This is a genomic window from Amycolatopsis thermoflava N1165 (assembly GCF_000473265.1).
Taxonomy (GTDB): Bacteria; Actinomycetota; Actinomycetes; order Mycobacteriales; family Pseudonocardiaceae; genus Amycolatopsis_E; species Amycolatopsis_E thermoflava.
In genome coordinates this window covers 7,904,196-7,960,346 of sequence record NZ_KI421511.1, presented here as the reverse complement: position 1 = coordinate 7,960,346, position 56,151 = coordinate 7,904,196, and the positions used below count along the sequence as shown (strand labels likewise).

At 72.3% G+C, this 56,151-nt stretch carries 52 protein-coding genes (2 of these 52 running past the window's edge); 25 read left to right on the top strand and 27 right to left on the bottom strand.

Annotated elements, in window-relative coordinates; translation table 11 throughout:
* On the bottom strand, positions 1–123 hold the beginning of the coding sequence (locus AMYTH_RS0139620) for a hypothetical protein (RefSeq protein ID WP_017983946.1). Its footprint begins 684 nt before the window's first position; only the first 123 of its 807 coding nucleotides appear in the window; it begins with the start codon at positions 121–123; the stop codon falls past the left edge of the window.
* Positions 120–410, bottom strand: a complete 291-nt coding sequence (locus AMYTH_RS0139615) for a hypothetical protein (RefSeq protein ID WP_017983947.1) — start codon at positions 408–410, stop codon at positions 120–122. Before AMYTH_RS0139615 ends, AMYTH_RS0139620 begins: the two co-directional genes overlap by 4 nt.
* 235 nt (positions 411–645) lie before the next feature.
* On the opposite strand from AMYTH_RS0139615, the gene edd reads away from it, so the two are divergent.
* From edd to AMYTH_RS0139590, 5 genes are all read left to right on the top strand, one after another.
* Positions 646–2,514, top strand: a complete 1,869-nt coding sequence (gene edd / locus AMYTH_RS0139610) for a phosphogluconate dehydratase (protein WP_027934878.1) — start codon at positions 646–648, stop codon at positions 2,512–2,514.
* 8 nt (positions 2,515–2,522) lie between these two features.
* Entirely contained in the window at positions 2,523–3,146 is a 624-nt protein-coding gene (gene eda, locus AMYTH_RS0139605) for a bifunctional 4-hydroxy-2-oxoglutarate aldolase/2-dehydro-3-deoxy-phosphogluconate aldolase (protein ID WP_027934877.1), read from the top strand.
* Positions 3,147–3,357: 211 nt separating this feature from the next.
* Positions 3,358–4,794, top strand: a complete 1,437-nt coding sequence (locus AMYTH_RS0139600; protein ID WP_027934876.1) for a lipase maturation factor family protein — start codon at positions 3,358–3,360, stop codon at positions 4,792–4,794.
* A gap of 10 nt (positions 4,795–4,804) precedes the next feature.
* The gene (locus tag AMYTH_RS0139595) at positions 4,805–6,322 is read left to right on the top strand and encodes an aminotransferase-like domain-containing protein (protein ID WP_027934875.1); all 1,518 of its coding nucleotides are present in this window, start codon (positions 4,805–4,807) and stop codon (positions 6,320–6,322) included.
* Positions 6,264–7,325, top strand: a complete 1,062-nt coding sequence (locus AMYTH_RS0139590) for a pyridoxal phosphate-dependent aminotransferase (protein ID WP_037323042.1) — start codon at positions 6,264–6,266, stop codon at positions 7,323–7,325. The genes AMYTH_RS0139595 and AMYTH_RS0139590 overlap by 59 nt, the downstream gene beginning before the upstream one ends.
* Before the next feature lie 765 nt (positions 7,326–8,090).
* On the opposite strand, the gene AMYTH_RS0139585 is transcribed toward AMYTH_RS0139590, so the two are convergent.
* The 3 genes from AMYTH_RS0139585 to AMYTH_RS0139575 all read right to left on the bottom strand — a co-directional run bounded on the left by AMYTH_RS0139585 (position 8,091) and on the right by AMYTH_RS0139575 (position 10,070).
* Entirely contained in the window at positions 8,091–8,627 is a 537-nt protein-coding gene (locus AMYTH_RS0139585; RefSeq protein WP_020419628.1) for a regulatory protein RecX, read from the bottom strand.
* Positions 8,628–8,630: 3 nt separating this feature from the next.
* Complete coding sequence (gene recA / locus AMYTH_RS0139580; RefSeq protein ID WP_017983956.1) at positions 8,631–9,671, bottom strand: recombinase RecA; 1,041 nt, start codon at positions 9,669–9,671, stop codon at positions 8,631–8,633.
* Between the two features lie 204 nt (positions 9,672–9,875).
* On the bottom strand, positions 9,876–10,070 hold the full coding sequence (locus AMYTH_RS0139575; RefSeq protein ID WP_017983957.1) for a DUF3046 domain-containing protein: 195 nt from the start codon (positions 10,068–10,070) through the stop codon (positions 9,876–9,878).
* Positions 10,071–10,112: 42 nt separating this feature from the next.
* On the opposite strand from AMYTH_RS0139575, the gene AMYTH_RS51005 reads away from it, so the two are divergent.
* Positions 10,113–10,238, top strand: a complete 126-nt coding sequence (locus AMYTH_RS51005; protein WP_267283917.1) for a hypothetical protein — start codon at positions 10,113–10,115, stop codon at positions 10,236–10,238.
* On the opposite strand, the gene AMYTH_RS0139565 is transcribed toward AMYTH_RS51005, so the two are convergent.
* Positions 10,239–12,089, bottom strand: a complete 1,851-nt coding sequence (locus tag AMYTH_RS0139565) for an Hsp70 family protein (RefSeq protein ID WP_027934873.1) — start codon at positions 12,087–12,089, stop codon at positions 10,239–10,241.
* 112 nt (positions 12,090–12,201) lie between these two features.
* Here AMYTH_RS0139565 and AMYTH_RS0139560 point away from each other — a divergent pair, with 112 nt between their 5' ends.
* Together AMYTH_RS0139560 and def are read left to right on the top strand one after the other, a co-directional pair.
* The gene (locus AMYTH_RS0139560) at positions 12,202–16,818 is read left to right on the top strand and encodes an ATP-dependent helicase (protein WP_027934872.1); all 4,617 of its coding nucleotides are present in this window, start codon (positions 12,202–12,204) and stop codon (positions 16,816–16,818) included.
* A gap of 81 nt (positions 16,819–16,899) precedes the next feature.
* Positions 16,900–17,400: a peptide deformylase gene (def, locus tag AMYTH_RS0139555; protein WP_017983961.1), complete on the top strand. Its 501-nt coding sequence runs from the start codon at positions 16,900–16,902 to the stop codon at positions 17,398–17,400.
* A 179-nt stretch (positions 17,401–17,579) separates the two neighbouring features.
* Here def and AMYTH_RS0139550 read toward each other — a convergent pair whose 3' ends face one another.
* The 4 genes from AMYTH_RS0139550 to AMYTH_RS0139535 all read right to left on the bottom strand — a co-directional run bounded on the left by AMYTH_RS0139550 (position 17,580) and on the right by AMYTH_RS0139535 (position 20,819).
* Entirely contained in the window at positions 17,580–18,656 is a 1,077-nt protein-coding gene (locus AMYTH_RS0139550; protein WP_027934871.1) for a GNAT family N-acetyltransferase, read from the bottom strand.
* A gap of 117 nt (positions 18,657–18,773) precedes the next feature.
* Positions 18,774–19,502, bottom strand: coding sequence for a VOC family protein (locus tag AMYTH_RS0139545; protein WP_027934870.1), 729 nt, complete (start codon positions 19,500–19,502; stop codon positions 18,774–18,776).
* Between the two features lie 43 nt (positions 19,503–19,545).
* Positions 19,546–20,310: a maleylpyruvate isomerase family mycothiol-dependent enzyme gene (locus AMYTH_RS0139540; RefSeq protein WP_027934869.1), complete on the bottom strand. Its 765-nt coding sequence runs from the start codon at positions 20,308–20,310 to the stop codon at positions 19,546–19,548.
* Positions 20,307–20,819: an SAV_6107 family HEPN domain-containing protein gene (locus AMYTH_RS0139535; protein ID WP_027934868.1), complete on the bottom strand. Its 513-nt coding sequence runs from the start codon at positions 20,817–20,819 to the stop codon at positions 20,307–20,309. Before AMYTH_RS0139535 ends, AMYTH_RS0139540 begins: the two co-directional genes overlap by 4 nt.
* A 421-nt stretch (positions 20,820–21,240) precedes the next feature.
* Here AMYTH_RS0139535 and AMYTH_RS0139530 point away from each other — a divergent pair, with 421 nt between their 5' ends.
* A complete protein-coding gene (locus tag AMYTH_RS0139530; protein ID WP_027934867.1) occupies positions 21,241–21,789 on the top strand; it encodes a copper resistance CopC family protein in 549 nt (182 codons plus the stop codon).
* Here the strand turns inward: AMYTH_RS0139530 and AMYTH_RS0139525 are convergent.
* Positions 21,758–22,660, bottom strand: a complete 903-nt coding sequence (locus tag AMYTH_RS0139525; RefSeq protein ID WP_027934866.1) for a DUF2268 domain-containing protein — start codon at positions 22,658–22,660, stop codon at positions 21,758–21,760. The genes AMYTH_RS0139530 and AMYTH_RS0139525 overlap by 32 nt on opposite strands.
* A gap of 43 nt (positions 22,661–22,703) precedes the next feature.
* Entirely contained in the window at positions 22,704–23,288 is a 585-nt protein-coding gene (locus tag AMYTH_RS0139520) for a DUF5134 domain-containing protein (RefSeq protein WP_027934865.1), read from the bottom strand.
* A gap of 170 nt (positions 23,289–23,458) precedes the next feature.
* On the opposite strand from AMYTH_RS0139520, the gene AMYTH_RS0139515 reads away from it, so the two are divergent.
* Positions 23,459–23,959, top strand: a complete 501-nt coding sequence (locus tag AMYTH_RS0139515; protein ID WP_027934864.1) for a YbaK/EbsC family protein — start codon at positions 23,459–23,461, stop codon at positions 23,957–23,959.
* A complete protein-coding gene (locus tag AMYTH_RS0139510; protein WP_027934863.1) occupies positions 23,956–24,525 on the top strand; it encodes a GNAT family N-acetyltransferase in 570 nt (189 codons plus the stop codon). The genes AMYTH_RS0139515 and AMYTH_RS0139510 overlap by 4 nt, the downstream gene beginning before the upstream one ends.
* Here AMYTH_RS0139510 and AMYTH_RS0139505 read toward each other — a convergent pair.
* From AMYTH_RS0139505 to AMYTH_RS0139490, 4 genes are all read right to left on the bottom strand, one after another.
* Positions 24,510–25,403 (bottom strand): DMT family transporter, encoded by an 894-nt coding sequence (locus AMYTH_RS0139505; protein ID WP_027934862.1) that lies wholly within the window; start codon positions 25,401–25,403, stop codon positions 24,510–24,512. The genes AMYTH_RS0139510 and AMYTH_RS0139505 overlap by 16 nt on opposite strands.
* A gap of 338 nt (positions 25,404–25,741) precedes the next feature.
* The gene (locus AMYTH_RS0139500; RefSeq protein ID WP_027934861.1) at positions 25,742–27,403 is read right to left on the bottom strand and encodes a DUF885 domain-containing protein; all 1,662 of its coding nucleotides are present in this window, start codon (positions 27,401–27,403) and stop codon (positions 25,742–25,744) included.
* Between the two features lie 31 nt (positions 27,404–27,434).
* Positions 27,435–28,319, bottom strand: a complete 885-nt coding sequence (locus tag AMYTH_RS0139495) for a methylenetetrahydrofolate reductase (RefSeq protein WP_017983972.1) — start codon at positions 28,317–28,319, stop codon at positions 27,435–27,437.
* Positions 28,320–28,378: 59 nt separating this feature from the next.
* Positions 28,379–29,386: a bile acid:sodium symporter family protein gene (locus tag AMYTH_RS0139490; protein ID WP_027934860.1), complete on the bottom strand. Its 1,008-nt coding sequence runs from the start codon at positions 29,384–29,386 to the stop codon at positions 28,379–28,381.
* A gap of 84 nt (positions 29,387–29,470) precedes the next feature.
* On the opposite strand from AMYTH_RS0139490, the gene AMYTH_RS0139485 reads away from it, so the two are divergent.
* A complete protein-coding gene (locus AMYTH_RS0139485) occupies positions 29,471–30,325 on the top strand; it encodes a LysR family transcriptional regulator (RefSeq protein ID WP_027934859.1) in 855 nt (284 codons plus the stop codon).
* A gap of 22 nt (positions 30,326–30,347) precedes the next feature.
* On the opposite strand, the gene AMYTH_RS0139480 is transcribed toward AMYTH_RS0139485, so the two are convergent.
* Complete coding sequence (locus tag AMYTH_RS0139480) at positions 30,348–30,695, bottom strand: winged helix-turn-helix transcriptional regulator (RefSeq protein ID WP_027934858.1); 348 nt, start codon at positions 30,693–30,695, stop codon at positions 30,348–30,350.
* A 53-nt stretch (positions 30,696–30,748) separates the two neighbouring features.
* On the opposite strand from AMYTH_RS0139480, the gene AMYTH_RS0139475 reads away from it, so the two are divergent.
* Positions 30,749–31,501: a group II truncated hemoglobin gene (locus AMYTH_RS0139475; RefSeq protein WP_027934857.1), complete on the top strand. Its 753-nt coding sequence runs from the start codon at positions 30,749–30,751 to the stop codon at positions 31,499–31,501.
* On the opposite strand, the gene AMYTH_RS0139470 is transcribed toward AMYTH_RS0139475, so the two are convergent.
* Both AMYTH_RS0139470 and AMYTH_RS0139465 read right to left on the bottom strand, forming a co-directional pair.
* The gene (locus tag AMYTH_RS0139470; protein ID WP_027934856.1) at positions 31,498–31,809 is read right to left on the bottom strand and encodes an AzlD domain-containing protein; all 312 of its coding nucleotides are present in this window, start codon (positions 31,807–31,809) and stop codon (positions 31,498–31,500) included. The genes AMYTH_RS0139475 and AMYTH_RS0139470 overlap by 4 nt on opposite strands.
* Positions 31,806–32,468, bottom strand: a complete 663-nt coding sequence (locus AMYTH_RS0139465; RefSeq protein WP_027934855.1) for an AzlC family ABC transporter permease — start codon at positions 32,466–32,468, stop codon at positions 31,806–31,808. The genes AMYTH_RS0139470 and AMYTH_RS0139465 overlap by 4 nt, the downstream gene beginning before the upstream one ends.
* Positions 32,469–32,538: 70 nt before the next feature.
* Here AMYTH_RS0139465 and AMYTH_RS0139460 point away from each other — a divergent pair, with 70 nt between their 5' ends.
* Positions 32,539–33,096, top strand: coding sequence for a helix-turn-helix domain-containing protein (locus AMYTH_RS0139460; protein WP_027934854.1), 558 nt, complete (start codon positions 32,539–32,541; stop codon positions 33,094–33,096).
* Positions 33,097–33,136: 40 nt separating this feature from the next.
* Here AMYTH_RS0139460 and AMYTH_RS0139455 read toward each other — a convergent pair whose 3' ends face one another.
* Complete coding sequence (locus AMYTH_RS0139455) at positions 33,137–33,889, bottom strand: helix-turn-helix domain-containing protein (RefSeq protein WP_027934853.1); 753 nt, start codon at positions 33,887–33,889, stop codon at positions 33,137–33,139.
* Between the two features lie 9 nt (positions 33,890–33,898).
* Here AMYTH_RS0139455 and AMYTH_RS0139450 point away from each other — a divergent pair, with 9 nt between their 5' ends.
* The gene (locus tag AMYTH_RS0139450; RefSeq protein WP_027934852.1) at positions 33,899–34,336 is read left to right on the top strand and encodes a VOC family protein; all 438 of its coding nucleotides are present in this window, start codon (positions 33,899–33,901) and stop codon (positions 34,334–34,336) included.
* Here the strand turns inward: AMYTH_RS0139450 and AMYTH_RS0139445 are convergent.
* Complete coding sequence (locus AMYTH_RS0139445; RefSeq protein ID WP_027934851.1) at positions 34,333–35,127, bottom strand: PIG-L family deacetylase; 795 nt, start codon at positions 35,125–35,127, stop codon at positions 34,333–34,335. The genes AMYTH_RS0139450 and AMYTH_RS0139445 overlap by 4 nt on opposite strands.
* Before the next feature lie 78 nt (positions 35,128–35,205).
* Between AMYTH_RS0139445 and AMYTH_RS0139440 the strand changes: the two genes are divergently transcribed.
* Positions 35,206–36,276 carry a polyprenyl synthetase family protein gene (locus tag AMYTH_RS0139440; protein WP_027934850.1) on the top strand — a complete coding sequence of 357 codons (1,071 nt, stop codon included), beginning with the start codon at positions 35,206–35,208 and terminating at the stop codon, positions 36,274–36,276.
* A gap of 109 nt (positions 36,277–36,385) precedes the next feature.
* Positions 36,386–37,171, top strand: a complete 786-nt coding sequence (locus tag AMYTH_RS0139435) for an LLM class F420-dependent oxidoreductase (protein WP_027934849.1) — start codon at positions 36,386–36,388, stop codon at positions 37,169–37,171.
* 45 nt (positions 37,172–37,216) lie between these two features.
* Here the strand turns inward: AMYTH_RS0139435 and AMYTH_RS0139430 are convergent, their stop codons facing one another.
* The gene (locus AMYTH_RS0139430) at positions 37,217–37,585 is read right to left on the bottom strand and encodes an Rv2175c family DNA-binding protein (RefSeq protein WP_017983985.1); all 369 of its coding nucleotides are present in this window, start codon (positions 37,583–37,585) and stop codon (positions 37,217–37,219) included.
* 125 nt (positions 37,586–37,710) lie between these two features.
* Here AMYTH_RS0139430 and pknB point away from each other — a divergent pair, with 125 nt between their 5' ends.
* The 3 genes from pknB (at position 37,711) to AMYTH_RS0139415 (ending at position 41,803) form a co-directional block, all read left to right on the top strand.
* The gene (pknB, locus tag AMYTH_RS0139425; RefSeq protein WP_027934848.1) at positions 37,711–39,705 is read left to right on the top strand and encodes a Stk1 family PASTA domain-containing Ser/Thr kinase; all 1,995 of its coding nucleotides are present in this window, start codon (positions 37,711–37,713) and stop codon (positions 39,703–39,705) included.
* Positions 39,706–39,872: 167 nt separating this feature from the next.
* Entirely contained in the window at positions 39,873–41,192 is a 1,320-nt protein-coding gene (locus AMYTH_RS0139420) for a wax ester/triacylglycerol synthase family O-acyltransferase (RefSeq protein WP_228685154.1), read from the top strand.
* A gap of 32 nt (positions 41,193–41,224) precedes the next feature.
* Entirely contained in the window at positions 41,225–41,803 is a 579-nt protein-coding gene (locus AMYTH_RS0139415; RefSeq protein ID WP_027934846.1) for a 2'-5' RNA ligase family protein, read from the top strand.
* Between the two features lie 239 nt (positions 41,804–42,042).
* Here AMYTH_RS0139415 and AMYTH_RS0139410 read toward each other — a convergent pair whose 3' ends face one another.
* From AMYTH_RS0139410 to gltB, 5 genes are all read right to left on the bottom strand, one after another.
* Positions 42,043–43,434 carry a class II 3-deoxy-7-phosphoheptulonate synthase gene (locus tag AMYTH_RS0139410; RefSeq protein WP_026153352.1) on the bottom strand — a complete coding sequence of 464 codons (1,392 nt, stop codon included), beginning with the start codon at positions 43,432–43,434 and terminating at the stop codon, positions 42,043–42,045.
* Positions 43,435–43,656: 222 nt separating this feature from the next.
* On the bottom strand, positions 43,657–44,190 hold the full coding sequence (locus AMYTH_RS0139405) for a GNAT family N-acetyltransferase (RefSeq protein WP_027934845.1): 534 nt from the start codon (positions 44,188–44,190) through the stop codon (positions 43,657–43,659).
* A gap of 40 nt (positions 44,191–44,230) precedes the next feature.
* Complete coding sequence (locus AMYTH_RS0139400; protein ID WP_027934844.1) at positions 44,231–45,160, bottom strand: trypsin-like serine peptidase; 930 nt, start codon at positions 45,158–45,160, stop codon at positions 44,231–44,233.
* A 134-nt stretch (positions 45,161–45,294) separates the two neighbouring features.
* A complete protein-coding gene (locus AMYTH_RS0139395; RefSeq protein ID WP_027934843.1) occupies positions 45,295–46,803 on the bottom strand; it encodes a glutamate synthase subunit beta in 1,509 nt (502 codons plus the stop codon).
* Positions 46,796–51,370, bottom strand: a complete 4,575-nt coding sequence (gltB, locus tag AMYTH_RS0139390) for a glutamate synthase large subunit (RefSeq protein ID WP_027934842.1) — start codon at positions 51,368–51,370, stop codon at positions 46,796–46,798. Before gltB ends, AMYTH_RS0139395 begins: the two co-directional genes overlap by 8 nt.
* 521 nt (positions 51,371–51,891) lie before the next feature.
* On the opposite strand from gltB, the gene AMYTH_RS0139385 reads away from it, so the two are divergent.
* The 5 genes from AMYTH_RS0139385 to AMYTH_RS0139360 form a co-directional block, all read left to right on the top strand.
* Positions 51,892–52,815: an ABC transporter substrate-binding protein gene (locus AMYTH_RS0139385; RefSeq protein ID WP_400988320.1), complete on the top strand. Its 924-nt coding sequence runs from the start codon at positions 51,892–51,894 to the stop codon at positions 52,813–52,815.
* Positions 52,808–53,836, top strand: coding sequence for a FecCD family ABC transporter permease (locus tag AMYTH_RS0139380; protein ID WP_027934840.1), 1,029 nt, complete (start codon positions 52,808–52,810; stop codon positions 53,834–53,836). Before AMYTH_RS0139385 ends, AMYTH_RS0139380 begins: the two co-directional genes overlap by 8 nt.
* On the top strand, positions 53,833–54,609 hold the full coding sequence (locus tag AMYTH_RS0139375; RefSeq protein ID WP_027934839.1) for an ABC transporter ATP-binding protein: 777 nt from the start codon (positions 53,833–53,835) through the stop codon (positions 54,607–54,609). The genes AMYTH_RS0139380 and AMYTH_RS0139375 overlap by 4 nt, the downstream gene beginning before the upstream one ends.
* Before the next feature lie 390 nt (positions 54,610–54,999).
* Positions 55,000–55,782, top strand: a complete 783-nt coding sequence (locus tag AMYTH_RS0139365; protein WP_027934837.1) for an SDR family oxidoreductase — start codon at positions 55,000–55,002, stop codon at positions 55,780–55,782.
* Positions 55,779–56,151 carry the start of an NAD(P)H-dependent amine dehydrogenase family protein gene (locus tag AMYTH_RS0139360; protein ID WP_027934836.1) on the top strand. 695 nt of this gene lie beyond the right edge of the window, so the window shows 373 of its 1,068 coding nt (coding positions 1–373); its start codon is at positions 55,779–55,781; the stop codon falls past the right edge of the window. The genes AMYTH_RS0139365 and AMYTH_RS0139360 overlap by 4 nt, the downstream gene beginning before the upstream one ends.

Genomic DNA, 56,151 nt, shown 5'->3' with positions numbered 1-56,151 from the left:
GATGACGAACGTGGCCAGGCCGAGCGTGGTGAACAGCGGCGGGACCCACCACCGGTCGGTGCGCAGGGTCCGTGCGGTGATCCGGGCGCGCCCGCTAGCGGCGTTGGTAGCGGGCGCGCTCACCGCTGGTCACGGTGGTATCCGCCGACCCCTTCGTCGTCGGCCCCCTGCCACAGGGCCGGGTCGTACGGGCCGTCCGGGATCTTCACTACGGCCGAGGGGTCCAGCGGCTTGGGCTGGACCGGGACGCTGGGCTGCTCCAGGTCGCTCGCGTCGATGTCCAGACGGTCGACGTCGTTGGCGAGGCGGCGGACCGCGGAGGCGTCACCGTAGCGTGATCGCAGGGCGCCGACGCACTGCTTGAGCTGCCCTATCGTGCGGCGGAGTTCGGCGAGTTCGGTGGTGGTCATGACTACCTCCGGTCAGTTCGGCGGCGAGCCGGGGCTGGTACCGACTCTGCCGCTCGGCGTGCAATGTGACAAGTAGCACACCCTAGGTTGATGTTGTGATCGGGGTCACCTGAAACGATCTTCTTAATCGATTTTGATCCGGCCGATCCGGCCGCTACTGTGTCCACTGTCACGACCGTGCGACGCCAGCGAAGTCGTCAGCCGGACCAGCCGACGAGTTCCAGGTGGTTCTCCCGTGCGAAAAGCCCGAACACCCGTCCACCCCGTCGTCGAGGAAGTCACCGAGCGCATCGCCGCGCGCAGTGCCGCCACCCGCAGCGCCTACCTGGCGCGCATGGCCGCCGCCCGCGCCGAGGGGCCCGCCAGGGCCGGCCTCGCGTGCAGCAACCTCGCCCACGGCTTCGCCGCGTGCTGCGGCGAAGACCGCATCGCCCTCCGCGGGCTGCGCAAGCCCGGCATCGCGATCGTGTCCGCCTACAACGACCTGCTCTCCGCGCACCAGCCGCTGGACGAGTTCCCGGCGTGGATCAAGGACGCCGCGCGCGAGGCGGGCGGCGTCGCCCAGTTCGCCGGCGGCGTGCCCGCCATGTGCGACGGCATCACCCAGGGCCGCGCCGGGATGGAGCTGTCCCTGTTCAGCCGCGAGGTCATCGCGATGGCCACCGGGATCGCCCTGTCGCACGAGATGTTCGACGGCGCGCTGCTGCTCGGCGTGTGCGACAAGATCGTGCCCGGCCTGCTGATCGGCGCGCTGGCCTTCGGGCACCTGCCGTCGATCCTGGTGCCTGCCGGGCCGATGACGTCGGGACTGCCGAACAAGGAGAAGGCCCGCGTGCGGCAGCTCTACGCCGAGGGCCGCGCGACCCGGGAGGAGCTGCTGGCGGCCGAGTCCGCGTCCTACCACTCGGCGGGCACCTGCACGTTCTACGGCACCGCGAACTCCAACCAGCTGGTCGTCGAGGTCATGGGCCTGCACCTGCCCGGCGCGAGCTTCGTGCACCCGGGCACGCCGCTGCGCCGCGCGCTGACCGAAGAGGCCGCGCGGCGGGTGGTCGCGTTGTCGCGGGACGCCGAGTACACGCCGCTGGCCGAGGTGATCAGCGAACGCTCGGTGGTCAACGGCGTGGTGTCGCTGCTGGCCACCGGCGGGTCGACCAACCACACGATGCACCTGGTCGCGATCGCCGCGGCGGCCGGGATCGAGCTGACCTGGGACGACTTCGCCGACCTGTCGTCGGTGGTGCCGCTGCTGGCCAGCGTCTACCCGAACGGCAGCGCGGACATCAACCACTTCCACGCCGCGGGCGGGGTGCAGGTCCTGGTCGGCTCGCTGCTCGACGCCGGGCTGCTGCACGAGGACGTCCGCACGGTGGCCGGGGACGGGCTGTCGCGGTACCGGTCCGAGCCGGTGCTGGACGGCGGCTCGCTGACCTGGCGCGAGGTGCCGGCGCGCAGCCTGGACGAGGACGTGCTGCGACCGGTGGACAACCCGTTCGCGGCCGACGGCGGGCTGCGGATGCTGTCCGGCAGCCTTGGGCGCGCGGTGATGAAGGTGTCGGCGGTCGCGCCGGAGCACCGTGTGGTGCGGGCGCCCGCGCGGGTCTTCACGTCGCAGGAGGGCTTCACCGAGGCGTTCCGCGCCGGTGAGCTGGACCGGGACGTAGTCGTGGTCATCCGCAACCAGGGGCCGCAGGCGAACGGCATGCCGGAGCTGCACGGCCTGACGCCCGCGCTGGGCGTGCTGATGGACCGCGGGCACCGGGTCGCACTGGTCACGGACGGCCGGATGTCCGGCGCGTCGGGCAAGATCCCGGCCGCGATCCAGGTGACCCCCGAGGCCGCGGCGGGTGGTCCGCTGGCGCGGGTCGCCGATGGTGACGAGGTGGTGGTCGACGCGGTCGCCGGGCGGCTGGACGTGCTGGTCGACGAGGTCACACTGGCGGCCCGGCCGTTGCGGGACGCGCCGCCGGACGAGGCATCCTGGGTCGGCACCGGCCGGGAGTTGTTCACCGCGCTGCGCCGCGCAGTCGGGCCGGCCGATCAGGGCGCCGGCGTGTTCGGGCCGATGACCCCGGGGCACTTCGGCGCCCCAGCGCGAGTGTGAGGAGTGACGTGAAGACAGGGCATGACGTGCTCGAGCTGTCGCCGGTGCTGCCGGTGGTCGTGGTGGACGACGCCGCGGACGCGGTGCCGCTCGCGAAGGCGTTGGTCGCGGGCGGGATCCGCGCGATCGAGCTGACGCTGCGCACACCGGCCGGGCCGGCCGCGATCGAGCGGGTGGCGGCCGAGGTGCCGGAAATCGTGGTCGGCGCGGGCACCGTGGTGACGCCGGAGCAGGCTCGCCAGGCGGCGGACGCGGGTTCGGCGTTCCTGGTGACGCCGGGCTGCACGGACCGGCTGCTGGAGGCCGTGTCCGGGACGGGGTTGCCGTTCCTGCCCGGCGTGAGCACGGTCTCGGAGGCGATGCGCGTCGCTGAACACGGCATCACGGCGCTGAAGTTCTTCCCGGCGGAGGCCAGCGGCGGGGTGGCGTACCTGAAGGCGCTCGGTGGGCCGTTGCCGCAGCTGCGGTTCTGCCCCACGGGTGGTGTCACGGTGCAGAACGCGCCGTCCTACTTCGCACTGTCCACAGTGGGCTGTGTCGGCGGCACCTGGCTGACCCCGAAGGACGCTGTCGCGGCTGGCGATTTCGGGCGGATCGAGCAGCTGGCGCGCGAGGCCGCGGCGCTGCGCTGAACGGTTTCGCAACCGCCGCCCGTGAAGTCCGCGGACGGCGGTTGCGAATTCAGCGGCGTTACCGCGCCCTCGCGGCACACTTCGCTGCTGATGAACAGGCCGCCGGTGGCATCGGCGGTCCCGAAGATGCACCAGCGCCCAGCCTCCTGATTGAGGATCGCCTCGCCCGGGTACTAGCCTCACGGCACCTCGTCTGGCGAAGGAGATCGCCGTGGGATGGGAGTGGCTCGCCGACCCGGGTTACTGGGCGCCCCGGCTGCTGTTCCAGCGGGCGCTCGCCGCGATCTACCTCGTCGCGTTCCTGGGCGCGGCCTTGCAGTTCCGGCCGCTGATCGGCGAGCGGGGCCTGCTGCCCATCCCCCGGTTCACCCGCCGCGTGCCGTTCCGCCGCGCCCCCAGCCTGTTCCACTGGCGCTACTCGGACCGGCTGTTCGCGGGCGTCGCCTGGACCGGCGTCGCCATCTCGGCCGCGCTCGTCCTCGGCCTGTTCGACCACACCCCCGTGTGGGCGACGATGCTGGCCTGGCTGGTGCCGTGGCTGCTGTACCAGTCGATCGTCAACGTGGGCCAGATCTGGTACTCGTTCGGCTGGGAGTCGCTGCTGCTCGAGGTCGGGTTCCTGGCGATCTTCCTCGGCCCGGCCGACACCGCCCCGCCCGTGCTCGTGCTGTGGCTGCTGCGCTGGGTGCTGTTCCGGCTCGAATTCGGCGCCGGGCTGATCAAGATGCGCGGCGACGCGTGCTGGCGCGACCTGACCTGCCTCTACCACCACCACGAAACCCAGCCGATGCCCGGACCGCTGAGCTGGCACTTCCACCACCTGCCCAAGCCGCTGCACAAGGTCGAGGCCGCGGCCAGCCACTTCACCCAGCTCGTGGTGCCGTTCGCGCTCTTCGCGCCGCAACCCGCCGCGAGCGCGGCCGCGCTGCTGATGATCCTCACCCAGCTGTGGCTGGTCGCCAGCGGGAACTTCTCGTGGCTGAACTTCCTCACCATCGCCATCGCGGTGTCCGTTGTGGACATCATTCCGGCGCCGGTGCCGGAACTGGCCGAACCGCCGGTGTGGCAGCACGTTCTCGTGTTCGGGCTGACCGTGCTGGTCGTTGGGCTCAGCTACCGTCCCGCGCGCAACCTGGCGTCGCGCGAGCAGGTGATGAACACCAGCTTCGACCGGCTGCACCTGGTCAACACCTACGGCGCGTTCGGCAGCGTCACCAAGGTGCGGCACGAGATCGTCATCGAGGCGACCGACGATCCCGCGCCCGACGAGAACACGGTGTGGCGCGAGTACGAGTTCAAGGGCAAGCCCGGCGACCCGCGGCGGCGCCCAGCGCAGTTCGCGCCCTACCACCTGCGGCTGGACTGGCTGATGTGGTTCGCCGCGCTGTCCACCCGGTACGCCGAATCGTGGCTGCCCGGTTTGGCGGAGAAGCTGCTGGCGGCGGATCCGGGCACGCTGAAGCTGTTGCGGCGCGACCCGTTCGACGGCAGGCGGCCTGCCTACCTGCGGGCGCGGCTCTACCGGTACCGCTTCACGACCCCACGTGAGCGCAGGGAGACTGGGGCGTGGTGGGTGCGTGAACCGCGGGGCCCGGTGCTGCCGACGACGAAGCTCGGGCCGCACGGCGCGGTGGTCGCCGTCGACTGAGGAGGACGGGATGCACGCTGGCCGGCTCGCGGAGCTGCTCGGCCGGTGGTCCAGTGGCAGCGAGCCGCTCTACCTGAAGCTGGCCGCGCGCCTGGAGGGGCTGGTCGAGCGGGGTGAGATCCCGGCCGACGGGCGTCTGCCGACCGAGCGTGCGCTGGCCGCGGAGCTGGCGGTCAGCCGCAACACCGCGGTCGCCGCCTACGACGTGCTGCGTGACCGTGGGCTGGTCGAGCGCCGCCGCGGCAGCGGCACCTTCGTGCGACGGCCACCGCGGCCGGGGCGTGGGGTGGTCGCGGAGTTCAACCCGATGTTCCTGCACCTGCTCGACCCGGTGCCGGACCTGATCGACCTCACCTGCGCGGCGCCGCCGCAGCCCGCGTACCTCGCCGAGGTCGTCGCCGAGGCCGCGGTGGGCGACTTCGGCATCGGCTACCACCCGTCCGGCATTCCGGCGTTGCGGCAGGCGATCGCGGACTACTACGCCGCGCTGGGGGTGCCCACCGAGCCCGCGCAGATCGTCGTCACCTCGGGTGCCCAGCAGGCGATTTCGTTGCTGGCGCAGCTGTTCCTGCGGCCCGGCGACGCGGTGGCCGTCGAGGAGCTGACGTATCCGGGCGCGCTGGACGCGTTCCGCGGCGGCGGGGCAAGGATCCTCGGGGTGCCGCTGACCGCGGACGGCGTGTCGGTGCCGCACCTGGCGGAGGTCGTCGGCGGGGCGAAGCTGGTGTACCTGGTGCCGGCGTTCCAGAACCCCACCGGCTCGGTGCTGCCGCCGCACGCGGCGCGGCAGGTGGTGGCGCTGTGCGAGTCCCACCAGGTACCGCTGGTCGACGACCACGTGCTCGCCGACCTCACGCTCGACGGTCCACGGCCCGCGCCGCTCGCCCGGTACGGCAGCGAGGTGATCAGCGTGGGGTCGCTGAGCAAGCTGATCTGGGGCGGGGTGCGGATCGGCTGGGTCCGGGCCGATGCGCGGACCGCGGCCGATCTGGCGCGGCTCAAGGCGGTCGCCGACCTCGGGACGGACGTCGTCGCGCAGGCGATCGGGGTCGCGTTGTTCGCGCGGCTCGGCCGGCTGCGGACGGAGCGGCAGGACGAGCTGCGGGAGCGGCGGGACCAGGTGGTGCGGGACCTGCGCGCGGCGTTGCCGTCGTGGGAGTTCCGGACGCCGCCGGGCGGCCAGACGCTGTGGATCCGGTTGCCGGGGGCCGATTCGCGGCGGTTCGCGCAGTTCGCGTTGCGGTACGGCGTCGCGTTGCTGGAGGGCACGTCGCTGGCCGCGCACGAGTCCAGTGGCGAGCACATTCGGGTGCCGTTCACGCTGCCGCCGGCGGCGTTGTCCGAGGCGGTGCGGCGGTTGCGGAAGGCGTGGGACGACTATCCGGGAGCCAATCACGCGGGATTGGCTCTGTCGGGCGGGGCCGGGACCGGCGAGGGTGATCGGCATGCGACGTTTCCCGCCGAGCGCGATGACGAGTCTGCTGGACGAGAGTCCCCGGTACGACCTGGCCGAGAGCACCTGCGGTGATCTGACGGTCGCCGAGCTGGTCGATGTCGGCCGCCTGGCGAAGTTCCCGCTCGGGTACGGCACGTCCGCCGGTGACGAGGAGCTGCGGGCGCTGCTGGGCGCGCGGCTCGGGGTGGCCGCGGACGAGGTGCTGGTCACCGCGGGCGCCGGAGCCGCGATGTTCCTCGTCGGGCTGGTCGCCGACGGGGAGGTCGTGGTGGTGCAGCCCGGGTACCCGCCGATGCTCGGGCTGGCGCGTGGGCTCGCGGAGCGGGTGCGGACGGTGCGGTTGCGGTTCGAGACCGGGTACCGCCTGGACGTGGCGGCGCTGCGGGCGGCGCTGACCCCGCGGACGGCGCTGGTGATGCTGGCGACGCCGCAGAACCCGGCCGGGGTGGCGTTCACCCGGGACGAGATCGACGCGGTGTTGTCGGCGACGGCCGAGGTGTGCCCGGAGGCGATGGTGCTGGTCGACGAGACCTACCGGGAGGCGGCGTATTCGGAGATCGAGTCGTTCGCCGCGGTGTCGCCGCGGGTGCTGACGTGCGGGTCGTTCTCGAAGGCGCACGGGGCGCCCGGGTTGCGGATCGGCTGGCTCACCGCGCGGGACCCCGAGTGGTACGAGGAGCTGCGCCGGGCGAAGTTCACGAGCGCGGTGTCGTGCGGCACGCTGGACGAGTTCCTGGCGCTGGAACTGTTGCGGCGCGCGGACGACGTGCTGGCCGGAAAGCGGGCACGGATGCGCGCCGGGCTCGCCGAAGTGGCCGCCTGGGTGCCGCGACAGGACGGCCGGGTGACCTGGCTCCGCCCCGACGCGGGAGCTTTCTGTTGCCTGCGCGTGGAATCCGGAGCGCCGGAGTTCTACAACCGCCTGACGGCGGCCGGGGTGGCCGTCTCCCCCGGCGACTGGTTCGGCGACGACCCGGCCGTCTTCCGGCTCGGCTTCGCCCACGAACCGGTCGAGCGCCTGCGCGAAGCGCTCGAGCTGATGAGCCAGGCACTGATCCGAGTCGCGGGTGGGTGAGAGAACCAGCGGTGAGTGCGCGAAGTCGCCATTTCGTACGGCTGCCAGAGACGCATTTCGTGGTGTGAGTTGTCCACAGCGACCGCACGAAAGTCATTCTCGCGGAGAACTGTTTGGCGATGCGGCGGACCGTGGGACGCCGGTCGCTGGGTGCGCCGGATTGTGCAGAGGTCGAGGCCGGAGCGATCGTGACTCCAGCCGCCCCTATGCCCGCCTAGGGCCTGACTGACAAATGGTCGGGCTGGTGGCTGGAATGGTGCTGGCCGTTTCGCGGTTTCAGTTGCTCTCGGATGCTCGGTGGGCGTCGATCGATCCCCGAACCCGCCGACCAGGCCGGACACCGCAAACGCCGCAGTTCCCGCAGCGGGCGACCACCCGCCTTCCACACGGTCGACCACCACGGCCGCAACCCCGTCGAACGCCACTTCAACCTGCTCAAACACAGGCGTGGCCTGGCCACTCGCCACGACAAGATCGTCTACCGATCAGCGATCGTCCTGCATGCCGTAGTCACCTGGGCCAAGGCATTGTCAGACACGCCCTAGCCGCACTCCTGTGGGGTGGGCTTGGCGGGTGCGGGAGGGCTGTCTCCGGATGAGCTCGCGGCAGCGGCGATGCCCTGCAAGGCAGCCGTGTTTCACGCCACGGCAGCTAGCCGACGCGACCCACGCAGAGCGAACCCCACGACAAAAGCTGCCCCACGACGAAGCCCACCACAGAGGTCTGCGGTGGGCTCAGTCGTGGGTCCAGAAAAGGGCGCCGGGCTCAGTCCAGCGTCGCGTCGTCCAGGGGGGTTGCGTCGGCGCCCGCGTTGCGGAGCTCGTCGCGCACCACGGTGTACGCCAGGCCCTGCGGGTAGCCCTTGCGGGCGAGCGTGCCGAGCAGCCGGCGGGTCGCGGTCTGCTCGTCCAGCGTCGTCATCGTGCGGAGCCGCTTGCGCACCAGCTCGCGCGCCCGCTGCTCCTCCGACTCGCGGTCGATCTCGCCCGCCGCCTGTGCGGCCACCTCCGCGTCGACGCCCTTGCGCTTCAGCTCGGCGACCAGCGCGGTGCGCGCCAGGCCCTGGTAGGCGTGGCGCGACCGCACCCACTGCTCGGCGAACGCGGCGTCGTCGATCAGGCCGGCGTCGTCCAGCTTGCCGAGCAGCTGCTCGCGGATCTCGTCGTCGAAACCCTTGCGCCGCAACGCCTGCCGCAGCTCGTCCTTGGTGCGGGCGCGGATGGCCAGGAGGTCGAAACAGACCTCCTTGGCCTTCTTCCACGCCTCGTCCCGGGACAGCTCCTTCGGGTCGAACCTGGGCATCGATCAGAAGTCGACCGGGGCGGGCTCGGCCGCCTCGGCGTCGACCTGCGGCCCGATGCCGAGCTTCTCCTTGATGCGCTTCTCGATCTCGTTGGCGATGTCCGGGTTGTCGCGCAGGAACTTCCGCGCGTTCTCCTTGCCCTGGCCGAGCTGGTCGCCCTCGTACGTGTACCAGGCGCCGGACTTGCGCAGGATGCCCTGGTCGACACCCATGTCGATCAGCGAGCCCTCGCGGGACACGCCGACGCCGTACAGGATGTCGAACTCGGCCTGCTTGAACGGCGGCGCGACCTTGTTCTTCACGACCTTCACCCGGGTGCGGTTGCCGACCGCCTCGCCGCTGTCCTTGAGCGTCTCGATGCGGCGCACGTCGAGCCGGACGGACGCGTAGAACTTCAGCGCCTTGCCACCGGTGGTGGTCTCCGGCGAGCCGAACATGACGCCGACCTTCTCGCGCAGCTGGTTGATGAAGATCGCGGTGGTGCCGGAGTTGGACAGCGCACCGGTGATCTTCCGCAGCGCCTGGCTCATCAGCCGGGCCTGCAGACCGACGTGCGAGTCACCCATCTCGCCCTCGATCTCGGCGCGCGGCACGAGCGCGGCCACCGAGTCGATGACCAGGATGTCCAGCGCGCCGGAGCGGATCAGCATGTCCGCGATCTCCAGCGCCTGCTCACCGGTGTCCGGCTGGGACACCAGCAGCGCGTCGGTGTCCACCCCGAGCGCCTTGGCGTACTCCGGGTCGAGCGCGTGCTCGGCGTCGATGAACGCGGCGATCCCGCCCGCCTTCTGGGCGTTGGCGACCGCGTGCAGGGCGACCGTCGTCTTACCGGAGGACTCCGGGCCGTAGATCTCGATGACGCGGCCGCGCGGCAGGCCGCCGATGCCGAGTGCGATGTCGAGTGCGATGGCGCCGGTCGGGATCACGCCGATGGGCGGGCGGGTCTCCTCGCCCAGCCGCATGACGGAGCCCTTGCCGTACTGCTTGTCGATCTGGGCCAGGGCGAGCTCGAGCGCCTTGTCCTTGTCGGGTGCTGCTGGCATGGAAATCCACCTCGTCGTCAGAGCCTGTGGGGCTGGTGTTCGAGTTTGTTTTCGCTGTGGCCCGAGACTACGGGCGGGGTCCGACAATTCCGGGCGCCGAGACGAGGCTGTGGATCGTTGACCCCGATGTGGACAACACAATAGCCGAACACGTGTTCGAGGCAAGAGCGACACACCCGAGGGCGCGGATTTTCCGGGAAACGGTCACCGGCGCTCCGGCGGCACGTCGAACTCCGCGCACACCGCCCGCCAGATCTCCTTCGCCGGGGTCCCCTCGGCCAGCGCCTGCTCGACGGTGCGGCCGCCGAGGCCGCTGAAGACGTGGTCCTTCGCCAGGATCTCCGCCCGGCCGGGCCCGAACTCGTCGGCCATCAGCTGGCGGAACACGGTGATACGCATCGAACCCAGGGTAGCGACCGGCGCGCCGGGTACCGTGTCCGCATGACCTCCGCGCAGGAGATGCCGTCCTGGGGTCCCACCGCGATGGCCGTGGCCTCGGCGGCCGTCCTGGTCGCCGCCATCGTCGTGGCGCTGCGGGCGCTGTGGAACATGCGCAACCGGAAGTAGCTACTCCCCGGGCTGCACGTGCTGCTCGAAGTAGGTGGCCAGGTCACCGGCCGACAGCGGCGCCTGCCCGGTGCCCGCCTTCTGGTAGACGATCCCGGCCAGCGGCCGGTCGGCGACCGTGAACACCAGCACCGCCGAACTCCGCGCGGACGCCGACGAGTAGCTGCCGTCCAGGCCGTTGCCCTTCCACGCGGCCCGCACCTGGTTGCCGCCGACCGCGCCGAGCAGCCGGTCGGTGTACTCCTTCACCTTCGCCGCCGACACCCCGTGCAGGTAGGTGACCTGCGCCCCGGCCAGCGCGGGCGCCGAGCAGGTGGTCAGCACGCCGATGTTCTCGTCCTCCGGCGGGGCGATGTCCCCGGTGCCGGCGCCCGGCGCGCACTGGCCGTCGGCGATCGTGCCGGCAAGCTGGCGCAGGCAGCCGGTGAAGCCTGATGAGTCGGTGGCGCCGGGCTGCTGGCACTCGGCCGCGCTGAACGTCGTCGCCGACGAGCTGGACGACGGCCAGAACAGGTAGGTGGCGACCGCGGCCAGCAGCACCACGACGACCGCGGCGACGCCGGTGACCAGCTTCTTCCGGTCCTTCTTCGGCGGCGCGGCCGGCGGCAGGCTCGGGAAGTTCGACGGCGCGGGCCGGTACCCGGCCTGCGGGTACGGCGACGCGCCAGGGTAGCCGCCCGGCGGGGTGCCCGGCACGGTAGCGACCGGGGGCGGCGGGAACCCCGGAGGCGTCCCGGTTGCGGCGACCTGCCCTTCGACGTTCTGGGTGCGCATGCTGATGCCGTCGCGGGCCACGTGGTGCGCGCCCAGCGCGACCGCGGTCTCCGGCTGGTCCAGGCTGGTGGGCACGATGCCGAGCTTCTCCGCGATCATCGACCCGACCAGCGGCAGCCTGCTCGACCCGCCGACGAGGTAGATGCCGGCCAGCCGGTCCGGGGACAGCCCGGCGGCGGCGACCGTGCGGCCCAGCAGCTCGACGCTGCGCAGCAGCGCCGGGCGCACCAGCGCTTCCAGCTCGCCGCGCGTCACCAGGACGTCGTTGAACGGCTCGGGCATCGGCACCTCGGTCTGCGGCAGCCGGGACAGCGCCTCCTTGGCGGCCTTGACGTCCTCCTGCAGCGCGCGACGGGTGCGCCGGTCGGCGGTCGACTCCGGGCGCAGCAGCCGCTGCCAGCGCTGCGGGTCCGAGTGCGAGACCTCGCGGCCGACGTGCACCATCAGCGCCTGGTCGACGTCGAGCCCGCCGAGGTCGGGCAGGCCGTCCTCGGCCAGCACGGTGAAACCGTTCTGGGTGGCGCCGACGACCGCGACGTCGAAGGTGCCCGCGCCCAGGTCGTACACCGCGAGCGCCTGGCCGGGCGCGGGCGCGCGGCCGGGGAAGGACGCGAAGTGCGCGGCCGCGGCGACCGGCTCGGGCACGAGCAGCAGCGGGCCGGTCAGGCCGGCCAGCCGCGCCGCGGACAGCAGCACGTTGCGCCGGGTCGGGCCCCACTGCGCCGGGTGGGTGAGGCGGACCTCGTCGGGGAGGTCGCCGCCGAGCTGGCGGGTGGTCTCGTCGAGCACGCGGCGCAGCACCGCGGCCAGCGCCTCGTTGACCGGCACGACGTCCTGGCCGAGCAGCAGCGTCTGCTCGTCGACGCGGCGCTTGGGGTTGGGCTCGAAGCGGGTCGGGTCGAGGCGCGCCCGGCGCTCGGCGTCGCGGCCGACCACGAGGGCGCCGCCCTCCTCGGCGAACACCGCCGAGGGCATGGTGGCCGAGCCGTCCACCTCGACCACGCGCGGTGGCCGCCCGTGCGCGGACAGCACCGCCACGGTGTTGGACGTACCGAGATCCACCGACAGGATGCGCACAGCTCTTCCCCTCACGATCCACCCAGGCCAGGACGTGATGCTGCCACGCTGCCCGGGACCGCGCGTGCGGCACCCGCGAGAAATTGTCGTACCCCCCGGTCATCATGGATGCGTGACCGACGTGCTCGACCTGTTCTCGCCCGCCACCCGCGCCTGGTTCGCGGGTGCCTTCGCCGCGCCCACCGAGGCGCAGGCGGGGGCGTGGCGCGCCGCGCAGGCGGGTGAGCACGCGCTGGTCGTGGCTCCGACCGGCTCGGGCAAGACGCTGGCGGCGTTCCTGTGGGCGCTGGACCGGCTGGCCGCCGGGCCACCTGCCGCGGACGCACAGCGCCGCTGCCGGGTGCTCTACGTCTCGCCGCTGAAGGCACTGGCGGTCGACGTGCAGCGCAACCTGCGGGCGCCGCTGGCGGGCATCCGGCAGGCCAGTCACCGGCTCGGGCAGACGCCGCCGGAGATCACGGTGGGCATGCGCACCGGCGACACGTCCGCCGCCGAGCGCCGCACGTTCCTCAAGACCCCGCCGGACATCCTGGTCACCACACCGGAGTCGCTGTTCCTGATCCTCACCTCGTCGGCGCGCGAGTCGTTGCGCGGCGTCGAGACGGTGATCCTGGACGAGGTGCACGCGGTGGCAGGCGGCAAGCGCGGCGCGCACCTGGCGCTGTCGCTGGAGCGGCTGGACGCGCTGCTGCCGAAGCCGGCGCAGCGCATCGGCCTGTCCGCGACCGTGCGCCCGATCGACGAGGTCGGCTCGTTCCTCACCGGCGGCCGCCCGGTGCGGGTGGTGCAGCCGAAGACGGCGAAGACCATCGAGGTGCGGGTCGAGGTCCCGGTCGAGGACATGGCGAACCTGGACGCGCCCGCGCCGAGCCCGCTGGAGCGGCTGGACGCGATGCTGCCGGACGACAGCCCGCCGGACGAGCCGGCCGCGGTGCGCAGGCCGTCGATCTGGCCGTCGGTGGAGCAGCGGGTGCTGGAGCTGATCCGGCAGCACCGGTCGACCATCGTGTTCGCGAACTCGCGGCGGCTGGCCGAGCGGATGACGGCGCGGCTCAACGAGCTGGCCGCCGAGCAGACGGAGCTGGCTGCCGACCAGCGGTTCCCCGCCGAGGCGATCGGCGAGTCCGGGCTCACCACGGGTGCGGCGGCGACGGTCGCGAAGGCCCACCACGGCTCGATGTCACGCGAGCAGCGCACCCGGGTCGAGGAGGAGCTGAAGTCCGGGCTGCTGCCGTGTGTGGTCGCCACGTCGTCGCTGGAGCTGGGCATCGACATGGGCGCGGTCGACCTGGTGGTGCAGATCGAGGCGCCGCCGACGGTCGCGTCCGGGCTGCAGCGCGTCGGCCGCGCCGGGCACCACGTCGGCGCGGTGTCCACCGGCGTGATGTTCCCGAAGTTCCGGGGCGACCTGGTGTCCTGCGCGGTGGTGTCGGAGCGGATGACGGCCGGCGCGATCGAGGCGGTGCGCTATCCGCGCAACCCGTTGGACGTGCTGGCGCAGCACATCGTGTCGATGGTGGCGCTGGAGCCGTGGTCGGTCGAGGACCTCGCGGCGACGGTGCGGCGGGCCGCGCCGTTCACCGCGCTGCCGGACGACGCGCTGCTGGCGGTGCTGGACATGCTGGCCGGGCGCTACCCGAGCGAGGAGTTCGGCGAGCTGCGCCCGCGCATCACCTGGGACAGGGTGTCGGGTGAGCTGCGCGGGCGGCCCGGATCGCAGCGGCTCGCGGTCACCTCCGGCGGCACGATCCCCGACCGCGGGCTGTTCACCGTGATGACGCCGGGCAGCGACGGCAGCCCCGGCTCGCGGGTCGGCGAGCTCGACGAGGAGATGGTCTACGAGTCGCGGGTGGGCGACACGATCCTGCTGGGCACGTCGTCCTGGCGGATCACCGACATCACGCACGACCGGGTCATCGTGGTGCCCGCGCCGGGTGAGCCGGCGCGGATGCCGTTCTGGAAGGGCGACGCGCCGGGGCGGCCGCTCGAACTCGGCCGCGCGCTGGGCGCGTTCGTCCGCGAACTGTCCAGTTCGGACGACGAGAAGGCGCGTGAGCGGGCGCGGCAGGCGGGCCTGGACGAGCTGGCGTGCGACAACCTGCTGACCTACCTGACCGAGCAGAAGGCGGCGACGCGGCACGTGCCCAACGACCGCACGATCCTGCTCGAACGCTTCCGCGACGAGCTGGGCGACTGGCGGGTGGTGCTGCACTCGCCGTTCGGCGCACAGGTCAACGCGCCGTGGGCGCTGGCGATCGCGGCGCGGCTGCGGGAGCAGCGCGGGGTGGACGCCCAGGTGATGCACTCCGACGACGGCATCGTGCTGCGCCTGCCGGAAGCGCTGGACAGCGACGGCGCCGAGGTCACGATCGGCACCGACGACGTGCTGGTCGACCCGGAGGAGGTCGAGCAGGTCATCGTCGCCGAGGTCGGCAGTTCGGCCCTGTTCGCCGCACGCTTCCGGGAGTGCGCGGCGCGGTCGTTGCTGCTGCCCCGCCGGGATCCGCGGCGGCGCACCCCGTTGTGGCAGCAGCGCCAGCGGGCTTCGCAACTGCTCTCGGTGGCCGCGAAGTACGAGCGGTTCCCAGTCGTGCTGGAGGCGATGCGCGAATGTCTGCAGGACGTCTACGACGTGGGCGGCCTGCGTGAGCTGATGGCGGACGTGCGGGCGCGGCGCGTGAAGGTCGCCGAGGTGGAGACGCCGTCGCCGTCGCCGTTCGCGCGCAGCCTGATGTTCGGCTACGTCGGGATGTTCCTGTACGAGACGGACGCGCCGCTGGCCGAGCGGCGGGCGGCCGCGCTGTCGCTGGACTCGACGCTGCTGGCGGAGCTGCTGGGCACCGAGGCGATCCGAGAGCTGCTCGACGCCGAGGTGGTCGACGAGGTCGAGCGGTCGTTGCAGCGGCTGGAGCCGGACCGGCACGCGCGCAACGCCGAGGAGACCGCGGACCTGTTGCGGTTCCTGGGTGATCTGTCCGATGAGGAGGCCGTGGCGCGCGGCGTCCGGCGGGAGTGGCTGGACGAGCTGGTCGCGCAGCGGCGGGTCATCCGGGTGCGCATCGCGGGCGCGGACCGCAACCTGTCGATCGAGGACGCGGGCCGGGTGCGGGACGCGCTGGGGGTGGCGCTGCCGATCGGGGTGCCGGAGGCGTTCACCGAGCCGGTGGCCGATCCGCTCGGCGACCTGCTGGCCCGGTACGCGCGGTCCCGCGGGCCGTTCTCGGCGCACCAGGCCGCGGAGCGGTTCGGGCTCGGGCCCGCGGTGGTGACGGGTGTGCTCGACCGGCTCACCGCCGAGGGCCGTCTCGTGCGCGGCGAGCTGCGTCCGGTGGGGCATCCGGAAACCCACGGCGCGGGCACCGAGTACTGCGACGCGGCGGTGCTGCGGCGGTTGCGGCGGGCGTCGCTGGCCCGGCTGCGGGCCGAGGTCGAGCCCGTGGAGCCCGCGGCGCTGGGCCGGTTCCTGCCGTCCTGGCACGGAATCGGGGCGCGGATGCGGGCCGCGCCGAGCGTCGACGACGTGCTGTCGGTGGTCGAGCAGCTGGCGGGGGCGCCGCTGCCGGCGAGCGCGCTGGAGTCGCTGATCCTGCCGAGCCGCCTGCCCGGGTACTACCCGGCGCTGATGGACGAGCTGATGACCGCGGGCGAGGTCGTGTGGTGCGGCGCCGGGGCGCTGGCCGGCGGCGACGGGTGGGTGTCGCTGGCGCCCGCCGACGTGGCCGACCTGCTGCTGCCCGAGGCCGACGAGGAGCCGCCCACCAGCCCGCTGCACGAGGCGATCCTCGCCGCGCTCGACGGCGGCGCGTTGTTCTTCCGCCAGCTCGTCGACCGGGTGACGCCGCTGCTGGACAGCGCGCCCAACGACGCCGACGTGGTGGGCGCGCTGTGGGACCTGGTGTGGGCGGGCACGGTCACCGGCGACACGCTGGCCCCGCTGCGGGCCCTGGTGTCGGGCAAGGGCGCGGCGCACAAACCCCGCCAGGCGACGCCACGCAGCCGGTACGGGCGGATGCGCGCGGGGCGGCCGGCGATGCCGTCGCGCACCGGGCCGCCGACGGTGGCCGGCCGGTGGGCGCTCACGCCGGTCCGCGAATCCGACCCGACGCGGCGCACGCACGCGCGGACGGAAGCGTTCCTGGAGCGGCACGGGGTGCTGACGCGGGGCGCGCTGGAGACCGAGCGGGTCACCGGCGGGTTCTCCGGGATCTACAAGGTGCTGCGGGCGATGGAGGACTCGGGCCAGGTGATCCGCGGCTACGTCGTGGAGGGCCTGGGCGCGGCGCAGTTCGCCGCGCGCGGCGCGGTCGACCGGCTGCGGGCGCTGTCCGATCCGAGCGGCACGCGGCGTCCGGACGCGATGGCCGACGCCGTCGTGCTGGCGGCGACGGACCCGGCCCAGCCGTACGGCGCGGCGCTGTCGTGGCCGGCGGCGCTGGGCGACACCAAGCACCGCCCGGCGCGCAAGGCAGGCGCGCTGGTGGTGCTGGTCAACGGCGTGCCCGCGCTGTACGTCGAACGGGGCGGGCGGTCGCTGCTGTCGTTCACCGAGGACGAGCCGACGCTGAAGGCGGCCGCGCACGCCCTGTCCCGCGCCGTCCGCGAGGGCTGGCTGGGGCAGCTGGCGGTCCAGCGGGCGGACGGCGAGCAGGCCCTGACGTCCGCGCTGGCCGACGTCCTCCGGGACGCCGGGTTCCGCGCCACCCCGAAGGGGCTGCGGCTGCGAGCCTGAGATCACGCCACCCTCCGTTGGCTCACTCCGGGCGAGCACGATTTACTTTTCGCGACCCGAACGAGTGAGAGGACAACCCCGATGGCGTTGCGGGAGCTGCGGTACTTCGGCGACCCGGTGCTCAAGACGGTCTGCGATCCCGTGACCAAGTTCGACAAGACGCTCGAGCAGCTGGTGACCGACCTGCTGGACAGCGTGCGGCCGGACGGGCGCGCGGGGCTGGCCGCGCCGCAGATCGGGGTGAGCCTGCGGGTGTTCAGCTACGAGGTGGACAACCTGCTCGGGTACGTGATCAACCCGGAGATCGTCGAGCTGTCCGAGGAGACGCACGAGATCAACGAGGGCTGCCTGTCCGTGCCGGAGCTGTGGTTCCCGACCCGCCGCGCGAAGCGCGCGGTGGTGCGCGGCGTCGACCTGCGGAACGAGCCGGTCACCGTGGAGGGCGAGGATGTGCTGGCGCAGTGCCTCCAGCACGAGACCGACCACCTCGACGGCATGCTCTACCTCGACCGGCTGGAGAAGGACCGGAAGCGGCAGGCGCTCAAGCAGGCGCGCGACAAGGACTGGTTCTGGAACCGCTGACCCTCGCGCAGAGGCGGTCGCGAGCCCGGTGAGCGTTGCCCTACGAGCCACGGTGGCATCGCCGTGCCGGCGCTCCCCGGGCGTCATGAGGGCCGCGACGAGCGCGGCCCCGAGCCTCCCTGCGCGGCGGCCTTGAGCGACCCCGCGCGTTGCCGGAAAGCAATCTCGCGGCGGCGGAGCTACAGCTCACTCAGCACCCGAGCACCCGCGGCCTCCAGGTCGATCCGCAACAGCCCCTCCTCCTCCGGCGGCTCCGGCGCCAGCCCCGCCCGCTGCGCGGTCCGGTAGATGCCGTCCCGCCCGGGCAGTGACACCGCCACCAGCCTGCGGCAGCCGCGCGCCGCGGCGATCTCCGCCAGGCGTCCCATCAGCGCGGTGCCCACGCCGTTTCGCTGCCAGCCGTCCTCGACGAGCAGCGACACCTCGGCGATCTCGCCCGTCGCGCCGGGGATGAGCTGCCCGACGCCGATCACCTCGCGCCCGCACACCGCGAGCAGGCTCATGCCGCGCGGCGGCACCAGCAGGCGGTGCAGCCAGCGGCGCGGCATGGTGCGCATCCCCGTGTGGTAGCGCGCGAAGAGCGTGGTCATCGAGCACCGCGCGTGCATCGCGGACACCGCCTCGGCGTCGGCCGGCTTGCCTTCGCGCAGCACGACCGCCGCGCCGTCGGCGCAGGTCAGGGCCAGCGGGCTGGACACGTTGCGCCGCGCGCCGTCCAGCAGTGCCAGCAGTGCCTCCGCGCGGGTCAGTTCCAGCTGCACGAACGGGGCCCACCGCCGCCGGGCCACCAGCGCGGTCTCCCCGTCCACGGCGAACACCACCCGGTGGCCGCCCTCGACGCGCGCCGGGTTGGCCTCGGCCAGCGGCACGACGGTGACGAGGTCCGCGGTCAGCACCTCGCGCAGCACCTCGGCCCGGCGCGACGGGTCGTCGACCGCCCGCGCGGCCGCCGTCAGCGTCGCGGCGGAGGCGTCCACCAGCTCGCGCACGTCGGCGTCGGTGATGCACGAGCATTCGCACCCCTCAGCCTGGATAGCCGCGACCAGCTGCTCCTTGGTGAGCCCGGTCGCGGGCCGGATCACCACCTCGTCGAGCACCCCGCCCGGCACCGGGAGCACGTTCAGCCCCAGGATGTTGCACTCCAGGTCGGCCATCCGGATCGCGATGCGCGCCAGCATGCCGGGGTGGTCGTCCATCCGGATGCGGACCCGCCAGACGACCGACGAGACCTCGTCCTCGACGACCACCTGCGGCACCGCTCTTCGCGTGCTAATCAACATCCCATAACGATCGCGGACGGTTGTTGCCGACCGTGGACGCGTGTGTTTCACCCGTGTCAGGCTCCGGCCGCCGCCGCAACGGCGCCGAAACACTCAGCGTGGCGAGAGCACGCAGAACTCGTTGCCCTCCGGATCCGCCAGCACGTCCCACGGGACGTCGCCCTGACCGATGTCGATGCGCCGCGCGCCGAGCCCGCACAGCCGGTCCGCCTCGGCCGCGGTGTCGCCGTCCGCGAACGGCGCGACGTCCAGGTGCAGCCGGTTCTTGCCGGCCTTCGCCTCGTCGCTGCGCAGGAACTCCAGCCACGGCCCGCGCCCGGTCGGCGCGCGCAGCCCGACGATCACCGGCTCCTGGTTGCCGATCCGCCACCCCGCGGCCTCGGCCCAGAAACCGGCCAGCGACAAGGGATCGCGGGCGTCCACGACGACCGCCGCGATGGCCTCCGTCGTGGTGTAGCCGGGCCGTGGTTCGAGCACGCAGAACTCGTTGCCCTCCGGATCCGCCAGCACCTCCCAGGGGACCGCGCCCTGGCCGATGTCGCGCTTGCGCGCACCCAGGGCCAGGGCCCGGTCCACCTTGGCCGCCTGGTCCGACGGCGACGTGCTGGCGAGGTCGAGGTGCACCCGGTTCTTCACGGCCGGGTCCTTGGCCTCCGGCACGGTGCCGAAGACCAGCAGGAGGCCGTCGTCCCCGGGCGCCTCGACGTCGATCTCCTCGTCGTCGGCGAAGGTGATCGTCCAGCCGAGCAGCTGTGCCCAGAACTCCGCCAGCTCCCGGGGCCGGTTCGCGTCGATCACGAGGCTGTCCAGTCGTGTCGCCATGCCCGGGACGATATCCAGCAACGCTTCCCCACGTCCTGGAATTTCACTTCGTCGCCAGGCGCAGCAGCGCCCAGAACTGCCCGATCGAATCCTCGCTCCGCTCCCAGGTGACCGACCCGTGCCCGAGCCTGCCCCACAGCCACTGGTAGACCGCCATCGGCGGACCGGTGACCAGCCCGTTGGCCCGGTCGGTGTCGGCGGCCGAACAGCGCCAGGCAACCGTTTCACCAGGCCCCGCGCGGGCGATCCAGTCGTGGCCGCCGGTGCGGATCCCGACCGATCCGGTGAACGTGCCGGACAGCCCGAGCATCGGCAGCCGCTGCCCGAACCACAGCGCCAGGATCTCGTCGATGCCGTCGATCGCCACGTCTTCGTCGACCTCGGTGACGATCCGGTTCGCGGCGTTCTGGACGTCGATCCGGTGCACCGTGGTCTCGTGCGCCATCCGGCGGCACCAGAACCCGTAGGTGCGGTCGGCGGGCCACCAGCCCGCCGCGTACTCGGCGGGGTCGTGCGAGGTCAGTTCGCGGTGCAGGGCCGCGAACCCCTCCCGCAGGTACTCCTCGCCGCTCTGGCCGTCCGCCGGGTCCCGCTGCCAGCCCGCGGGTCGCCTGCCCTCGGTCATCCAGCCCGTGGCGACGCGGTAGACACCGCCGAGGTGCCGGACCACCTCGCCGATCGTGAGACCGGGCGTGGTGGGCACCGGCGTGTCCGGCGCCGCCTCCCGCGCCGCCGCGGTGAGCCGTTCGACCTCGGCGCCCAGCACGTCCAGCAGACGGCCGTGGTCGACGAGTGCTTGCCCGGTCATCGCCTTCGGGACGCCTTCCCCAGGGTCGGCGGCGCGTCGCACTGCCGTACCCGGCTCGGCGCCGTCACGGGCGTCCGCCCGTGCACGAGGTCGCGGGCCAGCTCGACGAACAACGCGGACTGGCGCAGCAGTTCGTCGGCCCGTTCGGGCGTGATCCGGCGGGTGTTGCCCGCCTGCGCGGCGGCGCGCGCCGCCGAGTGCGCGGCGAAGTACGCCGTCCAGTCGGTCAGCTCCGGCGCCGCCGCCTCGAGCAGCACCCAGACGCTGGCCGGGCGGGCCCGGCCGCGGTGCGGACGGCCGCTCGCGGCGAGCACCGCGGCGCCCGCGCGGAGCGCGGCCAGGTACGCCGCGATGAACCTGGGCGCCGGCTGGGCGGCGTGCCGGGCCTCGGCGAGGCCCCGCCGGGCGTCGGCGAGCAGGGCCGTGGCGGCGGGTGCCGCCGGCGGACGGACCGGTAGCGGCAGCGCCGGCTGCCTCTCCTCGGCGTGGGATTCGACGGCAATGGACATTGCCCCTCCCTCGGAACAACGTGCTGGTGGCGGCCCCCGGTGCCGAAACGCTTCCCCCGCTCCGGCACCGGGTGGCCTGACCGGCGAGCGCTCACCGGATGTCGAACTCTTGTTCGAGCGAGTTCCAGCGTAGCTTCGAACACCTGTTCGTTCAAGTCTTCGAATGACGTGGAGTGCCGCACTCAACCGCGTTCGGTCACACGATCGGGGCAGAAGGAAAATTCCGCGGAACTCGCGCCGGAAGCCCGGCGACCTGCACGACGTCACGCCGGGCCGGTCCGCCGCCCAGCCCACCTGCCCGGTGTCACAACCTCCGGAAAACCGGCATGCGGAAGACTGCGGGCCGCGGGAACTTCACCGCGGCCCCGGACGACCTGGACCAGGGGCCTCCCCACACCCGACTCCCCAGGAAGGTGCGCCCATGCTCGTCCGGCGTCTGTCCGTCGCGCTCGCACTGGCCGGCACGGTGCTGCTGGCCGCCGCGCCCGCCGCATCGGCCCACACCACGCTGCAGAGCAGCGACCCGGCCGAAGGCGCGGCGCTGTCCGCCGCGCCGCAGCAGGTGAGCCTCAAGTTCGGCGGCGCGTTCACGCTGCCCGCCGACCCGATCCGGATCACCGGACCGGACGGCGCGCAGTGGTCGGTCGGCCCCGCGACGGTGACCGAGCGGACCCTCACCGCGCCGGTCCAGCCGTCCGGTCCCGCCGGGGCCTACGTGCTCACCTGGTCGATCGTCGCGGCCGATGGCGACCCGGTCACCGGCCGGATCAACTTCTCGCTCACGGCGCCCGCCTCGACGCCGTCGTCTTCAGCGGCGCCCTCATCGCCTGCCCCGGCTCCCGCGCCGTCGCAGGCGGCCCAGACGTCGGACGACGGCGGCTTCCCGGCCTGGGCGTGGATCGTCATCGCCGTGGCCGTGGTCGCCGCCGTCGTCGCGGTCATCGTCCGGGGGCGGCGTTCATCGAGCTGAGGGCGGTGTCGATGACCTCCCGGCTGTCCACCAGCAGCGCCTGTGCCGCGGTGCGTCCCGTCGCGGCCAGGTACGCGTCGACCAGACGGTTGCCCACGGCGTAACCGGCGCCGGTGGGCAGCCCGACCGGGGTGGCGCCGTACCGGATCGCGTGCGCGTCGCCGTGCACCCACGCGGTGAAGTTCTGCATGCCGCTCACCTCGAGGCCGGAGACGACCTTGTCGAACACCGCGTCGTCGTGCAGGTGCGGCACGCCGACGCGGGCGTAGCCGAGCTCGTCGCCGTACAGCTGGCGCGCGAACGCGTCCGCGAGCCCCTCGGACACCACCTGCTCCCCCACCGTGACCGTCGCCGGATTCCAGACCACACCACCACTGGAGTAGCGGAGGTTGTGGTTCAGCTCGTGGACCGCCGTCGCCTCCAGCCGCGCCAGGTTCTCCGGGAACGGCCAGAAGTTGAGGAACAGGTAGCCCGACACGCTGCCGTTGGCCGTCATGCCCAGGCTCGTGCCCATGAAGTGCTCGTCGCCGGGGTCGCCGAGGACGATCAGGACGGTGATGTCGGGCACCGCGAGGTCCGGGGTCGCCTCCAGCTGCACGGCGACGGCGTCGCGCAGCGCGCCCTCGATCCGGCCCCACGCGTCCGCGTCGTGCAGCGCCTCCAGCGCCTCCAGGCACCGGTCCTCGTCGCGGTCGAGCGGGAAACCCGAGCCCATGCGGTGCATCGCGACGAGGTCCACCTCGCCGGGGAAGTAGCGGTACATGCCGGCGGCGGGCCGCAGCATTTCTTCGAGCAGCGCGGCCCGCTCCTCCCGCGGGGCGCGCAGGATCCGCCGCATGGCGGGGTAGGTGTCCAGAACCGTGATCGTCATGAGCCCGACGCTAAAGCCTCCAGCTACTGGAGACTCAACCCGTTTAGAGCATCGGCACGAGCATCACAGCCATTCCGGCGCCCATGACGGCCCGCGCGACGCCGGAGCCGCGGCCGCCCGGCCCGCCCCGCACCGCACGCCACCCGGACAAGGCGACGTCGGCAGCGAAGTACACGACCAGACAGGTCATCACGGCGGGCAGCAGGAACCCGGCGGACGCGCTGGAGTGGCCGCCATGGTCACCGCTCGCCGCCGGCGCGCCGCCCATGGCGCTGACCATCGCCAGCATCGCCACCGCGCCCAGCAGGTGGTGCGTCGCCGCGGAGCGCCACCGCGGCAGCCCGGGCGCGGCGCGGAACAGCGTGGCCGCGAACCAGGCGGCCACCGCCACGAACACGACGTTCCAGGCGATCGCCGGGACGGAGTTGCCCCACGGCACGAACATCAGCGCCATCGCCACGGCCATCACCGAATGCGCGAGCGCGGATTCGCGGTCGCCGGTCACCCCGTCGCAGCACGCCGCCCACGAGCGGGCCGCGAGGGCGAGGACCTGGATCAGGGAGAAGACCGCGAGCACCGTGAACAGGCCGGCCAGCGACCAGCCGAGCCATGCCGGGGACGAGAACATGCGGGGCCACCTTTCGCGCGGATCGGATCACGATATCGTTGGCAGGCAAGGAAAAACACGCTCACCGGGCGGGCGTGAAAAGTCCCACGGCCGGGAACTCCCGGGCCGTTCCGGACGACTGGGCGGGGATACGCGTCGCCACCGGTCGCGGCCCGTGATCTCATATCGGTATGAGCAGCCTGGACCATCCGGCGGTGGCCAAGGTCGCTGCCGCGCTCGCCGAGGCGGGCAAGCACGACGCCGCTGCCGGCATCCGCATCCTGCCGGCCGAGGTGCGCACGGCCGCGCAGGCCGCCGAGGCCCTCGGCGTCGAGACCGGCGCGATCGCCAACAGCCTCGTCTTCCGCGCGGTGTTCGCCGACCGCACCGTCCCGCTGCTGTCGCTGACCTCGGGCGCCCACCGGGCCAACACCGACACGCTCGCCGCGCTGGTCGGCGCCGAGTCGGTCGAGAAAGCCGACCCGGCGTTCGTACGGGAGCACACCGGGCAGGCCATCGGCGGCGTCGCCCCGGTCGGGCACCCGGCCCCGGTGCTCACCCTCGTCGACACCGCGCTGCAGGCCTACGACACCGTGTGGGCGGCGGCCGGGCACGCCAAGTCGGTCTTCCCGACCACCTTCGCCGACCTCGTCGCCGTCACCGGCGGACGGCCCGCGGACGTCGCGTCATGACCACGTCCCTGCACTACACGCAGCTGTCCGCCGACGATTTCCGCACCCGGCTGCGGGAAGCGCTCGCCATCTACGTCGAGGCGATGCGCTACCCGCCGGGCACGGCCGAGCAGCGCGCCCCGATGTGGCTCACGCACGCGCTGCGCGAGGGCTGGCGCTGCATCGCCGCGTTCGACGCCGAGGGCACGATGCTCGGCATCGCCTACGGCTACCGGGGCGCGCCCGGCCAGTGGTGGCACGAGCAGGTGCGGCGCGGGCTGACCTCCGCCGGCGGCGAGCAGCTCGCCGAGCGGTGGCTGGCCGACTACTTTGAGCTGACCGAGATCCACGTCCGACCGGCGAGCCAGGCCCGCGGGATCGGCGAGGACCTGCTGCGCCGCCTGCTCGACGGCGTGGACAGCAGGCACGTCCTGCTGTCCACGCCGGAGGGGCCGAGCCGGGCGTGGAAGCTGTACCGGCGCCTGGGTTTCGTCGACGCGCTGCGCGACTACCACTTCGCGGGTGATCCACGCCCGTTCGCCATCCTCGGCCGCACCCTGCCGCTGGAGCCTCAGGACCGCAGGTAGCCCACCAGCAGTCCGGCGCCCAGCAGCGCGGCGCCGCACCAGCCCTGGACGCCGAGGTCCTCGTGCAGGACGACGGCGGACAGGATCGCCGCGGTGAGGGGTTCCAGCAGGGTCGCGAGCGCCGCGACGACGGGCCGCGCGGCGCCGAGGACGCGGAAGTACAGCACGTACCCCAGCCCGGTCGGCACGACGCCGAAGTACAGCGCGACCGCGAGGACGTCCAGCCGCAGCGGCAGCGCCATGCCGAGGACCAGCCCGGCGGGCAGCAGCAGCAACCCGCCGGTGAGCAGCCCGAACGCGGTGGTGCGCTGGTAGTCCAGGCCTTCGACGGGACGGCGCAGCGCCAGCGTCAGCACGCTGAAGCCCGCGCCGGCGGCCAGCGCGAACGCCACGCCGCCGAGCAGCCGCCAGCCGCCGTGGCCGGGGGTGGCGGACAGCAGCGCCAGCCCGGCCAGCCCGAGTGCGACCGACACCAGGGTCAGCGGGCCGGGCAGGCGGCGGGCGCGGATCGCCGTGGCGGCGGTGACGAAGACCGGCACGCTGCCGATCGTGACCATCGTCGCGGTGCCGACCGAGGTCAGCGTGACCGCCGCGAAGTACGCCGCCTGGAACGAGCCGAGGAGCCCGCCGGCCAGCGCGATCCGGCGGACCACCGGTTTGGTCCAGACCATCCCGCGCAGGCCGCGGGAGAGCCACAGGAACACCACGAGCGCGGCGCCGCCGAGCAGCAACCGGTACGTGGCAACGGAAATCGCGGAGAGACCACCGCGGGTGGCGAGCAGCGACCCGGACAGACCACCGGTGCCCCACAGCACCCCGGCGACGAGCAGGGTCAACGACGATCGGGCGCGCGCGGGCGCCTCGACGGAAACGGACATGGGAAATTCGCTCCAGCGTCTTGTGTGGACAGTGCCGTGGACGCGGGGCGATGCGGCACCACGCGAACCCGTGGTGCCTTGTGGCGCCGCACAAGTGCGGCGAGAAGCGACCGCCCCGCTAGGCCGGGGGCGGCGGGGTGACGAGGAAGACCCGGTGCATCAGCACATCCTTCAGTCGTTGTTCCTAAGCGGCGGAGCCGCTTGCGGTGGGGCCGTCAGCCGGCACCGCCGCGGGTTTGAATCGACGCCGCGCGCGGAGCGCGTCCGTTGAGGGTGGTGGTGGGCTGGCGGGAGGGGCCGCTACCCGCACCGCCACGCAAGCCATGGTTGAAACTCCCCTAGTCGAGTTCGGCGAGCTGTTCGCGGAGGGTGTCGAGGCCCATGCCGCCCAGGCGGAGAGCCTTGGTGTGGAAGTCCTTGAGGTCGAACGCGTCGCCCTGGCGCTTGCGCGCCTCCTCACGCGCCTCGATCCACAGGCGCTCCCCCAGCTTGTACGCGGGGGCCTGGCCGGGCCAGCCGAGGTAGCGGTTGATCTCGTCGCGCACCAGCGGCTCGTCGGTGATGGTGCGGGTCAGCATGAACTCCAGGCCGAGGTCGGGCGTCCACCGCTCGCCCTCGTGGAACCCGGTGCCGGACGGGATCTCCAGCTCCAGGTGCATGCCGAAGTCGACGATCACCCGCGCGGCGCGGAACAGCTGCTCGGACAGCATGCCGAGCAGGTCGCCGTCGTCGGCGAGGTAGCCGAGGTCCTGCATCAGCCGCTCGGCGTAGAGCGCCCAGCCCTCGCCGTGCCCGGACGTGAACGCCAGGAGACGCTGGAACCGGTTGAGCGACTGCTCGTGCACGGCGGTGGCGATCTGCAGGTGGTGACCCGGCACGCCCTCGTGGTAGACGGTGCTGACCTCGCGCCAGGTGGTGAACTCGTCGCGGCCCGGCGGCAGCGACCACCACATGGTGCCGGGACGGGTGAAGTCCTCGTTCGGGCCCGTGTAGTACGCGCCGGCGCCGCCGCCGGGCGGGGCGATGCGGCAGTCCAGGGCCATCAGCGGGTCCGGGATGTCGAAGTGCGTGCCGCGCAGGTCGGCGAGCGCGGTGTCGGACAGTTCCTGCATCCACCGCTGGAACGCGTCCCGGCCCTGCACCTGGTAGCGCGGGTTGGCGTCGAGCGCGGCGGCCGCGTCGGCGAGGGTGCCGCCCGGCGCGATGCGCTCGGCGACGGCCTTCATCTCGGCTTCCAGCCGCAGGAACTCGGCCCAGCCCCACTCGTAGGACTCGCGCGGGCCGAGCTTCGCGCCGATGAAGTAGCGCGACCAGAGCCGGTAGGCGTCCTCGCCGACGGCGTCCTTCGCGCGGGCCTTCGGCGCCAGCTCGGCGCGCAGGAACCCGGCGAGCTCGGCATAGGCCTCCTGGGCCGCGCGGGCCCCGCGGTCGAGGTCCGCGCGCGGCGCACCGTCGGGCGCGCCGGCGATCATGTTCTGGAAGAAACCGGTCTCCCCGGACAGCCCGGCCCACGTCTCGGCCTGCTCGGCGACCTTGGTGACCTGGCGCAGCGCGGGCGCGTTGCCGGCTTCGACGGCGGCGAGCAGGGACGCGCGGATGCCATCGACGGCGTCTGGAACCTTCGCCAGGCGCTTCGCGATGGTCGCCCACTGCTCGGGCGTGTCGGTGGGCATGAGGTCGAACACCATGCGCAGGTCCTGCACCGGGCTCGCGATGACGTTCAGCGACGCGACGTCCAGGCCGGCGTCGTGGATCTCCAGGTCCAGCCCGATCCGCTCGGTGAACACGGCCTTGGCCGCGCGCTCACCCGCGTCGGCCGGCTCGGCGGCGGTGACGGCCTCCAGCGCGCGCCGCTCCAGCGCGGCGCGGGCGGCGTAGCCCTCCGGCGAGTAGTCGGTGAGCTGGTCGTCGTAGCCCGGGATGCCCATCTCGGTCGCCGCGACGGGGTGCGCGGCCGCGAAGTCCTCGACGAACTGGTCACAGATCTGGTGCACGCCCATGGATGCAACCTACCGAATCCGGCAACCGGGTTTACGCGCGCGCGGGCACCAGACCGAGCCGGTGGACGACCTCGCGGGTCGCCTTGGACCGGTTGAAGGTGTAGAAGTGCAGGTCCGGCACGCCTTCGGCGATGAGCCGCTCGCACAGCTCGGTGACCACGTCCAGGCCCTCGGCGCGGAACGCCTTCGGGTCGTCGGCCAGCGGTTCGAGCCGGTCCAGCAGCCGCTGCGGCGCCGGCGCGCCGGACAGCCGGATCGTGGTGTGCAGGGTGCGCGGCGTGGTCAGCGGCATCACACCGGGGATGACCAGCGCGTCGCAGCCCGCGGCGGCGACCCGGTCGCGCAGCCGCAGGAAGTCCTCGGCCTCGAAGAACAGCTGGGCGATGCCGAAGTCGGCGCCCGCGCGGAACTTGCGCACCAGGTACTTCGTGTCGGTGTCCAGGTCGAGCGAGCGCGGGTGGCCGTAGGGGAACGCGGAGACGCCGACGCAGAAGTCGCCCAGCGAGCGGACGAGCGCGACCAGCTCCTCGGCGTAGCTCAGGCCCTGCGGGTGCGGCACCCACTCGCCGTACGGGTCGCCGGGCGGGTCGCCGCGCAGCGCGAGGATGTTGCGCACGCCGACGGCGGCGTACCAGCCGATGACGTTGCGCAGCTCGGCGACGGAGTGGTCCACCGCGGTCAGGTGCGCCATCGGCACCAGCGTGGTCTCGGTCGCCACCCGCGCGATGCTGCGGATCGTGCCGTCCCGGCTCGACCCGCCCGCGCCGTAGGTGATCGACATGTAGGCGGGGTCCAGCGGCTCCAGCTCGCGGATCGACCGCCACAGCACGGCCTCGTCGGCCGCGTCGCGGGGCGGGAAGAACTCAATGGAGAACGCCGGGGACTCCCCTCGCAGGCGCTCGATCACCGACGTCATGCGGGCAATGGTAACCGGTGTCCGAAAGGTGGGAAATGAGGTCCGCCACCTGGGAACGGCTAACGCACCGCGGCCGCAGCGGGTTGGTCCGCATCGGCCTTGGCGCCCCACCGCCTGGCCAGCACCGCGCAGATCATGAGCTGGGCCTGGTGGAACAGCATCAGCGGCAGCACGATCAGGCCGACCGTCTGCGCCGGGAACAGGACCGCGGCCATCGGCAGTCCGCTGGCGAGGCTCTTCTTCGACCCGGCGAAGATGATCGCCACGCGGTCCGCGCGGCCGAAGCCCAGCTTCGGCGTGACCAGTTTGAGGGTCCAGAACACGACGTAGAACAACGCGAGGTTGACGACCACCAGCCCGCCGAGCGCGAGCGGGGTCAGCTGGTGCCAGATCCCGGCCACGACGCCCTCGCTGAACGCCGCGTAGACGACCATCAGGATCACGGTGCGGTCGGCGCGGCCGAGGACCTTCTTGTGACGCGTGAGGAACCCGCCGATCCAGCGGCGCGCGATCTGCCCGGCGACGAACGGCACGAGCAGCTGCAGCACGATCGAGGTGACCGCGTCGAGCGAGAAGCCGTTGCCGGTGCTGTGCAGCAGCAGGCCGACCAGCAGCGGCGTGACGACGATGCCCAGCAGGCTGGAGAACGACGCGGCGCAGATGGCGGCGGCCACGTTGCCCTTGGCGATCGAGGTGAACGCGATCGAGGAGTTGACCGTCGAGGGCAGCGTGCACAGGAAGATCACGCCGGCGGCCAGCGCGGGGGTCAGCACGGACGGCACGAGCAGCTTCGTGGTCAGGCCGAGCAGCGGGAACACCACGAACGTCGTGGCCAGGATCACCAGGTGCAACCGCCAGTGCTTGAAGCCGGCCACGGCCTCTGCGGTGGACAGGCGCGCGCCGTAGAGGAAGAACAACGCGCCGACGCCGATCGAGGTGACCCAGGACGCGATCTCCGCGCCCTGGCCGCGCGCCGGCACCAGGCAGGCGATCCCGACCGCGGCGAGGATGCCGATGATGAACGGGTCGATGCGGAGCTTGGCGAGGAGCGCGGCGGGACTTTTCACGCTCCTGATGGTCCGCCGTGCTGCGCCGATTGTGAAGTATGATGAAGGGCATAACTGCTATCGCGATTCGCGATGGAGGCCGGTGTGCTCGATCCCGTGTGGTTGCGGACGTTCCTGACGGTGGCCGAGACCCGCAGCTTCACGCGCGCCGGGCAGCGGCTCGGGCTGCGGCAGTCGACGGTGAGCCAGCACGTGCGCAAGCTCGAAGAGGCGACCTCGCAGCAACTCCTGCTGCGCGACACGCATTCGGTGTCGCTGACGCCGGACGGCGAGGCGATGATCGGGTTCGCCGGGACGATCCTGGAGGACATCGAGCGGGCGCTGGCCTACTTCGCCGGGCCGGAGTTGCGCGGCCGGGTGCGGTTCGGCGCGTCGGAGGACTTCGTGGTCGGGCCCTTGCCGGAGATCCTGCGCGAGTTCCGGCGGCTGCACCCGCTGGTCGACCTCGAACTGACCGTGGATCTGTCCGGTGTGCTGCACGAGAAGCTGCGCGCGGGCGAGCTGGACCTGGTGCTGGGCAAGCGGCGCGCGGGCGACGAGACGGGAAGTCCGTTGTGGACGGACCCGCTGGTGTGGGTGGGGCGCGAGGGGTTCGAGCTGGAGCCCGGCGCGCCGGTGCCGCTGATCGCCTACCCGCCGCCGAGCATCACCCGCGCCAGGGCGCTGGAGTCGTTGCAGGACAACGGAAAGCCGTGGCGGATCGTCTGCACGAGCGGCAGCCTGAACGGCCTGCGCGCGGCGGCGCTCGCCGGCCTCGGCGTCGTGGTGTTCGCCCGGAGCCTGATCCCGGCCGGACTGGCGGAACTCCCGGCCGGCCACGGACTGCCCGACCCGGGCGAGGTGCAGTTCCTGCTGACCACCCGGTCGGCCACGCCACGGGGCCCCACCGCGGCCCTGTCGGAAGCGATCCGCGCGGAGGCGAGCCGGCTGCACGGTTAAGCCCGGACTTCCGGAGCCGCCGCTACCCGGCCGGTTCGATGCGCACCCCCTCCCGCTGCGCCCGGCGCTGTCCCCAGTCGTGCAGGATCTGCAGCGCCGGGGCCAGCTCCGCGCCCTCCGCGGACAGGCGGTAGGTGACGGACCGGATCGCGCCGTCCTGCACGGACCTCTCCACCAGCCCGGCCGCCTCCAGCTCCCGCAACCGCGTCGTCAGCACCTTCTCGCTGATGCCCGGCATGCGCCTGCGCAGCTCGCCGTACCGGTGGTCGCGCTCCTTCAAGTACGCCAGCACGACCACGGCCCACTTGCCGCCGATGACGTCGACGGCGAGTTCGACCGGGCAGTGGTAGCGCGTGCGTGTCGTGTTCACGCACCACAAAGTACGTACTTGCCGGGCCACGGCACAGGTGCTCGACTTGACCGGTGCTCACCGAATACATCCGCTACCGGATTCCCGCCGGGCAGGGCGCGGAGTTCGAGGACGCCTACCGGCGCGCCTCCGCGCATCTGGCCGCCGCTCCCGAGTGCCACGACTTCGAGATGACCCGCTGCGTGGACGAACCGGAGTGCTACGTCGTCCGGCTCACCTGGACCTCCGCCGACGCGCACCTGACCGGTTTCCGGAAGGGCCCGCACTTCCCGCCCTTCTTCGCCGAGGTCCGCGGCTTCGTCGACGCCATCGAGGAAATGCGCCACTACGAACCCGTCGACATCGGCAGTCCCCTGCCGAGCCTGTACGAGTGGGCGGGCGGCGCCGAGGCGTTCGAGAAGCTGTTCACCGCGTTCTACCAGAAAGTGCCCGCGGACGACCTGCTCGCGCCGCTGTTCGCCGGCATCGACCCCGAGCACGCGAAGCACGTCGCGCAGTGGGTCGGCGAGGTGTTCGGCGGCCCGAAGGACTACAGCACGCACCGCGGCGGTCACCGCCACATGGTGTCGAAGCACCTCGGCAAGGCGATCACCGAAGAGCAGCGCCGCCGCTGGATCGGCCTCCTGCTGGAGACCGCGGACGAGGTGGGCCTGCCGTCGGACCCGGAGTTCCGGTCGGCGTTCGTCGCCTACCTGGAGTGGGGCACGCGGCTGGCGGTGTTCTTCTCGCGTCTCGGCGCACGCCCCGCCGTCGACGAGCCGATGCCGGTCTGGGGCTGGGGTTCTGTGCGTCCCTGGCAGGGCTAGGGCACGCCGGCCAGCCTCAGCAGCGCGGTGACCGCCGCCGCGGCGACGACCACCACCAGGAACGGCGCCTTCCGCCAGGCGAGCACGCCGCCGACGGCAACGCCGATCGGGCGGGCGAACCCGGCGAAGCCGTGGCCCTCCGCGAGTGCGCCCGTCGCCACGACGGCGACCAGCAGGACCGTCGCCGAGACCGCCATCAGGTTCTGCACCCTGGCCGAGAGCTGGATCCTCGACTGCAGAACCGGCCCGGCGAACCGGAACGCGAAGGTGCCAACGGCGAGCACCGCGATCGCGATCAGCAGGGTCATCGCCGCACCACCAGCACCAGCACGCCGGCCAGCGCGAGCAGCACCGGCAGTCCCGCGGGCAGGAACGGGGTGGCCGCGAGCGCGACCGCCGCGCCGGCCACCGCCGCGTGGCGGGTGTCGCGGTCCTTGAGCGACGGCAGCACCAGCGCGAGCAGCACGGCCGGGAAGGCGGCGTCCAGGCCGAACGCGTCGGTGTCGCCGATGACCGTGCCCGCGAAGGCCCCCGCGAGCACGCCCACGTTCCAGCACACGAAGATGCTGATCCCGCAGGCCCAGTAGGCGGCGCGACGGCGTGCGGCGTCCTCCTGCGCCAGTGCGAACGCCACGTTCTCGTCCGTCATCAGGTGGCTGCCCAGGATGCGCCCGCGGCGGCCGAGCACCTCGCTGACCGCCATGCCGAACGGCAGGTGCCTGCTGTTGACCAGCAGCCCGGCGACCGCCGCCGCGAACGGGCTGCCGCCCGCGGCCACCAGCCCGACGAAGAGGAACTGGGCCGCGCCTGCGAACACCACCAGCGACATCACCACCGGCAGCCACGCGCCGAAGCCGGAGCCGGTGCTGATGGCGCCGTAGGAGACGCCGACGACCCCGTCGGCCAGCGCCACCAGGGCGACGTCGCGCAGCAGGCGACGGTCGAGTGTTCGGTATATCGTACGCATCACCTTCCATACTGAACACCGACCGATGCGTTCGTCAAGGCGAACAACCGGACTTCTGGAGCGAACACGCATGGCCGAGCGCGGCGCACCACTGGACGTCATCGCAGCCTCCCTGCGACGGGAACGCGCCCGCACCGGGCTGTCCCTGAGCGAGGTCGCCAAGCGGGCGGGCATCGCCAAGTCGACGTTGTCCCAGCTGGAATCCGGCAGCGGCAACCCGAGCGTGGAGACGCTGTGGGCGCTCAGCGTGGTGCTCGACGTGCCGTTCGCGCGGCTGGTCGAGCCGGTGCGGCCGCAGGTGCAGGTCATCCGCGCCGACGAGGGGCCCACGTTCTACTCGGAGCGCTCGGACTACGTGGCGACACTCGTGGCGTCCTGCCCGCCGAACGCGCGTCGCGACATCTTCCGCATCGCGGCCGAGCCGGGCACGCCGCGCCGCTCCGACCCGCACATGCCCGGCGTGGTGGAGCACGTGGTACTCAGCTCGGGCCGGGCCCTGGTCGGCCTGGTGGACGAGCCGGTGGAACTCGCCCCCGGCGACTACATCGCCTACCCGGGCGACGTGGAGCACATCTTCCAGGCCCTGGAGCCGGGCACCCGCGCGGTGCTGGTCTCCGAGCACACGTAGTGCCCGGTTCGACGACGGACGAGCGGCTCCTCCCGCTGCGTCAGAAGACGGCCACCGCGCCCGCGGCGTCCGGCGTCGCCAGGCCGTGGCGTTCCCGGATCAGCACCGTGGGCGTCACCCCGGCCAGGTCACGCGTCTCGCGCGTCAGGTGGGCCTGGTCGGCGTAGCCGGCGGCCGCCGCGGAGTCCGCCAGCGACGACGGGCGCACGGCGTCCGCGCTGCGCAGGAAACGCTGGAACCGCACGATCCGCTGCAGCGCCTTGGGCCCGAGGCCGACGTGCTCGGTGAACAGCCGGCGCAACTGGCGGCCCGTCAGCGACACCTCGTCCGCCACCGAGTCCAGCGGCGCGCCCCGCCAGATCCGGCTCACCGCGTGCCGCACCCGCGGATCACCCGGCCGCGGACGCAGCGCCGACGGGAAAGCGCCGCGCCACACCGATTCCGCGACCGTCCGGGCGGCCGCGTCCGGCAGCACCGCGCCCAACGGCACCACCGCGTCCCGCACCTCGTGGCCCGGCAGGCCCAGCACCGCCGCGATCGCCTCGGTCCGCAGCCGCAGCCCGCGCAGCTCCGCGCCGGGTGGCAACTGGTGCAACGCGGGCGCCAGCGTGGGCCCCACCAGGCAGGCCGCGCCGGTCGACGCCACGATCACGTCCGCCGCCGCGTCCGGCACCACCCGCTGCACGTACTCGCCCGGCGCCCGCTGCGCCCACCAGCAGCGCACGACGCCGGAACCCACCTGTTCGCGGTAGGTGTCCGTTTCGTTCAAGCCGTCCCCGGGCGCGGCTGCCATGCTCCGAGTATGGAACAAGGCGTGCACTTCATCACGGTGGCGACCCGGGACACCGACGCCGCCAGGGCGTTCTACGTGACCGGGCTGGGCTGGCAGCCGTTGCTGGACGTGCCGGGCGAAATCCTGTTCTTCCAGATCGCCCCCGGCGTCACGCTCGGGCTGTTCGACGCGGTGAAGTTCGCCGCCGACATGAACAGCACCGACATCACCGGGCCGGCCGGGCTGACGTTGTCGCACAACGTGGGCAGCCCGGACGAGGTCGACCGCTGCCTCGCGAAGGCCGCCGGGGCCGGCGCGGAGATCGTGAAGGCCGGCCAGCAGGCCGCGTTCGGCGGCTACCACGGCCACTTCCGCGACCCGAACGGGCTGATCTGGGAGGTCGCGCACAACCCGGCGTGGTCGGTCGACCCGGACGGCCGGGTGCGGCTCGGCCTGGTGGAGTCCTAGAGCCCCGCCATCAGGTCGGTCTCGGTGATGCCCGGCCCCTGGCCCGCGCGGATGAACCACTCGGTGCCGAAGGCGTGGGTGAACGCGTCCTCGGGCATCGCCAGGAACAGGGACTGCTCGCTGATCTGGCTGGCGTGCGCGCGCATCGCCGCGCGCTTGACGTTCAGCCACGGCCGCACGTCGACCGCGGCGGTGATCTCCGCGGCCGGCTTGCCCAGCTCGCCGAGATTTTCGACCCCGGGGATCTTGATGCCGGACTCGGCGGCCCGCGCGGCGAACTCCGCCAGGCCGGCCCGCATGTGGTCGGTGTTGACCGTGCTCTGGTACACCCGTGGCGTGCCGGCGAGCTCGGCCGCGCGCATCCCGACGCGGTGCACCTGGATGTGGTCCGGGTGGCCGTAGGTGCCGTTGTCGTCGTAGACGGTCAGCACGTCCGCCCGCTCCTCGCGCAGGATCGCGGCGAGCTTCGCCGCCGCCTCCTCCACCGGCGCCCGCCAGAACGAGCCGGGCAGGTCGTTCTCCGGCGTGCCCATCATCCCGGAATCGGTGTAGCCGAGGAACTCCAGCCGTTTCGCGCCGAGGATCTCGGCCGCCGCCCTGGTCTCCTCGACCCGGCGCCGCCACAGCGGCTCGTCGTCGGCGAGGAAGCCCGGCGGGACCTCGCCGTGCTCGCCACGGGTCGCGACGACGAGCACGACCCGGTGCCCCTCCTCGAAGGCCTTGCGCATGATCCCGCCGCAGGCGATGCACTCGTCGTCGGGATGGGCGTGAAACGTCACCAAGGTCGCCACGAACCGAGCCTACGGGCGCCGATCACATCGCGGCCACCCCGCCAAGCGCGCCTTGGGCATGTCGTCGACGATAGGCGCATGGACTTCGACGCCGACCTGCCCCAGCACCTGGAACGCCACCTGGCCGCGTTCCTCACCGAGGCGGGCGCGGCCGTCCGGGCGGCCCAGCCGGCGTTCGGCTCCGGCGTCGACACGCTGACCGGTTTCGTGCTCGGCGGCGGCAAGCGGCTGCGGCCGACGTTCGCGTGGTGGGCGTGGCGCGGCGCGGGCGGCGACCCGGAGGGCCCCGACGCCGAGGGCGTGCTGCGGGCCGTGGCCAGCCTCGAACTGGTTCAGGCGTGCGCGTTGATCCACGACGACCTCATCGACTCCTCCGACTCGCGCCGCGGCCGCCCCACCGTGCACGTCTCCTACGCCCGCGAGCACCGGGCGAACGGCTGGCTCGGCGCACCCGAGACGTTCGGCCTGGCCGCGTCGGTCCTGATCGGCGACCTGGCGCTGGCCTGGGCGGACGACATGTTCAACAGCGCCCCGCTGCCCGCCGCGACCCTCGACGCCGCGCGCCCGGCGTGGCGCGCCATGCGCACCGAGGTGCTCGCCGGCCAGTACCTGGACGTGCGCACGCAGGCCACCGGCGACACCTCGCCGGAGGCCGCGCTGCGGGTGTCGCGCCTCAAGACCGCCGCCTACACCGTGCAGCGCCCGCTGCACCTGGGCGCCGCGCTGGCAGGCGCGGACGAGCAGCGCATCGCGACGCTGCGCGAGTTCGGCGACGACCTCGGCGTGGCGTTCCAGCTGCGGGACGACCTGCTCGGCGTGTTCGGCGACCCGTCGGTCACCGGCAAGCCGGCGGGCGACGACCTGCGCGAGGGCAAGCGCACGCTGCTGGTCGCGCTGGGCCTGCAGCTGGCCGAGGACCCGGAGCAGCACAAGCTCATCGCCGACGCGATCGGGGCCGACCTCGCCGACGACGAGGTGGACCGGGTGCGCCGGACGCTGACCGAGGTCGGCGCCGTGGACGCGGTCGAGCAGCGGATCACCGCGCTCACCGGCACCGCGCTGGCCGCGCTGGAGCGCGCCCGCCTGGCCGAACCCGCGGCGACCCGGCTCGCCGAGCTGGCCGAGCTCGCCACCCAGCGCACCTTCTGAGTCGTACACAGTGGACTTCCACCTGGAGTGCGATCCAGGTGGAAGTCCATGCGCGGCAAGCACTTCTGCCGCACTGCGCGGGTGTCCCGGGTGTGGCTAGGCTGGCGGTATGACCGACACCACCAGGCCGATCCGGATCGGGCTGCAGCTCCAGCCGCAGCACGCCGACTACCGGACCATCCGCGAAACCGCCTCCGCCGCCGAGGACCTCGGCGTCGACATCATCTTCAACTGGGACCACTTCTACCCGTTGTACGGCGACCCCGACGGCATGCACTTCGAGTGCTGGACCATGCTCGGCGCCTGGGCGGAGTCGACGTCGCGGGTCGAGATCGGCGCGCTGGTCACCTGCAACAGCTACCGCAACCCCGAGCTGCTCGCCGACATGGCGCGCACGGTCGACCACATCAGCGACGGCCGTCTAATCCTCGGCATCGGCTCCGGCTGGTTCGAGAAGGACTACGACGAGTACGGCTACGAGTTCGGCACCGCGGGCGGCAGGCTGGACGACCTGGCCGAGGCGCTGCCGCGCATCGAGTCGCGGCTGGGCAAGCTCAACCCCGCGCCCACCCGCAAGATCCCGGTGCTGATCGGCGGCGGCGGCGAGAAGAAGACGCTCAAGCTGGTCGCGAAGCACGCCGACATCTGGCACGGCTTCGGCGACCCGGAGACCGTCGAGCGCAAGGTCGGGATCCTGAAGCAGCACTGCGCGGACGTCGGCCGCGACGCCGGCGAGATCGAGATCTCCACCGGTGTGCAGGGCGAGCCGGACGAGCTGGGCCCGAAGCTGCGGGGGCTGGGCGTGAGCCTGTTCACCGTCGGCGTCGGCGGCCCGGACTACGACCTGGGCCTGCTGAAGAAGTGGATCTCCTGGCGCGACGCCCAGAACGGCTGAGGCCTGCTGGGCGGAGGCGGGTGCGACTCCGCACCCGCCTCTTCGCTAGAACGCCATGGCCTGGGCGCGGCGCTTCACCTCCGTGCCGTGGTTGGTGCGCAGGGCGTTGATCGGGGTGCTGCCGGGCAGCGTCTCGTCCGCCTCGTAGAGCCAGCGCAGCATCTCGGTGCGGCTGAACCCGGCGTCGGCGAGCACCGTCAGCAGTCCGGTCAGCCCCTTCACCGGCTGCCCGCCGACGAAGAAGTCGGCCGGGACCATGAGGTCGCCGTCGCGCCGCACGGCGAGCAGCTGACCGTCCCGGAGCAGCTGCCGGACCTTGTTCACCGACAGGCCGATCTGCTCCGCCACTTGCGCCAGCGACAGCACGGCCACGTCGGCGTCGAGGATGTCATCAGCGACTGGGATCGCACTCACGCAAGACAGGGTGCCACATCAGGCCTGGTTGTCCGCAATGTCGCGCGAACGGCGTAACGAAAGCTCAACCACGGCAGTCCCGGGGCGGCTCCACCGACTCCGGCAAAGTCCGTACGATCGGGCGCGTGACGAGCACGGAAACCAGCCTGGCCGGGACGCTCCTGGAGCGGCGTTACCGGGTCGACGGCCTCCTCGCGCGGGGCGGCATGTCGGCCGTCTACCGGGGGTCGGACACGAGGCTGGACCGTCCGGTCGCCATCAAGATCATGGACCCGCGCTTCGCCGACGACCGGTCGTTCGTCGAGCGCTTCGAGCGCGAGGCACGGCTGGCCGCGAAGCTGCACCACCCGAACGTGGTCACGGTGCACGACCAGGGCGTCGACGTGGCAGGCGACCGCTCGCACGTGTTCCTCGTGATGGAGCTGGTCGACGGCGGAACGCTGCGCGATCTGCTGGACCAGCGGGGCAAGCTCGACGTGCCGCTGGCGCTGAGCGTGGCCGAGCAGATGCTCGCCGCGTTGTCGGCCGCGCACCAGGCCGGCCTGGTGCACCGCGACGTGAAGCCGGAGAACGTGCTGATCGGCGCCACCGGCCACCCGCCGACCGGGGTGGTGAAAGTCGCCGACTTCGGCCTCGTGCGGGCCGTCGCGAGCGCGGGCACCACCAGTTCGAGCATCATCCTGGGCACCGTCTCCTACCTGGCGCCCGAGCAGGTCACGACCGGCATGGCGGGCGAGCGCGGCGACGTCTACTCGGCGGGCATCGTGCTCTACGAGATGCTCACCGGCCAGGTGCCCTACACCGGCGACACCGCCATCTCGGTTGCCTACCGGCACGTGAACGACGACGTCCCGGCGCCCAGCACGGTCGAACCCGGTCTGCCCGCGGTGCTGGACGACCTGGTGCTGCGCGCCACGCGGCGCGACCCGGAAGCGCGGCCGGCCGACGCCGCCGCGTTCCTGCAGGAGTTGCGCCGCGTGCGGGCGGCGCTGGGCATCGCGCCCGCGCCGATCCCGGTGCTGCCGCCGAAGGAGGTGCCCGCCCCGCCTGCCGCGCCCGCCCCGTCGGTGGACCCGGAGAAGACCGTGCCCGCGTTCTCGCCGGTCGCGACCACGGACCCGATCGCAGGCCCGCGCGGCACCCGCGCGATGGTCCGCCCGCAGGCCGCGCCCGTGCCGCCGCCCGCGCCCGCGCCGCCGCGCGAGGACCTGAAGACGTTCGTCCAGCGCCGCCCGGTCGTGCTGTGGGCGGTCATCGCCACGCTGGTGGTGGCGCTGGTCGGCGCCGGGGTGTGGTGGTTCAGCGTCGGCGAGGACGCCGCCGACTCGATCGCGATCCCGCCGGTGGCCGGCCTGGACCAGGCCACGGCGGAGAAGACGCTGCACGACGCCGGCCTGTCGGTGACCGTGACCCGCCAGTTCAGCGACACCGTCGCGGCGGGTAAGGCGATCGGCAGCGATCCGCAGGCCGGGACGTCGGTGCAGAAGAGCAGCTCGGTCACCCTGGTGTTGTCCTCGGGCCGGCCGACGGTGCCCGACATCAGCCCGGGCACCGAGCTGGCGCAGGCGGAGGCGGCCGTCAAGGCGGCCGGGCTCACGCCCCGGCGGGACGAGAGCATCGACACCTACAGCAGTACGGTGCCCGCCGGGAAGGTGCTCGTGGTCGACCCGAAGCCCGGAACGCAGCTCACCATCGGCTCGCCGGTGCGGATCGGCCTGTCGCAGGGCCCGCCGCCGTCGCCGGTGCCCAGCGTCGTCGGGTTGAGCCGGAATGAGGCCTTCCAGCGGTTGAGGGAGGCCGGATTCGAGCCCTACGATGCCGGCACCGAGTTCTCCGCGGACGTGCCGAGCGGCAGCGTCACCCGCACCACTCCGGCAGCAGGGACCACCATCGACGGCCATGGCGACAAGCGGGTCGGCGTGTTCACCTCCACCGCGGTCCAGGTCCCGTCCGTGCTCGGACGCCCGGTGCAGGACGCGATCCAGCTGCTCACCGACGCCGGCCTGCAGGCCGAGGTCAAGGGCCGCACGCGGAACTTCTCCATCGTCGTCGGCCAGGATCCCCAGCCCGGCGAGCACGTCGAACGCGGCAAAAAGGTGAAATTGCAAGTATTTCCTTGATCGACAAGGAGATCGACGCGATTTCACGTCCACAAAGGACCAGTACCCCATTCGAGTGAGAATTGGGAGCCGTTAGCGCTGCCGAAACAAATGGACTACCGTTTCGTCACGTCCGTTTGCTCAAGTAGCAGGCAATCCCGATGTCACCGACCGTAGAGGGGTCGTCTATGGCTGGCCGTCAGCTCAGTGGGCTGGACGTGGCTTTCCTTTGCCTGGAAGGGGAATCGACCCCCATGCACATGGGGGCAGCGGTGATCTTCCAACCGGATGCACCCGTTGACCCGCATCGGGTGGCCGATTTGCTCGCCGGGCGCGCGAGACGTATCCCGCGCCTGCGCCAGCGGTTCCGCTCGTCGTTGTTCCCGCCGGGGGGAGCGACCTGGGTGGAGGACCCGGAATTCGATCCGCGCCGGCACATCCACGTGCACCGGCTGAGCGGGTTCTACGCCGACGATCCGCTCGCCACGCACGCGGCCGAGTGGATGGAGCAGCCGCTGCCGATGGACCGGCCGCTGTGGGACCTGCACGTGGTGACCGGCCTGGCGGACGGCCGGTTCGCGCTGCTGCTCAAGCTGCACCACGCGTTCACCGACGGCGCGGGGGCGTTCGCGGTGGCCGCCGGGCTGCTGGACGAGCTGCCGATCACCCGCATGCTCATCGAGGCGGCCGACCGGCCGGCCGATCCCCGTTCGCCGCTGGCGGCGCTGCGGGACGGGGTCGTGGAGGCGGTCAGCCAGGCCGGGGAGAACGCGGCGATCGCGTCGGCGGTCCTGCGTGCCGCGCGGCCGTACCCGTTCTCCCCGTTGGGGGCGCCGGATTCGGCCAGCCGGCGGCTCGGGTTCGTCCGGTTGCCGCTCGCCGACATCCGCACCATCCGCGGCACGCACGGCGGCACGCCCAACGACGTGGTGCTCGCCGTCCTGGCCGGCGCGCTGCGGGAGTGGATGATCAACCGCGGGCAGCGCCCAGACGCGCGCACGCTGCGGGCCCTGATCCCGGTGAGCATGCGGGCGCGTGAGGGCGGCTTGGGCGCCAACCAGCTGTCCGGTTACCTGTGCGATCTGCCGGTGCACCTGGACGATCCCGTGCGGCGGTTGCGGGAGATCCGCTGGTCGATGAACCGGAACAAGGCGGCGGGGCCGCAGCGCGGGGCGGGTGCGCTGCCGGTGCTGGCCGACCGGTTGCCGCCGGGGCTGCACCGGCTGGCGACGAAGGTGGCCGGGAAGGCCGCGGGGGCCCTGTTCGACACCGTGATCACGAACGTGCCGCTGCCGAAGCTGGACCTGACCCTGGACGGCGCGCAGTTGTGCGAGATCTACCCGTTCGTGCCGCTGGCGCCGCGGCACGCGGTGGGCATCGCGGCGGCCACGTACGCCGACCACGTCCACATCGGACTGCAAATGAACGGCGACGCGGTGTCCGACACCGGTTCGCTGCGGGACGCCGTGCTGAAGTCGGCCGCTGCTCTGTACGAGCGGTCGATCTAAACATCCGGCGCGGTTTCAGTCATGATGAAGCCATGCCGGTCCCCGACGCGCAGTGGCTTCGCCGTGCCACGAAGAGTGCCATCGTCGTCCCCGTCCCCGAGACGGACCACCTGGTCACCCGGCATCGACGGACCGTGCCGGCGCACGTGACCGTGCTGTACCCGTTCGTCGCGCCGCGGGACATCGACGCCGGGACGGTGGCCGATCTGGAGGCCGCGCTGGTCGGCATCGAGGCGTTCGAGTGCGAGTTTTCGCAGGTCGGGTGGTTCGGCTCGGAGGTGGTGTGGCTGGCGCCGGAGCCGGACGAGCACTTCCGGGCGCTGACGCATGCGGTGTGCGAACGATTCCCGGCGCACCCGCCCTACGGCGGCGAGCACCCCGACACGGTCCCCCACCTGACGGTGGTGGACCACCGCACGGGCGACGCCCACACCCGGCGGCGCGCGGCGGCGGAACTGGCCGCGGCGCTCCCGGTGCGGGCCTGGATCGACCGCGTGCACCTGGTGGCGGGCGAGGACGAACACGGCCCGTGGCGCACGGTGGCGACCTTCGAGCTGCCCGCACCGCTACAGCGCCCGAGGGAAGCCGCCGAAGACTACTTCGCTTCTTGAAAACGCAGCACCAGAACCGCCGGCCGGCAACGCAAGACAACCCCGCCCCGAGCCAGCCCCCTCCCGCAACCCGATCCCCAGCCAAATCGGTTGCCGAGCCACCGGGTCAAGGCACGCTTTCCCGCCTTGACGCGGTGTCTCGGCAACCGAACACTGAAAGATCGGGTTCGGGAGGGCACCAAGATCCGGGCGTAGCGAAGCGAAGCCCGGCGCAGTGGAAACCCGCGTAGCGCCCCGAACTAGCCCCGCAACATCTCAGCCACCAGGAACGCCAACTCCAGCGACTGCTGCGTGTTCAGCCGCGGATCACAGGCCGTCTCGTACCGCCCGGCGAGGTCGGAGTCGGAGATCTCCTGCGCCCCGCCGAGGCACTCGGTGACGTCCTCGCCGGTGAGCTCGATGTGGATGCCGCCGGGGTAGCTGCCGAGCTTGTGGTGCACCTCGAAGAAGCCCTGGACCTCGTCGATGATGCGGTCGAAGTGGCGGGTCTTGTAGCCGCTGGACGACTCGTGCGTGTTGCCGTGCATCGGGTCGCACTGCCAGATGACCTTGTGGCCGGTGGCCTCGACCTTTTCCACGATGGCCGGCAGGACGTCGCGGACCTTGCCGTTGCCCATGCGGGAGATGAGGGTGACGCGGCCGGGCTGGTTGCGCGGGTCGAGGCGTTCGACGTACTCCACGGCCTGTTCGGGCGTGGTGGTCGGGCCGATCTTGACGCCGATGGGGTTGGCCAGCAGTTCGGCGAGGGCGATGTGGGCGCCGTCGAGCTGGCGGGTGCGCTCGCCGATCCAGAGGAAGTGCGACGAGAGGTTGTACAGCTTCGGGTTGGCCGCGTTGGCGTTGTCCATCCGCAGCATGGCGCGCTCGTAGTCGAGCAGCAGGGCCTCGTGGCTGGCGAAGATCTCGGTGGAGTGCAGCGAGGTGTCGCTGACGCCGCAGGCGGACATGAACCGCAGGCCGCGGTCGATCTCACCGGCCAGCGCCTCGTAGCGCTCGCCGGCGGGCGAGGTGCGCACGAAGTCCTTGTTCCAGTCGTGCACCTGGGCGAGGTCGGCCATGCCGGCGCCGGTGAGGGCGCGGACCAGGTTCATCGCCGCACCGGAGTTGGCGTAGGCGCGGATCATGCGGCCCGGGTCGGGGACGCGCAGCTCGGGCTTGGCGACGAGCGAGTTGACGATGTCGCCGCGGTAGACGGGCAGGCCGAGCGCGTCGGTGCTGTTGGAGCGCGGCTTGGCGTACTGGCCTGCGATGCGCCCGACCTTCACGACGGGCAGGCTGGCGCCGTAGGTGAGGACGACGGCCATCTGCAGCAGCGTGCGCAGGTTGGCGCGGATGTGCGGCTCGGTGTTGGACTCGAACGTCTCGGCGCAGTCGCCGCCCTGGAGCAGGAAGGCCTCGCCGCGGGCGACCATGGCGAGGCGGTCCTGGAGCCGGTCGATCTCGGCGGGCACGGTGATGGGCGGCACGGCCTCGAGCAGGTGGCGGACCCGGCCGACCGCGTCGGCGTCGGGCCACTCCGGCTGCTGGGCGGCGGGGCGGGACAGGGCGTCGTCCAGCCGGGCACGCAGTTCCGGCGGCAGGGGCGGCAGCTCGGGAAGGGTGTCGACGGGCACGTCCACGGTCCAGTTCACCACCCCAGGATATGGGGTGCGCTGGGACGATCCGCCCCGAGGTGGCGGGGGCCACCCCGAACGTGGAACTCGCGCGCCCGAGTGTCGAACTCGCCGTCCCGCCCGCGAGTCCCACGCTCCCTGGCGCGAGTCCCGGGTGGGCGCCGTCGTGCGCGGCCGTCCGCAGCTGGCCCGCCCCGGTGTCGATCGCCGCGTCCGGACTCGGGCCATCGACAGGAAGCCCTAGCGCGCCGTCCACTCGTGGGCCAGGAGTCCCAGCAGCACCTCGTCCAGGAACTCGCCCATCACCCACGCCGACTTGCGCAGCACGCCCTCCCGCACGAAGCCGTTCCGCTCGGCCGCGCGCAGCATCGCGAAGTTGTCCGCCAGCGTCTCGATCTGCAGCCGCTGCAGGCCGCGCACCACGAAGCCGTAGTGGCACAGCACCGCGACCACGTCGCTGCCGTAACCCTTGCCGCGCGCGGACGGCAGCAGCCCCAGCCCGACGTGCGCGGACCGGTGGTGGGTGTCGATCCCCCACAGCGTCGCGGTGCCGATCAGCGTGGCGCCCGCCAGCTCGACGACCGAGAACGGGACGTGGTCCGTCACGCTGTCGTCGACGTGCAGCCGCTGGTCCTTCGAGCTCGGCGAGATCGGCCGCCACGGCCGGCTTTCGGCCCGGGAACCGTTGACGACGTCGTCGTAGAGCTCGGTCCGCAGGATCGGGATGTCCTCGTCGTACCGGGCCCGCAGCCCGACCTTCTCGCCCTTCAGCATGCGGGCTTCTTATCCGACCGGCCGGGCCCGCGGCAACCGATTAGCGCGCGGCCGCCGCGTTGTAGAGCGCCTCGGCGTCCGCGCCGAAGTACGGGCCGAACATCACGCCGGGCAGGAACGTGTAGCCGAAGCTGTTCACCGAGTTCTGGATGCCGGTCCCGGTCGCCTCGTTGAAGCTGAGGAACCACGGGCCGCCGCTGGAGCCACCGGTCATGTTGCAGCGCATTCCGAGGTCGTTGCTGCCGAACGTGTCGTTGAAGGTCCGGCCGGCGCAGTAGGTCAGCTCGCTGCCGTCGTACGGCGGCTCGGCCGGGTAGCCGAAGCTGTACATCGCCTGGCCGCGCGGCTGGTTGAACGCGACGCCCTGCGAACCGACGACATCGGTGAGGTACTGGCCGTTGAGCGGGGCGACGACGGCGGCGCCGACGTCGTAGTTGAGGTCCTCGCTCGCCTGCCACTGCGGCGTGGTGAGGGTCGTGGTGGCGGCCCACTCGCCGTACGGGGCGTTGCCGTTGTCGTAGCCCGGCACGAAGACCCAGTTGGTGTGCCAGCTGCCCTGGTACTTCACGCAGTGCCCGGCGGTGATGACGACGCTGCGGTTGGCGCTGGTCACCGCGTCCCCGCTGCAGGAGGCCGGGGAACCGTTGAAGGTGAAGAACACCCGTCCCGCGGTGTGCGTGACCGCGCCGCCGCCGGTCCACGGGTCGCCGGTGCTGACCTTCGAGGTCCGCGACGGGAGCAGGCGCGGCACCGCGGCGCGGACGTCGGCGCTGAGGTCCCGCGCGGCGGTCACCAGGCCGTCGAGCGGCTTGGCCGAGCGCATCTTCTCCGGCGTCCAGTACTCCGCGGCACCGGCGCCGTGGACGTGGACCGCCGGGCCGGGCGCCGCCGTGGCGGGCGCGTTGAACACTGCCGTGGTGACCGCGGCGACCGCCGCGAGGACCAGTGCCCGGATACCTGTTCGCTTCATGACGCCACCCGTCTGCCGGTCGATCCGTTGTCACCGAAAGTTAGGCGGGCGCGACGGGGTGAACAATCGGCCGTTCGGGCCCAGGGTGAGCCCGAACGGCCGATGCGCGTTATTTGGTTGCGTTACCCGGAGAGTTACACCACAGCGAGCGGCAGAGCCGTCGGGTGCACCGGGGCGGGCAGGTCCGACGCGCCGGTCAGATAGGCGTCGACGGCGTTGGCCACCGAGCGGCCCTCCGCGATCGCCCACACGACCAGCGAGGCGCCGCGGTGGGCGTCACCGCAGACGAACACGCCAGGGGCCTCGGTCTGCCAGTCCGGGCCGCACGAGATGGTGCCGCGCCGGGTCAGCTGGATGCCCAGGTCGTCGAGCAGCCGCATGTGCTCCACGCCCTCGAATCCGATGGCGAACAGCACCAGGTCGGCCGGGATCTCCTCGATCTCGTCCGACACCGGCAGCACCTCGCGGCGCCCGGTCTCCGGGTCCTTCACGACCTTGACCTGCTGCAGCTCGATCGCGCGGACGTGCCCGTTCTCGTCGCCCACGAACCGCCGCACGGCGACGCCGAACTTCCGCTCGCCGCCCTCCTCGTGCGCCGGGTAGGTGCGCAGCACGTACGGCCACGTCGGCCACGGCGACCGCTCGTCGTCGCGGGTCGTCGGCGGCATCGGGTACTGGTCCAGCTGGACCACCGAGGCCGCGCCCTGGCGGATCGCGGTGCCGTAGGAGTCGGCGCCGGTGTCACCGCCGCCGATGATCACCACGTGCTTGCCGTGCGCGTGGATCGGCGACGGGCCGTCGCCCTCGCACTGCTTGTTGGCCGGCACCAGGTGCTCCATCGCCAGGTGGATGCCCTTGAGCTCCCGGCCGGGCGTGGTGGTGTCGTCGCGGCCGCGCAGCGCGCCGACGGCGAGCACGACCGCGTCGTAGCGCGCCCGAAGCTCCTCGACGGTGATGTCGACGCCCACCTCGCAGCCCGTGACGAACTGCGTGCCCTCCTTCTTGAGCTGAGCCAGGCGCTTGTCGAGGTGCTTCTTCTCCATCTTGAACTCGGGGATGCCGTAGCGGAGCAGCCCGCCGAGCCGGTCGTCCCGCTCGAAGACCGTCACGTCGTGCCCGGCGCGGGTGAGCTGCTGGGCGGCGGCGAGCCCGGCCGGGCCGGACCCGACCACGGCGACGCGCTGACCGCTGGCCACCTCGGCGATCTGCGGCTGGGCCAGGCCCAGCTCCCACGACTTCTCCGCGATCGTCGCCTCGACGCGCTTGATCGCGACCGGCCCGCCGGACAGCGGCGAGATGGACAGCGTGCAGCCCGCCTCGCACGGCGCCGGGCACAGCTTCCCGGTGAACTCCGGGAAGTTGTTGGTGGCGTGCAGCCGGTCGCTGGCCGCGGTCCAGTCACCGCGGCGCACCAGGTCGTTCCACTCCGGGATCAGGTTGCCCAGCGGGCATCCGGAACCGGCCGAGTGGCAGAACGGGATGCCGCAGTCCATGCAGCGGGTGGCCTGGGTACGCACCTGCTGGTCGCGCTCGGCCGGTTCGAGGTCGACGTAGACCTCGCGCCAGTCCTCGGCGCGGTGCTCCTTGGGGCGCTTGGGCGGCTCGACCCGCTCGTACTTCAGGAAGCCCTTGGGGTCAGCCACGAGACGCCACCTCCATGATCGCCTCGTCGACGTCGCGGCCCGCGGCCTTCGCGGCCTTGGTCGCCTCCAGCACGCGCCTGTAGTCGCGCGGCATGACCTTCGTGAAGCTCGCCGACCGGCGCGGCCAGTCGCCGAGCAGCGACGCGGCGACCGCCGAGCGGGTGAGTTCGTGGTGACGGGTCACGATGTCCTTCAACCAGTTCAGATCCTCCGGCTCGAGCGGGAGCAGCTCGACCATCTCGCGGTTGACGCTGCCCTCGTCGAGGTCGAGGACGTAGCCGATACCGCCGGACATGCCCGCGGCGAGGTTGCGGCCGGTCGGACCGAGCACCACGGCACGGCCACCGGTCATGTATTCGAAGGCGTGGTCGCCCACGCCCTCGGCGACGACGGTGGCGCCCGAGTTGCGTACGCAGAACCGCTCGCCCACGTGCCCGCGCAGGAACATCTCCCCCGCGGTGGCGCCGTAGGCCAGCGTGTTGCCGGCGATGACCTGACGTTCGGCGGCGAACGTCGCGTCCGGGTGCGGCCGCACGATGATGCGGCCGCCGGAGAGGCCCTTGCCGACGTAGTCGTTGGCGTCGCCCACCATCTCCAGCGTGACGCCGCGCGGCAGGAACGCGCCCAGCGACTGCCCCGCCGACCCGGTGAGCCGGATGTGGATCGTGCCGTCGGGCAGGCCCTCCCCGCCGTAGCGGCGGGTGATCTCCGAGCCCAGCAGCGTGCCCACGGTGCGGTTGACGTTGCGCACCGGCAGTTCCAGCCGGACCGGGTGCGCGTCCTCCAGCGCCGCCTCGGACAACTGGATGAGCGTGCGGTCAAGGGCGTGCTCGAGGCCGTGGTCCTGCTCGCGGATCTTGCGCCGGGCGCCGCCGTACGGGGTGTCGGTCGGCATCTCGAAGATCGGCGAGAGGTCCAGGCCGCTAGCCTTCCAGTGGTCGACGGCGTCGTCGGTGTCCAGCACGTCGGCGCGGCCGATCGCCTCGTCCAGGGTGCGGAAACCCAGCTCCGCCAGCAGTTCCCGGACCTCCTGCGCGACGAACCGGAAGTAGTTCACCACGTGCTCGGCCTGCCCGGTGTAGCGCTTGCGCAGCTCCGGGCTCTGGGTGGCGACACCGACGGGGCAGGTGTCGAGGTGGCAGACGCGCATCATGATGCAGCCGGCCACGATCAGCGGCGCGGTCGCGAAGCCGTACTCCTCGGCGCCGAGCAGCGCGGCGACGACGACGTCGCGGCCGGTCTTCATCGCGCCGTCGACCTGCACCGTGATGCGGTCGCGCAGCCCGTTCAGCATCAGGGTCTGCTGGGTCTCGGCCAGGCCGATCTCCCACGGCGTGCCCGCGTGCTTGAGCGAGTTCAGCGGCGAGGCGCCGGTGCCGCCGTCGTGGCCGGAGATCAGCACGACGTCCGCGTGCGCCTTCGACACGCCGGCCGCGACCGTGCCGACGCCGAGCGAGCTGACCAGCTTCACGTGGATGCGGGCCTGCTCGTTGGCGTTCTTCAGGTCGTGGATCAGCTGCGCCAGGTCCTCGATCGAGTAGATGTCGTGATGCGGCGGGGGCGAGATGAGGCCGACGCCCGGCGTCGAGTGCCGGGTGCGCGCGATCCACGGGTACACCTTGTTCGGCGGCAGCTGGCCGCCCTCGCCGGGCTTGGCGCCCTGCGCCATCTTGATCTGGATGTCGTCGGCGTTGACCAGGTACTCGCTCGTCACGCCGAACCGGCCGCTGGCGACCTGCTTGATCGCGCTGCGCCGCTCGGGGTCGTAGAGTCGCTCCGGGTCCTCGCCGCCCTCACCGGTGTTGGACCGGCCGCCGATGCGGTTCATCGCGATCGCCAGCGTCTGGTGCGCCTCGGCCGAGATCGAACCGTAGGACATCGCGCCGGTGTTGAACCGCTTGCAGATCGACTCGACCGACTCGACCTCGTCGATCGGCACCGGGGCGCGGCCTTCCTTGCGGAACTTGAACAACCCGCGCAGCGCGCCGCCCTCGCGGGAGAGGCGGTGCACCTCCTCGGTGTACTTGCGGTACACCTCGTCGCGCCGGGTCTTGCTGGCGTGCTGCAGCAGGAACACCGTCTCCGGGGTGAACAGGTGCAGCTCGCCCTCGCGGCGGTAGGCGTACTCGCCGCCGCTGTCCAGGCGGCGGTGCACCCGGTCGGTGGGGTTGTCCGGGTACGCCCGGCGGTGCCGGACGGCGACCTCCTCGGCGAGCACGTCGAGTCCGACGCCACCGAGCTTGGACACCGTGCCGGTGAAGTACTCGTCGAGCAGTTCCTGCGACAGCCCGAAGGACTCGAACACCTGCGCCGCGGTGTAGGCGCCGACGGTCGAGATGCCCATCTTGGACATGATCTTCAGGACGCCCTTGACGAGCGCGTTGACGTAGTTGCGCACGGCCTTGCGCGGCTCGATGCCGGTGATCGCGCCCTGCGCGATCATGTCCTCGATCGTCTCGAAGGCCAGGTACGGGTTCACCGCGGCCGCGCCGTAACCGAGCAGCAGTGCGATGTGGTGCACCTCGCGGGCGTCACCGGTCTCGACGACGAGCGCGACGCGCAGCCGCTCCTTGGTGCGCACCAGGTGGTGGTGCACCGCGGAGACCAGCAGCAGCGACGGGATCGGCGCCATCTTGTGGTCGGAGTCCCGGTCGGACAGCACGAGCGTGCGCGCGCCGGCCGCGATCGCCTCGGACGCCTCGCGGCGCACCCGCTCGATCGCCTCCGCCAGCGCCTTGCCGCCGCCGTCCACTTCGAACAGTCCGGACAGGACGGTGCAGGCGAAGCCGGGCAGGTCGCCGTCGTCGTTGATGTGGATGAGCTTGGCCAGCTCGTCGTTGTCGATCACCGGGTACGGCAGCTGGATGTGCCGGCACGAGGCCGGGCCCGGGTCGAGCAGGTTGCGCTCGGGACCCATGATCCGGCTCATCGAGGTGACCAGCTCCTCGCGGATCGCGTCCAGCGGCGGGTTGGTCACCTGGGCGAAGCCCTGCTTGAAGTAGTCGTAAAGCTGCCGGGAGCGCTTCGACAGCACGGCGGGCGGGGTGTCGGTGCCCATCGACCCCAGCGGCTCGGCGCCCTTCTCGGCCATCGGCGCGAGCAGGATCTTCAGCTCCTCCTCGGAGTAGCCGAACGCGAGCTGACGGCGCAGCACCGAGTCGTGGCTCTGCGTGACGTGGTCGCGGTCCTGCAGGTCGGCCAGCTGCAGCAGGCCGGCGTGCAGCCACTCCTCGTACGGGTGCTGCTTCGCCAGCTCCGACTTGACCTCGTCGTCGGCGACGATGCGGCCGGCCTCGGTGTCCACCAGGAACATGCGGCCCGGCTTGAGGCGGCCCTTGGCGACCACCTGGTCCGGCGGCACGTCCAGGACACCGGCCTCGCTGGCCAGCACGACGCGGTCGTCGGCGGTGCGCCACCAGCGGCACGGGCGCAGGCCGTTGCGGTCCAGCACCGCGCCGACGAGCGTGCCGTCGGTGAACGTGACGCACGCGGGGCCGTCCCACGGCTCCATCAGGCTGGCGTGGAACTGGTAGAACGCGCGGCGCTGCGGGTCCATCGTGGCGTGGTTCTCCCACGCCTCCGGGATCATCATCAGCACCGCGTGCGGGAGGCTGCGGCCACCCAGGTGCAGCAGCTCGAGCACCTCGTCGAAGGACGCCGAGTCGGACGCCTCCGGCGAGCAGATCGGGTACAGCCGGGTCAGGTCGCCCGGGATCAGGCCCGAATCGAGCAGCGCCTCGCGGGCCCGCATGCGGTTGCGGTTGCCGCGGATCGTGTTGATCTCACCGTTGTGCGCGACGAACCGGAACGGGTGCGCCAGCGGCCACGACGGGAACGTGTTGGTCGAGAACCGGCTGTGCACCAGTGCGATCGCGCTGGTGAGCCGCGGGTCGCGCAGGTCGCCGAAGAACGCGGGCAGCTGCTCAGGCGTGAGCATTCCCTTGTAGACCAAGGTGCGCGAGGACAGCGACGGGAAGTACGTGCCGCACTCGGCCACGACGCTCTCGTGCTCGACCCGCTTGCGCAGGCAGAAGGTGAGCCGGTCCAGTGCGAGGCCGGACGGCCGCACGCCCTCGGCGTCCGGCCTGCCCGCCACGAACAGCATGGCGAAGTGCGGCATCACCGAACGCGCGGTGGGGCCGATGTCCGCCCCGTCGGCGTCGACCGGGACCTCGCGCCAGCCCAGCACCTCGAGGCTCTCCTCGTCGGCGAGGCGCTCGATCAGCGCCACGGCCTTGCCACGCGCCTCCTCCTCGGCGGGCAGGAACGCGATGCCCGCCGCGTAGCGGTGGTGGCCCTGCGCGTCGGGTTCGGGCAGCTCGAAGCCGGCTTCCTCGCGGAGCAGCTGGTCGGGCAGCTGCACGAGGATCCCGGCGCCGTCGCCGGAAGTCGGTTCGGCGCCCGCGGCGCCCCGGTGGTCCAGGTTGATCAGCGCCGTCAGCCCGTCCGTGACGATGGCGTGCGTGCGCCGGCCCTGAATGTCGGCCACCATCGCCACACCGCAGGAATCCTGCTCCGTGGCAGGGTCGTACAGGCCCTGCTTGCCCGGGTTGGCGGAGAAGATCATGCGGGGACCTCCTTCGTCGTCTCAATGCTCAGTTCGGAAAGTTCCCCCGGTACTGCTGCAGGGACGACGATGGCCCTTGGATTAGCGCGACCTTAACACCCAGGAAACATGACGGCACCCTCTCGGAGTGTGGATTTTCTCATCCGATCGGTAACGATCTGGCTGCGAGGAACGACGTCGTTCTTGATGGGCTGGTTCGGTTCTGCTTACCGAGCATACGCGTCGCGCGATCCCATCAAGATTACGCGAGGATCCCGCCCGGCGGCCAGATTCGCCGGTGGTAGCGTTCCTCACGCTGGTCAGCGGCTTGCCGACCAGTGACGCGGCGGCCGCGAAACCGGTGGGAACCCGGTGCTGTGCCGCAACTGTGATGACTCGGGTGCGCTGCGTGCACACCCGGTCGAGCCAGGTCGCCTGCCGCCGCGCCGACGCCTTTCGCCTCCGGCTCAGGGGTGCGGCGTCCGTTACGCCTGGGTGCGGGACGGGGCCCCGTGACGCCGGCCGGAAACCGAGGTCTTCCCGTGTTCCGTCGTATCGCACCGTTGTTCGCCGTTCTACTCGTACTCGCCGGGTGCGCCACCCGGCCGTCCGAGGATTCCACCGCCCCACCCGAAGCCGAGGGCGTCTTCCCGGTCACGGTCGCCGCGCCCGGCGCACCGGCGGTGACGCTCGACCGGCAGCCGCAGCGGATCGTGTCGTTGTCGCCGTCGGCCACCGAGACGTTGTTCGCGCTCGGGGCGGGACCGCAGGTGGTCGCGGTGGACTCGGCGTCGAACTTCCCGGAGCAGGCGCCGCGGACCCAGTTGTCGGGCCTGAGCCCGGATCCGGAGGCGATCGCCGCCTACCGGCCGGACCTCGTCGTGGTCTACGCCGACACCACCGGTCTCGCCGACGCGCTGGCCAGGACCGGCACCAAGACCCTCGTGATGCCGGACGCGAAGACGCTGGACGACGCCTACGCGCAGTTCGAGGTGCTGGGCAAGGCGACCGGGCACCAGGCCGAGGGCGAGAGCCTGGCCCGGCAGACCCGCGACGACATCGACAAGATCGTCGCGGACACCCCGAAGCGGTCGCTGACCTACTACTGGGAGCTGGACCAGACGTTCTACAGCGTCACCTCGGCGACCTTCGCCGGGCAGGTGCTCACCCGGTTCGGCCTCACCAACATCGCCGACGGCGCCGATCCGACCGCCTCCGGCGGTTACCCGCAGCTGTCGGCCGAACGCATCCTGCAGTCCAACCCGGACCTGATCTTCCTCGCGGACAGCAAGTGCTGCGGGCAGAACGCGCAGACCGTCGCCGCCCGGCCGGGCTGGAACACGTTGACCGCCGTGCAACGCGGCCAGGTGATCGCGCTCGACGACGACATCGCCTCGCGGTGGAGCCCGCGGATCGTCGAGCTCGTCCGCACGGTCGCCGACGCGGTCGCCAGGACCGGTGCCTGACACCCGGACGCGGCTGCGGGCCCCGGTTCTGGTCGCCGGGCTCGTGGTGCTCGTGGCCGTCCTGCTGTTCGCCGTGCTCGTCGGCGCGAGCGACCTCGGCTGGCAGCGGGTGCTCGCCGAGATCTGGGCGCAGCTCACCGGCGGGCAGTCGCCGCTGTCCGCGCGGGAGGCCGCGATCGTGTGGCAGCTGCGTGTGCCGCGGGTCCTGCTGGCCGGGATCGTGGGCGCGGCGCTCGCGGTGTCCGGGGCGACGTTCCAGGGTGTGTTCCGCAACCCGCTCGCCGACCCGTACCTGCTGGGCGCGGCGGCCGGGGCGGGCATGGCGGCCACGCTCGTCGTCGTGTTCGCCCCGGCGGTCAGCGGCTGGGTCGTCGGGCCGCTGCCGCTGGCCGCGTTCGCCGGCGCGCTCGGCGGGGTCGGGCTGAGCTGGCTGGTGGGCCGCTCGGCAGGCGGCAGCACGAGCACGCTGCTGCTGGCCGGGGTCGCGGTGGCGTCGTTCCTCACCGCGATCCAGACGTTCGCGCAGCAGCTGAACACGGAGACGATCCGGCAGGTCTACACGTGGATGCTGGGCGGGCTGAACGTGAGCGGGTGGCGGGAGGTCCTGATCGCCGTGCCGTACGTGGCGCTCGCCGCGGTCGTGCTGTGCCTGTCGGCGCGGCTGCTCGACGTGCTCGCACTCGGCGACGCGGAGGCGGCATCGCTGGGGCTGCGCCCCGGCCGGATCCGGCTGGTGGTGCTGGCGGCGGCGTCGCTGGCCACCGCGGCGGCGGTGTCGGTGAGCGGGCTGATCGGGTTCGTCGGGATCGTGGTGCCGCACGTGGTGCGGATGCTCGCCGGGGCCAGCTACCGGGTGGTGATCCCGCTGTCGCTGGTCGGCGGCGCGGCGTTCCTGGTGCTGGCCGACCAGCTGGCGCGCACGGTCATGCCGGGCGAGCTGCCGCTGGGCGTGGTCACCGCGTTCACCGGGGCCCCGTTCTTCGCCTGGATCCTGCGCTCGTCGCGGAGGAGGTTCTCGTGACCGCGTTGTCGTTGCGCTCGGTGCGGGCCGGCTACGGCGATTGCCCGGTGGTGCACGGGGTATCCGTCGAGGTGCCGGCAGGCGGGTGGCTGGCGATCGTCGGCCCGAACGGCGCCGGTAAGTCCACTTTGCTCAAAACGGTGGCGGGACTCCTGCCGCCACAGGGGGAAGTGCTCATCGGCGGCCGCTCCGGGTTGCCACGCAAGGAACTCGCGCGCGTGGTCGGCTACGCGCCACAGGACCCAGCCGTGCCCGCGGGCCTGACGGTGACCGACTACGTGCTGCTCGGCCGTACACCGCACCTGGGCCTGCTGGCGCGGGAAAGCCGCGCGGATCTGTCCATTGTGGAGGACGTGCTGGCCCGGCTGGATCTTGGTGAGCTGGCGGGCAGGCGGATGCACATGCTGTCCGGCGGCGAACGCCAGCGGGCGGTCCTGGCGCGGGTGCTGGCGCAGCGGGCGAGCCTGCTGCTGCTCGACGAGCCGACCACCGGCCTGGACATCGGGCACGCGCAGGCGCTGCTGGAGCTGATCGACCGGCTGCGGCACGAGGACGGCATCACGGTGGTGTCGACGCTGCACGACCTGACGTTCGCCGCGCAGTACGCCGACCAGCTCCTCCTGCTCGACGACGGCCGGGCGGTCGCAGCCGGGCCGCCCGCGGAGGTGCTCACCGCGAAGGCACTGGCGCAGCACTACGGCGCAGCGGCAGAGGTCCGCGTCGGCGATCACGGTGAACTGGCCGTACTGCCCATCCGCCCCACACGGCCCTGACCCGGAGAAGCGCTCGCACGACACTACGGTGCGGCGGCGGAGGTCCGGCTCGGCGATCATGGTGAACTGGCCGTGCTGCCGGTCCGGCCGGGCCGGAACAGACGGGAGAACGCGGTGGAACTGCGGTATTCGGCGCGACGGCGCGGAGATCTACTCCGAGGGCGCCTTCCCGGTGATCGAGCTCGCCACCGCACTGCGCGAATGGCAGACCAGCCCGTCGCGGGGCGACTTCGAGTTCACGTCCCTGTCGCTGGAGGACCGGTGGAAATCGACTCGACGATCGACGCGTTCGTGGACACGCTGCGCGCGGACTGCGCGCGGGAGTTCGGCCGCCTGGATCGACCGGTTCTTCCACCCCGGACAGAACTAGAACCTGTTACAGTCGGGCGCATGATCCTCGATCGTTTCCGCATGACCGGCAGGGTCGCCGTGGTCACCGGGGCCGGGCGCGGCATCGGCGCGGGGGCCGCCGTGGCGCTGGCCGAAGCCGGTGCGGACGTGGTGATCTCCTCCCGCACGAAGACCGACCTGGACGCCGTCGCCGCGCGCGTGGCCGACGCCGGGCGCCGCGCGCACGTCGTGCCTGCCGACCTCAGCGATCCCGCCGCGGCCGCCGCCCTGGCGCAGGCCGCGGTCGGCGAGTTCGGCCGCGTGGACATCGTGGTCAACAACGTCGGCGGCACCTATCCCCGCCCTCTGCTCGAGACGACGCCCGAGTTCCTCGAAGAGGCGTTCCGCTTCAACGTCTCGACGGCGCACGCGCTCACCACCGCGGCGGTGCCGTTGATGACCGACGGCGGCGCGGTCGTCAACATCTCGTCGAACATGGGCCGCGTCGCCGGGCGCGGGTTCGCCGCCTACGGCACCGCGAAGGCCGCGCTCGCCCACTACACGCGCCTGGCCGCCTACGACCTCGCGCCGCGCATCCGGGTCAACGCGATCGCCGTCGGGTCGGTGGCGACCTCGGCGCTCGAAGTGGTGGTGAACAACCCGGAGATCAAGGGGAAGATGGAGGCGGACACGCCGTTGCGCCGGCTCGGCGAGGTCGAGGACGTCGCGGCCGCGATCGTCTACCTGGCCTCCCCCGCCGGCTCCTTCGTCACGGGGAAGGTGCTGGAAGTGGACGGTGGGCTGCAGGCGCCCAACCTCGAACTCGGATTGCCGGACCTGTGACGCACCGGGTGGTGCAGTGGAGCACCGGCAACGTGGGGCGGCACGCGATCGCGGGCATCGACGCGCATCCGGAGCTGGAGCTGGTGGGTGTCTGGGTGTCGAACCCGGACAAGGCCGGCCGCGACGCCGGTGAGCTGGCCGGCCTGGGCCGGACGCTGGGTGTCGAGGCGACCACCGACGCCGACGCGCTGCTGGCACTGGAACCGGACTGCGTGGTCTACACGGCGATGGCGGACGACCGGTTGATGGAGGCGCTGGCCGACCTGCAGCGGATCCTGCGGGCCGGGGTGAACGTGGTGTCGAGCAGCCCGGTGTTCCTGCAGTTCCCGGACGGCGTGGTGCCCGAGGAGGTGTCCGGCCCGGTGCGCG

Bases quoted from the DNA above. Each gene is read 5' to 3' on its own strand.
- AMYTH_RS0139505 (WP_027934862.1), bottom strand. From the start codon at position 25,403: ATGTCCGTTTCCGTCGAGGCGCCCGCGCGCGCCCGATCGTCGTTGACC.
- AMYTH_RS0139500 (WP_027934861.1), bottom strand. From the start codon at position 27,403: ATGGGCGTGCACCAGATCTGTGACCAGTTCGTCGAGGACTTCGCGGCC.
- AMYTH_RS0139365 (WP_027934837.1), top strand. From the start codon at position 55,000: ATGATCCTCGATCGTTTCCGCATGACCGGCAGGGTCGCCGTGGTCACC.
- AMYTH_RS0139575 (WP_017983957.1), bottom strand. From the start codon at position 10,070: ATGCGTATCACCGTGTTCCGCCAGCTGATGGCCGACGAGTTCGGGCCC.
- AMYTH_RS0139595 (WP_027934875.1), top strand. From the start codon at position 4,805: ATGCACGCTGGCCGGCTCGCGGAGCTGCTCGGCCGGTGGTCCAGTGGC.
- AMYTH_RS0139535 (WP_027934868.1), bottom strand. From the start codon at position 20,819: ATGTCCATTGCCGTCGAATCCCACGCCGAGGAGAGGCAGCCGGCGCTG.
- AMYTH_RS51005 (WP_267283917.1), top strand. From the start codon at position 10,113: ATGACCTCCGCGCAGGAGATGCCGTCCTGGGGTCCCACCGCGATGGCC.
- AMYTH_RS0139400 (WP_027934844.1), bottom strand. From the start codon at position 45,160: ATGAAGCGAACAGGTATCCGGGCACTGGTCCTCGCGGCGGTCGCCGCG.
- AMYTH_RS0139525 (WP_027934866.1), bottom strand. From the start codon at position 22,660: ATGACGATCACGGTTCTGGACACCTACCCCGCCATGCGGCGGATCCTG.
- AMYTH_RS0139495 (WP_017983972.1), bottom strand. From the start codon at position 28,319: ATGACGTCGGTGATCGAGCGCCTGCGAGGGGAGTCCCCGGCGTTCTCC.
- AMYTH_RS0139615 (WP_017983947.1), bottom strand. From the start codon at position 410: ATGACCACCACCGAACTCGCCGAACTCCGCCGCACGATAGGGCAGCTC.
- gltB (WP_027934842.1), bottom strand. From the start codon at position 51,370: ATGATCTTCTCCGCCAACCCGGGCAAGCAGGGCCTGTACGACCCTGCC.
- AMYTH_RS0139420 (WP_228685154.1), top strand. From the start codon at position 39,873: ATGGCTGGCCGTCAGCTCAGTGGGCTGGACGTGGCTTTCCTTTGCCTG.
- AMYTH_RS0139415 (WP_027934846.1), top strand. From the start codon at position 41,225: ATGCCGGTCCCCGACGCGCAGTGGCTTCGCCGTGCCACGAAGAGTGCC.
- AMYTH_RS0139590 (WP_037323042.1), top strand. From the start codon at position 6,264: ATGACGAGTCTGCTGGACGAGAGTCCCCGGTACGACCTGGCCGAGAGC.
- AMYTH_RS0139520 (WP_027934865.1), bottom strand. From the start codon at position 23,288: ATGTTCTCGTCCCCGGCATGGCTCGGCTGGTCGCTGGCCGGCCTGTTC.
- AMYTH_RS0139435 (WP_027934849.1), top strand. From the start codon at position 36,386: ATGACCGACACCACCAGGCCGATCCGGATCGGGCTGCAGCTCCAGCCG.
- AMYTH_RS0139530 (WP_027934867.1), top strand. From the start codon at position 21,241: ATGCTCGTCCGGCGTCTGTCCGTCGCGCTCGCACTGGCCGGCACGGTG.
- AMYTH_RS0139405 (WP_027934845.1), bottom strand. From the start codon at position 44,190: ATGCTGAAGGGCGAGAAGGTCGGGCTGCGGGCCCGGTACGACGAGGAC.
- AMYTH_RS0139440 (WP_027934850.1), top strand. From the start codon at position 35,206: ATGGACTTCGACGCCGACCTGCCCCAGCACCTGGAACGCCACCTGGCC.
- AMYTH_RS0139470 (WP_027934856.1), bottom strand. From the start codon at position 31,809: ATGACCCTGCTGATCGCGATCGCGGTGCTCGCCGTTGGCACCTTCGCG.
- AMYTH_RS0139460 (WP_027934854.1), top strand. From the start codon at position 32,539: ATGGCCGAGCGCGGCGCACCACTGGACGTCATCGCAGCCTCCCTGCGA.
- AMYTH_RS0139465 (WP_027934855.1), bottom strand. From the start codon at position 32,468: ATGCGTACGATATACCGAACACTCGACCGTCGCCTGCTGCGCGACGTC.
- AMYTH_RS0139515 (WP_027934864.1), top strand. From the start codon at position 23,459: ATGAGCAGCCTGGACCATCCGGCGGTGGCCAAGGTCGCTGCCGCGCTC.
- AMYTH_RS0139540 (WP_027934869.1), bottom strand. From the start codon at position 20,310: ATGACCGGGCAAGCACTCGTCGACCACGGCCGTCTGCTGGACGTGCTG.
- AMYTH_RS0139545 (WP_027934870.1), bottom strand. From the start codon at position 19,502: ATGGCGACACGACTGGACAGCCTCGTGATCGACGCGAACCGGCCCCGG.
- AMYTH_RS0139455 (WP_027934853.1), bottom strand. From the start codon at position 33,889: ATGGCAGCCGCGCCCGGGGACGGCTTGAACGAAACGGACACCTACCGC.
- recA (WP_017983956.1), bottom strand. From the start codon at position 9,671: ATGCCAGCAGCACCCGACAAGGACAAGGCGCTCGAGCTCGCCCTGGCC.
- def (WP_017983961.1), top strand. From the start codon at position 16,900: ATGGCGTTGCGGGAGCTGCGGTACTTCGGCGACCCGGTGCTCAAGACG.
- AMYTH_RS0139450 (WP_027934852.1), top strand. From the start codon at position 33,899: ATGGAACAAGGCGTGCACTTCATCACGGTGGCGACCCGGGACACCGAC.
- AMYTH_RS0139585 (WP_020419628.1), bottom strand. From the start codon at position 8,627: ATGCCCAGGTTCGACCCGAAGGAGCTGTCCCGGGACGAGGCGTGGAAG.
- AMYTH_RS0139510 (WP_027934863.1), top strand. From the start codon at position 23,956: ATGACCACGTCCCTGCACTACACGCAGCTGTCCGCCGACGATTTCCGC.